The 57,671-nt window shown below is 64.5% G+C and carries 52 protein-coding genes (2 of these 52 only partly in view); 44 read left to right on the top strand and 8 right to left on the bottom strand.

What is annotated here, in order from left to right; genetic code table 11:
- The 10 genes from H6935_10870 to H6935_10825 form a co-directional block, all read left to right on the top strand.
- A protein-coding gene (locus H6935_10870; GenBank protein MCP5278846.1) for a UvrD-helicase domain-containing protein crosses the window boundary here: on the top strand, positions 1-1,736 show its 3' portion. Its footprint begins 1,519 nt before the window's first position; only the last 1,736 of its 3,255 coding nucleotides appear in the window; its start codon lies off the left edge, out of view; it ends in the stop codon at positions 1,734-1,736.
- 138 nt (positions 1,737-1,874) lie between these two features.
- Complete coding sequence (gene argJ, locus H6935_10865; GenBank protein ID MCP5278845.1) at positions 1,875-3,104, top strand: bifunctional glutamate N-acetyltransferase/amino-acid acetyltransferase ArgJ; 1,230 nt, start codon at positions 1,875-1,877, stop codon at positions 3,102-3,104.
- Positions 3,105-3,109: 5 nt separating this feature from the next.
- Positions 3,110-4,063, top strand: a complete 954-nt coding sequence (locus H6935_10860) for an ATP-binding protein (protein ID MCP5278844.1) — start codon at positions 3,110-3,112, stop codon at positions 4,061-4,063.
- Positions 4,064-4,092: 29 nt separating this feature from the next.
- Positions 4,093-5,595 carry a YifB family Mg chelatase-like AAA ATPase gene (locus H6935_10855; GenBank protein MCP5278843.1) on the top strand — a complete coding sequence of 501 codons (1,503 nt, stop codon included), beginning with the start codon at positions 4,093-4,095 and terminating at the stop codon, positions 5,593-5,595.
- 10 nt (positions 5,596-5,605) lie between these two features.
- The gene (locus H6935_10850; GenBank protein ID MCP5278842.1) at positions 5,606-6,637 is read left to right on the top strand and encodes a VIT1/CCC1 transporter family protein; all 1,032 of its coding nucleotides are present in this window, start codon (positions 5,606-5,608) and stop codon (positions 6,635-6,637) included.
- Between the two features lie 31 nt (positions 6,638-6,668).
- The gene (gene metF, locus H6935_10845; GenBank protein MCP5278841.1) at positions 6,669-7,502 is read left to right on the top strand and encodes a methylenetetrahydrofolate reductase [NAD(P)H]; all 834 of its coding nucleotides are present in this window, start codon (positions 6,669-6,671) and stop codon (positions 7,500-7,502) included.
- 163 nt (positions 7,503-7,665) lie between these two features.
- Positions 7,666-8,313: a response regulator transcription factor gene (locus H6935_10840; protein ID MCP5278840.1), complete on the top strand. Its 648-nt coding sequence runs from the start codon at positions 7,666-7,668 to the stop codon at positions 8,311-8,313.
- Between the two features lie 41 nt (positions 8,314-8,354).
- The gene (locus H6935_10835; protein ID MCP5278839.1) at positions 8,355-10,286 is read left to right on the top strand and encodes a hybrid sensor histidine kinase/response regulator; all 1,932 of its coding nucleotides are present in this window, start codon (positions 8,355-8,357) and stop codon (positions 10,284-10,286) included.
- Positions 10,283-10,834 carry a hypothetical protein gene (locus H6935_10830; protein MCP5278838.1) on the top strand — a complete coding sequence of 184 codons (552 nt, stop codon included), beginning with the start codon at positions 10,283-10,285 and terminating at the stop codon, positions 10,832-10,834. The genes H6935_10835 and H6935_10830 overlap by 4 nt, the downstream gene beginning before the upstream one ends.
- Before the next feature lie 103 nt (positions 10,835-10,937).
- Positions 10,938-11,174 carry a hypothetical protein gene (locus H6935_10825; protein MCP5278837.1) on the top strand — a complete coding sequence of 79 codons (237 nt, stop codon included), beginning with the start codon at positions 10,938-10,940 and terminating at the stop codon, positions 11,172-11,174.
- A 73-nt stretch (positions 11,175-11,247) separates the two neighbouring features.
- Here H6935_10825 and H6935_10820 read toward each other — a convergent pair whose 3' ends face one another.
- The 6 genes from H6935_10820 to dnaA form a co-directional block, all read right to left on the bottom strand.
- Positions 11,248-11,955 carry a pseudouridine synthase gene (locus tag H6935_10820; protein ID MCP5278836.1) on the bottom strand — a complete coding sequence of 236 codons (708 nt, stop codon included), beginning with the start codon at positions 11,953-11,955 and terminating at the stop codon, positions 11,248-11,250.
- A 21-nt stretch (positions 11,956-11,976) separates the two neighbouring features.
- On the bottom strand, positions 11,977-12,666 hold the full coding sequence (locus H6935_10815) for an SDR family oxidoreductase (GenBank protein ID MCP5278835.1): 690 nt from the start codon (positions 12,664-12,666) through the stop codon (positions 11,977-11,979).
- Between the two features lie 14 nt (positions 12,667-12,680).
- On the bottom strand, positions 12,681-13,136 hold the full coding sequence (locus H6935_10810) for a YaiI/YqxD family protein (protein MCP5278834.1): 456 nt from the start codon (positions 13,134-13,136) through the stop codon (positions 12,681-12,683).
- Between the two features lie 7 nt (positions 13,137-13,143).
- Complete coding sequence (gene gyrB / locus H6935_10805) at positions 13,144-15,630, bottom strand: DNA topoisomerase (ATP-hydrolyzing) subunit B (protein ID MCP5278833.1); 2,487 nt, start codon at positions 15,628-15,630, stop codon at positions 13,144-13,146.
- Between the two features lie 93 nt (positions 15,631-15,723).
- Entirely contained in the window at positions 15,724-16,830 is a 1,107-nt protein-coding gene (locus tag H6935_10800; GenBank protein ID MCP5278832.1) for a DNA polymerase III subunit beta, read from the bottom strand.
- A 221-nt stretch (positions 16,831-17,051) separates the two neighbouring features.
- Entirely contained in the window at positions 17,052-18,419 is a 1,368-nt protein-coding gene (gene dnaA, locus H6935_10795; protein ID MCP5278831.1) for a chromosomal replication initiator protein DnaA, read from the bottom strand.
- Between the two features lie 175 nt (positions 18,420-18,594).
- Here dnaA and rpmH point away from each other — a divergent pair, with 175 nt between their 5' ends.
- The 4 genes from rpmH to mnmE are packed head-to-tail and all read left to right on the top strand — an operon-like array spanning position 18,595 to position 22,222.
- Complete coding sequence (gene rpmH / locus H6935_10790) at positions 18,595-18,729, top strand: 50S ribosomal protein L34 (protein ID MCP5278830.1); 135 nt, start codon at positions 18,595-18,597, stop codon at positions 18,727-18,729.
- Between the two features lie 2 nt (positions 18,730-18,731).
- Complete coding sequence (gene rnpA / locus H6935_10785) at positions 18,732-19,187, top strand: ribonuclease P protein component (protein ID MCP5278829.1); 456 nt, start codon at positions 18,732-18,734, stop codon at positions 19,185-19,187.
- A gap of 5 nt (positions 19,188-19,192) precedes the next feature.
- Positions 19,193-20,851 (top strand): membrane protein insertase YidC, encoded by a 1,659-nt coding sequence (yidC, locus tag H6935_10780; GenBank protein ID MCP5278828.1) that lies wholly within the window; start codon positions 19,193-19,195, stop codon positions 20,849-20,851.
- A 33-nt stretch (positions 20,852-20,884) separates the two neighbouring features.
- Positions 20,885-22,222, top strand: a complete 1,338-nt coding sequence (gene mnmE, locus H6935_10775) for a tRNA uridine-5-carboxymethylaminomethyl(34) synthesis GTPase MnmE (protein ID MCP5278827.1) — start codon at positions 20,885-20,887, stop codon at positions 22,220-22,222.
- A gap of 2 nt (positions 22,223-22,224) precedes the next feature.
- Here the strand turns inward: mnmE and H6935_10770 are convergent, their stop codons facing one another.
- On the bottom strand, positions 22,225-22,578 hold the full coding sequence (locus H6935_10770) for a hypothetical protein (protein MCP5278826.1): 354 nt from the start codon (positions 22,576-22,578) through the stop codon (positions 22,225-22,227).
- A 156-nt stretch (positions 22,579-22,734) separates the two neighbouring features.
- Between H6935_10770 and H6935_10765 the strand changes: the two genes are divergently transcribed.
- The 19 genes from H6935_10765 (at position 22,735) to H6935_10675 (ending at position 44,261) form a co-directional block, all read left to right on the top strand.
- The gene (locus H6935_10765; protein MCP5278825.1) at positions 22,735-24,516 is read left to right on the top strand and encodes an ABC transporter ATP-binding protein; all 1,782 of its coding nucleotides are present in this window, start codon (positions 22,735-22,737) and stop codon (positions 24,514-24,516) included.
- 126 nt (positions 24,517-24,642) lie between these two features.
- Complete coding sequence (gene ppc / locus H6935_10760; GenBank protein MCP5278824.1) at positions 24,643-27,438, top strand: phosphoenolpyruvate carboxylase; 2,796 nt, start codon at positions 24,643-24,645, stop codon at positions 27,436-27,438.
- A gap of 87 nt (positions 27,439-27,525) precedes the next feature.
- Entirely contained in the window at positions 27,526-29,433 is a 1,908-nt protein-coding gene (gene mnmG, locus H6935_10755; protein MCP5278823.1) for a tRNA uridine-5-carboxymethylaminomethyl(34) synthesis enzyme MnmG, read from the top strand.
- On the top strand, positions 29,433-30,053 hold the full coding sequence (rsmG, locus tag H6935_10750) for a 16S rRNA (guanine(527)-N(7))-methyltransferase RsmG (GenBank protein MCP5278822.1): 621 nt from the start codon (positions 29,433-29,435) through the stop codon (positions 30,051-30,053). The genes mnmG and rsmG overlap by 1 nt, the downstream gene beginning before the upstream one ends.
- Before the next feature lie 2 nt (positions 30,054-30,055).
- Positions 30,056-30,847, top strand: coding sequence for a ParA family protein (locus tag H6935_10745; protein MCP5278821.1), 792 nt, complete (start codon positions 30,056-30,058; stop codon positions 30,845-30,847).
- Positions 30,840-31,676, top strand: coding sequence for a ParB/RepB/Spo0J family partition protein (locus H6935_10740; GenBank protein MCP5278820.1), 837 nt, complete (start codon positions 30,840-30,842; stop codon positions 31,674-31,676). The genes H6935_10745 and H6935_10740 overlap by 8 nt, the downstream gene beginning before the upstream one ends.
- A gap of 82 nt (positions 31,677-31,758) precedes the next feature.
- Positions 31,759-32,121 carry an ATP synthase subunit I gene (locus H6935_10735; GenBank protein MCP5278819.1) on the top strand — a complete coding sequence of 121 codons (363 nt, stop codon included), beginning with the start codon at positions 31,759-31,761 and terminating at the stop codon, positions 32,119-32,121.
- A gap of 13 nt (positions 32,122-32,134) precedes the next feature.
- Entirely contained in the window at positions 32,135-33,013 is an 879-nt protein-coding gene (atpB, locus tag H6935_10730) for a F0F1 ATP synthase subunit A (protein MCP5278818.1), read from the top strand.
- A gap of 40 nt (positions 33,014-33,053) precedes the next feature.
- The gene (atpE, locus tag H6935_10725) at positions 33,054-33,293 is read left to right on the top strand and encodes a F0F1 ATP synthase subunit C (GenBank protein ID MCP5278817.1); all 240 of its coding nucleotides are present in this window, start codon (positions 33,054-33,056) and stop codon (positions 33,291-33,293) included.
- Positions 33,294-33,339: 46 nt separating this feature from the next.
- A complete protein-coding gene (locus H6935_10720) occupies positions 33,340-33,810 on the top strand; it encodes a F0F1 ATP synthase subunit B (protein ID MCP5278816.1) in 471 nt (156 codons plus the stop codon).
- 17 nt (positions 33,811-33,827) lie between these two features.
- Positions 33,828-34,361 (top strand): F0F1 ATP synthase subunit delta, encoded by a 534-nt coding sequence (locus H6935_10715; protein ID MCP5278815.1) that lies wholly within the window; start codon positions 33,828-33,830, stop codon positions 34,359-34,361.
- Positions 34,362-34,380: 19 nt separating this feature from the next.
- Positions 34,381-35,922 carry a F0F1 ATP synthase subunit alpha gene (locus tag H6935_10710; GenBank protein MCP5278814.1) on the top strand — a complete coding sequence of 514 codons (1,542 nt, stop codon included), beginning with the start codon at positions 34,381-34,383 and terminating at the stop codon, positions 35,920-35,922.
- Positions 35,923-35,935: 13 nt separating this feature from the next.
- The gene (atpG, locus tag H6935_10705) at positions 35,936-36,802 is read left to right on the top strand and encodes a F0F1 ATP synthase subunit gamma (protein ID MCP5278813.1); all 867 of its coding nucleotides are present in this window, start codon (positions 35,936-35,938) and stop codon (positions 36,800-36,802) included.
- Positions 36,803-36,845: 43 nt separating this feature from the next.
- Entirely contained in the window at positions 36,846-38,225 is a 1,380-nt protein-coding gene (gene atpD / locus H6935_10700; GenBank protein ID MCP5278812.1) for a F0F1 ATP synthase subunit beta, read from the top strand.
- Between the two features lie 93 nt (positions 38,226-38,318).
- Entirely contained in the window at positions 38,319-38,744 is a 426-nt protein-coding gene (locus H6935_10695; protein ID MCP5278811.1) for a F0F1 ATP synthase subunit epsilon, read from the top strand.
- A gap of 121 nt (positions 38,745-38,865) precedes the next feature.
- Positions 38,866-40,260 (top strand): bifunctional UDP-N-acetylglucosamine diphosphorylase/glucosamine-1-phosphate N-acetyltransferase GlmU, encoded by a 1,395-nt coding sequence (gene glmU / locus H6935_10690; protein ID MCP5278810.1) that lies wholly within the window; start codon positions 38,866-38,868, stop codon positions 40,258-40,260.
- A gap of 73 nt (positions 40,261-40,333) precedes the next feature.
- A complete protein-coding gene (gene glmS / locus H6935_10685) occupies positions 40,334-42,160 on the top strand; it encodes a glutamine--fructose-6-phosphate transaminase (isomerizing) (GenBank protein MCP5278809.1) in 1,827 nt (608 codons plus the stop codon).
- Between the two features lie 12 nt (positions 42,161-42,172).
- Positions 42,173-42,937: a ParA family protein gene (locus H6935_10680; GenBank protein MCP5278808.1), complete on the top strand. Its 765-nt coding sequence runs from the start codon at positions 42,173-42,175 to the stop codon at positions 42,935-42,937.
- 19 nt (positions 42,938-42,956) lie between these two features.
- Positions 42,957-44,261 carry an adenosylmethionine--8-amino-7-oxononanoate transaminase gene (locus H6935_10675; GenBank protein ID MCP5278807.1) on the top strand — a complete coding sequence of 435 codons (1,305 nt, stop codon included), beginning with the start codon at positions 42,957-42,959 and terminating at the stop codon, positions 44,259-44,261.
- A 9-nt stretch (positions 44,262-44,270) separates the two neighbouring features.
- Here H6935_10675 and H6935_10670 read toward each other — a convergent pair whose 3' ends face one another.
- A complete protein-coding gene (locus H6935_10670) occupies positions 44,271-44,462 on the bottom strand; it encodes a hypothetical protein (GenBank protein ID MCP5278806.1) in 192 nt (63 codons plus the stop codon).
- A gap of 155 nt (positions 44,463-44,617) precedes the next feature.
- Between H6935_10670 and H6935_10665 the strand changes: the two genes are divergently transcribed.
- The 11 genes from H6935_10665 to H6935_10615 form a co-directional block, all read left to right on the top strand.
- Entirely contained in the window at positions 44,618-45,097 is a 480-nt protein-coding gene (locus H6935_10665) for a cytochrome c (protein MCP5278805.1), read from the top strand.
- Positions 45,098-45,134: 37 nt separating this feature from the next.
- Positions 45,135-48,062, top strand: a complete 2,928-nt coding sequence (locus H6935_10660) for a class I SAM-dependent DNA methyltransferase (protein ID MCP5278804.1) — start codon at positions 45,135-45,137, stop codon at positions 48,060-48,062.
- 135 nt (positions 48,063-48,197) lie between these two features.
- On the top strand, positions 48,198-49,874 hold the full coding sequence (locus H6935_10655) for an alkaline phosphatase D family protein (GenBank protein MCP5278803.1): 1,677 nt from the start codon (positions 48,198-48,200) through the stop codon (positions 49,872-49,874).
- Between the two features lie 708 nt (positions 49,875-50,582).
- On the top strand, positions 50,583-50,897 hold the full coding sequence (locus H6935_10650; GenBank protein MCP5278802.1) for a hypothetical protein: 315 nt from the start codon (positions 50,583-50,585) through the stop codon (positions 50,895-50,897).
- 92 nt (positions 50,898-50,989) lie between these two features.
- Positions 50,990-53,023 carry a thioredoxin domain-containing protein gene (locus H6935_10645; GenBank protein MCP5278801.1) on the top strand — a complete coding sequence of 678 codons (2,034 nt, stop codon included), beginning with the start codon at positions 50,990-50,992 and terminating at the stop codon, positions 53,021-53,023.
- A gap of 49 nt (positions 53,024-53,072) precedes the next feature.
- Complete coding sequence (locus tag H6935_10640) at positions 53,073-53,375, top strand: c-type cytochrome (protein MCP5278800.1); 303 nt, start codon at positions 53,073-53,075, stop codon at positions 53,373-53,375.
- Positions 53,376-53,612: 237 nt separating this feature from the next.
- The gene (locus tag H6935_10635) at positions 53,613-53,918 is read left to right on the top strand and encodes a c-type cytochrome (protein ID MCP5278799.1); all 306 of its coding nucleotides are present in this window, start codon (positions 53,613-53,615) and stop codon (positions 53,916-53,918) included.
- A 44-nt stretch (positions 53,919-53,962) separates the two neighbouring features.
- Positions 53,963-55,267, top strand: a complete 1,305-nt coding sequence (locus tag H6935_10630; protein ID MCP5278798.1) for a branched-chain amino acid ABC transporter substrate-binding protein — start codon at positions 53,963-53,965, stop codon at positions 55,265-55,267.
- A gap of 80 nt (positions 55,268-55,347) precedes the next feature.
- A complete protein-coding gene (locus H6935_10625) occupies positions 55,348-56,277 on the top strand; it encodes a branched-chain amino acid ABC transporter permease (GenBank protein ID MCP5278797.1) in 930 nt (309 codons plus the stop codon).
- Complete coding sequence (locus tag H6935_10620) at positions 56,192-57,409, top strand: ABC transporter ATP-binding protein (protein MCP5278796.1); 1,218 nt, start codon at positions 56,192-56,194, stop codon at positions 57,407-57,409. The genes H6935_10625 and H6935_10620 overlap by 86 nt, the downstream gene beginning before the upstream one ends.
- A gap of 2 nt (positions 57,410-57,411) precedes the next feature.
- Positions 57,412-57,671, top strand: partial view of an ABC transporter ATP-binding protein gene (locus tag H6935_10615; protein ID MCP5278795.1) — the 5' portion only. The gene runs 505 nt beyond the window's last position; 260 of the gene's 765 nt are visible here — the first part of the coding sequence; it begins with the start codon at positions 57,412-57,414; its stop codon lies off the right edge, out of view.

The following is a 57,671-nucleotide window of genomic DNA, read 5'->3' as shown; positions in this document are numbered from 1 at the left end:
AGTTATTCGCTACCGATCCCGCAGATGGCGTGCCCCAGGCGCCGGGGGAATGCCGCCTTCCACTGACCACGCCCCCTTTCAGTCCCCCACATCGGCGAAGCCATGAAGCCGCCTGGGTGGCCCGTCGCATCCATGAAATCGTCGGCCGGCTGGAAATCCGGGACACCCCGCCCCGCCCCGCCCGATATGGCGACATCACCCTGCTTTATGCCAAAAGGGCCGATATCCAGGTCTTCGAGGATGCCTTCAAGGCTGTAGGCATTCCCTACATCACGGACCGCCGGGGGGAACTGCTGAACACCCTGGAGGCCCGGGACTTCACCGCCCTTCTGACCTGCCTGGTGGATCCCCGGGACGACCTGGCTCTGGCCCATGCCCTGAAATCCCCCATTTTCGGCCTGGGCGACCAGGACCTCCTGGCCCTGGCCCAGGATGAGGAGACTTCCTGGTGGGATCGTCTTGCCGCCTGGGCAAACCGGCCCCAGGCACCCGAGTCAATCCGCCGGGCCGCCCTTCTGCTGGGCGAATGGCATGCCTTGGCCGGCACCGTGCCCGTCCACGACCTGCTGGACCGTATCTATCATCAAGGCGATGTGAGCGCCCACTACGCCATGGCTGTCCCGCCCGCCCTGCAGGCTACCGTGCAGGCCAACCTGGAGGGCCTGCTGGGCCTTTCCCTCTCCCTGTCCGGGGGGCGTTATCCCAGCCTGCCCCGTTACCTGGACGAGTTGCGGCGCCTGCGGGACAAGGCAGGACAGGAGGGTCCCGACGAGCCTCCTGCCGCCGCCGGCGACCGGGTGCGCATGCTCACCATCCACAGCGCCAAGGGCCTGGAATCCCCAGTGGTCTTTCTCATCAAGGCCGACGCCACGGCGGGACAGGACACGGCCTACGGGGTGCTCATGGACTGGCCACCCGACGCGGAGCGCCCGGCCCATTTCTCCCTATACGGGCCCAAGGAGTGGAGGGGCCCCGGCCGGGATGCCCTGTTCCAGCGTGAGAAGGCACAGGCTGACACCGAGCGGCTCAACCTGCTCTACGTGGCCATGACCCGGGCACGACAGGCCCTGTTTGTCTCCGGAGTCCAGTCCCGCAAGGAAGAGGACTCATCCTGGCTGGCCCAGTTAACTTCAGCCCTGTCGCAATGCGACATGGCGGCATTGCCTGCCATGACCTGGCGGGAAAAAGCCCCCCCGGCAATGGCTGCAGCCCAGGCCATGGCGGGCATGCCCCCACCGGCCGGGTGGCCCGGCATCGGCAGCCGCCGTCCCCTGGAGGGTCCGGAAGCCACTCTGGGCACCCTCCTTCATGCCTGGCTCGAACATCGCACCAACGGCATGGACGAAGCCCAGGCCAGGGTCCAGCTCGGCCTGGCCCCAGCCGAGGCAAATAGAATCGCGGCCATGGGCAGCACCATCCTTTCCCTGCCGGACCTGGCCCCGGCCTTCGATTCCGCCCGGTTCCTGCGCGCCCACAACGAGCTGGAATTCCTCGATGAGGCAGGCCGGTCGGCACGCATGGACCGGCTGGTGGAATTCGAGGCGGAGGTATGGGTACTGGACTACAAGACCGGTGGCCTGGGGGAGGTGGACCTGGGCCGCCGGGCCGGACCCCACCTGGAGCAGATGGCCCGCTACGAACAGGCCGCCCGGGGCCTGTTCCCCGACAAGACGGTGCGTACCGCCCTGGTGTTCGGGGATGGCCAGGTGTACTGGTGTCCGCAAACACCCACCTGACCGGCACATCCCCCGGACGCGCTGGCGCATTTCCGGGATACCGGGGTGGTCCCCGGTAACCTGGAGGAGGCGAAGCCGAGTCCGGGGCACTGGATATTTCCCATTAAAATGGCCGCATCTTTTACAGGAACCACCGCCATGCCCGTCAACCTTCCCACCCCAGACCCTGCCGCCCTCCTGCCCGTGCCCGGCGTGGAGCTGGGCATCGCCTCCGCCGGAATCAAGAAGCCCGGACGCAAGGACGTGCTGGTCATGTCCATCGCCCCGGATTCGGAAGTGGTGGGCGTGTTCACCCAGAACCGCTTCTGCGCCGCGCCGGTGACGGTGTGCAAGGAACACCTCCACGGCGAAGGCCACATCCGGGCCCTGGTGGTGAACACCGGCAATGCCAACGCCGGCACTGGCGCAGACGGACTGGCCCGGGCACGCCAGACCTGCGCCGCCCTGGCTGAGCGGATGGGCATCCAGCCCGAGCAGGTGCTGCCCTTTTCCACCGGCGTCATCCTGGAACCCCTGCCCCTGGAAAAGGTCGTGGCCGCCCTGCCCGCCGCCATCGCCGACCTTAAACCGGCCAACTGGGCCCAGGCGGCGGAAGCCATCATGACCACTGACATCGTGGCCAAGGCCGCCTCCCGCAAGGTGGCCCTGAATGGCGTGGACTTCGTTGTCACCGGCATCGCCAAGGGTTCCGGCATGATCCATCCCAACATGGCCACCATGCTGTCCTTTCTGGCCACGGACGCCCCCGTGTCCTGCGAGGCCCTGGAGGCCATCCTGCGCCACGCCGTGAACAAGTCCTTCAACTGCATCACCGTGGACGGCGACACTTCCACCAACGACTCCTGCATCCTCGTCGCCACCGGCGCCACTGCAGCACCGGTGATCATGGACGACGGCGACCCCCGATTCGCCTCTCTCCAATCCGCCGTCACCGAGGTCATGATCCAGCTGGCCCAGGCCATCGTGCGGGACGGCGAAGGCGCCACCAAGTTCATGGAAGTGCGCGTGGAAGGCGGCCGCGACGAGGCCGAGTGCAAGCAGGTGGCTTATGCCATCGCCAGATCCCCCCTGGTGAAGACCGCCTTCTTCGCCTCAGACCCCAATCTGGGCCGCATCCTGGCAGCCATCGGCTATGCGGGCATCGACGATCTTGACGTGGACCGCATACGGCTCTGGCTGGGCAACGTGCTGGTGGCCGAAAACGGCGGTCGGGCCGGGTCCTACCAGGAAGCGGAAGGCGCCCGGGTCATGGCCGCGCCGGAGATCAACGTGCGTGTGGACCTGGCCCGTGGCAATGTCGTGGCCACCGTGTGGACCTGCGACTTCTCCTACGACTACGTGAAGATCAACGCAGAATACCGGACCTGACCAACATGCCCGGCGAAGACTACGACGAGCTAGACGAACTCCTGGGCGAGGCCGCCGACGCTGCCCCGGTCTACCGGGTGTCCCCGGAACTGGCTCTGCTCATAGCCCGGGGCAACGACCTGCTTAACCGGCTGGATGCCTGGCTGCCGCCGCCGCCACCCGTCATCGACTGGCGCACTGCCCTGGCCTGTCGCTGGCGCGCCGAGCCAGGCCGGGGCAGGGGCCGATTGGTGCCCGTGACCACCCTCAACTGCCCACCCTGGGAGGCCCTCGCCCGCATCGACGAGCAGAAGTCCGCCCTGGAACGCAACACGCGCCAGTTCCTCAAGGGGCTGCCGGCCAACAACGTGCTGCTTACCGGCAGCCGGGGTTGCGGCAAGTCCTCTCTCATCAAGGCCCTGCTGCCTCGCTTTGCAAGACAGAAATTGCGATTGGTGGAGGTGGACCGGGACGACCTCATCCATCTCCCGGACATCACCGAGCGCCTTGCGGACCAGCCCTGGCGTTTCATCCTGTTCACGGACGACCTGTCCTTCGAGCCCGGCGACGCCGCCTACAAACCCCTCAAGGCCGCCCTGGATGGCTCCGTGGCGGGGCTGCCGGAGAACGTGCTCATTGCCGCCACGTCCAACCGGCGCCACCTCATGGCGGAATTCATGGCTGAAAACACGGCAGCCAATTCCGACGAGCGGGGCGAGATCCGGCCCGGTGAAAGCACCGAGGAGAAGGTCAGCCTGTCGGACCGCTTCGGCCTGACCCTGACCTTCTGGCCCTTCAGCCAGGACGACTACCTGGCCATCGTCGCCGGCTGGGTGGAGGCCCTGGGTGGCTCCGCCACCGGGGCCATGAACCAGGAAGCCCTGCAATGGGCCATACAGCGGGGCGGCCGCTCCGGCCGGGTGGCCCAGCAGTTCGCCCGGGACTGGGCAGGCCGTCAGGGACTGCGAAGAAAGCGTTGAGGCCGCAAAGAAAATGACAGGGAGAGAATATGTCGCTAGCCGTTGTCAGGAGCCGCGCCCTGGCGGGCATGGAGGCCCCGGAAGTCGTCGTTGAGACCCACCTGGCCAACGGCCTGCCCTCCTTCACCCTGGTGGGCCTGCCGGAAGCGGAGGTGAAGGAGGCCCGTGACCGGGTACGGGCCGCCTTGCTGCAATCCGGTTACGAGTTCCCCCAGCGCCGCATCACTGTCAACCTGGCGCCCGCCGACCTGCCCAAGGAGTCCGGCCGTTTCGACCTGCCCATCGCCCTGGGCCTGCTGGCCGCTTCCGGCCAGTTGCCCATCCCCGCCCTGGACGGGTACGAGTTTGCTGGCGAGCTGGCCTTGACCGGAGCCCTGCGCCCCATCCGGGGCGCCCTCGCCATGATGCTATCCGCCAGCAAGGACCGGAGGGCCTTCATCCTGCCCCTGGACAATGCGGAGGAGGCCGCCCAGGTCCAAGATGCCCGGGTGTTCGGCGCCCGGAGCCTGCTGGAGGTCTGCGCCCACCTCATGGACCATACGCCCCTGGTCCAGGCTGTTCCACGTGAAACAACCACTGACCTGCCCTACCCCGACCTGGCCGACGTGAAGGGCCAGCAGGCGGCCCGGCGAGCGCTGGAAGTCGCCGCCGCCGGAGCCCATTCACTTCTCATGAGCGGGCCGCCGGGCACGGGCAAGTCCATGCTGGCCCAGCGCCTGCCGGGCATCCTGCCCCCCATGACCCAGGAGGAGGCCCTGGAGTCTGCCGCCGTGCTGTCCCTGTCCAGCGTGTTCCGGCCCGAGGCCTGGGGACGGCGGCCCTTCCGCTCACCCCATCACACGGCCTCGGGCATCGCCCTGGTGGGAGGAGGCAACCCGCCCCGGCCCGGCGAGGTGAGCCAGGCCACCCATGGCGTGCTATTCCTGGACGAGCTGCCCGAGTTCGACCGCAAGGCCCTTGAAGTGTTGCGGGAACCCCTGGAGAACGGCCGCATCACCATCTCCCGGGCTGCTCGGCAGTCGGATTTTCCCGCACGCTTCCAGATGGTGGCGGCCATGAACCCCTGCCCCTGCGGTTTCCTGGGGCATCCCTCGGGCAAGTGCCGCTGCACGCCGGAACAGGTGGCCCGCTACCGGGGGCGTATTTCCGGTCCCCTGCTGGACCGCATCGACCTGCATATCGAGGTGCCCGCCCTGCCCGAGGCGGACCTCATCCGCATGGGGGATAACGAAGGCTCCGCCGAGGTTCGCGCCCGTGTCATACGGGCCCGGGATATACAGCTCCAGCGGCAGGGAAAACCCAACGCCCATCTCGCGGGGCAGGAGATCGAGCGCCATTGCCTGGCGGATGGCGAGGCCCTGGCCCTGCTGAAACAGGCCATCGCCCGCCTCAATCTTTCCGCCCGGGGCTACCACCGGGTGCTGCGCGTGGCGCGCACCGTCGCCGACCTGGCAGGCACCGAGGTGATCCGCCCGTCCGATGTGGCCGAGGCGGTGCAATACCGTCGTTTGGCCAGCCCGGCTTCTGGTTGATAATCCATTTATGAACGCACTGGAAAACTGGACCGAGGAAAAGCGCTCCGCCTGGCTGTACCGCATCGTCTCCGACGCGGAATCGGGTTCGCCTCGCCAGGTGCTTTTCCTGGAATTGGCCCAGGTGGCCGAGCGCCAGGCGGGCATCTGGGGCGAGGCCGTGGTCAAGGCTGGCCATGCCGTTCCGGCGACCTACCGGCCCGACCCGCGCACCCGCTTCATCGGCTGGCTCATCCCCCGCCTGGGGGTGCGCGCCATGAAGGGCATCCTCGCCGCCATGAAGGTGCGGGGCATGAGCCTGTACCACGGCCCCAGGCCCCGGAGCATACCCACGCGCCTGGACCAGATCGACCCCGACCTGCACAAGTCCCCCGGTGGCGGCAACCTGCGGGCCGCCGTGTTCGGGGTCAACGATGGCCTCATCTCCAACGCCAGCCTGATCCTGGGCGTGGCGGGGGCCGGGGCCGACGCCGATGTGATCCTGCTGTCCGGGATGGCAGGCCTCTTGGCAGGCGCCTTCTCCATGGCGGCAGGAGAATATGTTTCCGTGCGTTCACAACGTGAGTTCCACGAATACCAGATGACCCTGGAGCGGGAAGAACTGGACCAATACCCCCAGGAAGAGGCGGCGGAACTGGCCCTGATCTACGAAGCCAAGGGCATCGACGCCGCCCAGGCTCGGCAGATGGCCGACACCCTGCTGCAGGACCCGGACCGGGCCCTGGATACCCTGGCGCGGGAGGAATTGGGGCTGAATCCGGATGATCTGGGCTCGCCCTGGGGCGCCGGCATCAGTTCCTTCATCTCCTTTGCCTTCGGCGCCTCCCTGCCGGTGATGCCCTATCTGCTGCTTTCGGGTACCAGCGCCTTCGTGGGCGTGTTGACCTGTACTGGCATCTCCCTTTTCGGCGTGGGCGCGGCCATCAGCCTGTTCACCGGACGGCACGCTTTCCTGGGCGGGTTGCGCATGCTCTTCATCGGCGCCGCCGCCGGGGGGGCCACCTGGGCCATCGGTCGGGTCCTGGGTGTGGCCCTGGGTTAGAATCGCCCCACCCAACAGACCACGCAGCGCCATGACCTTGCCCACCTACAGCATTGAATTTTTCCCTCCCAAGACCGAGGAGGGCATGGCCAAGCTGCGGGAGACCCGTCGCCAGCTGGCCCAGCTCAAACCCAAGTTCTTTTCCGTGACCTTCGGTGCCGGCGGCTCCACCCAGGAACGCACCCTGGAGACGGTGCTGGAAATCCAGGCGGAGGGCCTGGCCGCCGCCCCCCACCTGTCCTGCGTGGGCTCCACACAGACCAAGATCCGGGAAATCCTGGATATCTACAAGTCCCACGGCATCCGACACATCGTCGCTCTGAGGGGCGACCTGCCCTCCGGCATGGCGGACCCGGGTGAATTCCGTTATGCCAATGAACTGGTAGGTTTCATCCGTCAGGAGACCGGTGACTGGTTCGAGATCGAAGTGGCCGCCTACCCCGAGACCCACCCCCAGGCCCGCAATTACCGCGAGGACCTGCTCAACTTCAAGCGCAAGTGCGATGCGGGGGCCAACTCCGCCATCACCCAGTACTTCTTCAACGCCGACGCCTATTTCAACTTTATCGACGACTGCGCCGAACTTGGCGTGGAACTGCCCATCGTGCCCGGCATCATGCCCATCTCCAACTACAGCCAACTGGCCCGATTCTCGGCCATGTGCGGCGCGGAAATTCCCCGCTGGCTGGCACGCAAGATGGAAAGCTACCTGGATGACACGGCCTCCATCCGGGCTTTCGGGCTGGACTACGTCTCGGGACAATGCGAACGTCTGTTGTCGGGCGGAGCGCCGGGTCTGCACTTCTACACGCTGAACCAGGCGGGGCTGACCAGCACCCTCTGGCAACGCCTTGGCCTGGAATGATGAAATCCCCTGTACCTGCATGGGCCTGGAAATTGACGGCGCGTGCGGCAGGAGCGCGGAGAACCCAGGTCCAGGTTGCCTGTTGCTCTTCTCCTCGGGAAAAGGACAGGTTCGGTTGAACAGAACAAATGCATGGACGAACATGTAGACAACGGAGGCCTTCATGCGGATATTGTTGGCGGATGATCACCCCTTGTTCAGGGAGGGATTGAAGCCGGTCCTGGAAAAGCTGGAGCCCGATATCGAACTGGTGGAGGCCATGGACTATCCCTCCTCTTTCGAGGCGATGCATCAGGCAGGCTACATGCAAGGCGGTGTGGACCTGGCCCTGATGGACCTTTACATGCCCGGCATGGACGGTATTGAAGGCATCACCCGTTTCCGTGCCGCATTCCCCGATATTCCCGTGGTCGTGTTGTCCGCCTCGGAGCAGACCGAGGATATCCAGCAACTGCTGGCCGCCGGCGCCCTGGGATACCTCACCAAATCCTCCTCCAGCGAAGTGATCCTGGGCGCCCTGAAACTGGTGCTGGCGGGCGGCGTATACGTCCCTCCCAGCATCCTGGACCGGAACGAGGGCCAACCCTACGTACAGGAGAATATGCGCCATGCCGCCCTCACCTCCCGACAGATCGACGTCCTCAGGGAACTGGCCAAGGGCGTCAGCAACAAGCAGATTGCCAAGGCCCTGGAGGTGACCGAGGGTACGGTGAAAATCCATCTGGCCGCCATTTTCCGCATCCTCAAGGTCAACAATCGAACCGAGGCGGTATTGGTGGCCCAGAAGATGGGGCTGCACAACTCCCTCTAGCCTGTTACCTGGACGCTCCTTTTCTAGCGACACCGCTCCACGTGCTGGCTGCGCCTGGCAACTCCCCTACCCTGAGCCTGCGGCTGCGCATCCTCATCGTGGCCCTGCTGCCTCTGCTCGTGGCCGTGGGTCTTTTTGCCGCGTACTTTGCCCATCGCAGCACCAACGAGGCGGAATCCGCCCTGACCAGCAAAGGCCGTGATTCTGTTCGGCGCCTGGCGGAAGGGATCGCTTTCGACCTGTTCACGGGCAACCTGCCCTACGTCAAGCGCCAGATGGACCTGGAGCGCCACAGCATCGGCGCCCAATCCGTGGCCATCACTGACGGCCAGGTTTGGACACTGCTCAGCGGGGCCCCCGGCCCCCTCCCTGACCTCAAGCAGGCCATTCCGCTCCAGCAGCGCAAGGAACGCTTGTACTTCTTCTCTCATCCCGTTAATCCACCGACTCCTCAGGAGAGCGATCCCTACCTGGAACCCATGACCAAACCCCACGTGCCAACGGCCTACGTGGTCATCTCCATGACCCGCATGCCAGTTGAACTGACGCGTTCCCAAGTGGGGCTTGCAGCGGCCGGCATGGCTTTCCTGAGCATTAGCTTGGCCTTGGTCCTCGCGTGGCGCCTATCCGGAGTTGTAAGTGAGCCCTTACATGAAATTACCCGGACCGTGGGTCTGATCGCCCAGGGCAACCTGGATGAGCGGGTCCAGCAGGATTCGCCGGGAGAATTGGGCATGCTCCAGCAGGGCATCAACCAGATGGCCTCCCGGCTGGAGGAGAACCAGCGCATCCTGGCCCAGCGCATCGAGGAGGCTACTGCGGAACTGCGTGCCCAGAAAGCCCAGGCTGAATCCGCCACCCTGGCAAAGAGCCGATTCCTGGCTGCAGCCAGCCACGATCTGCGCCAGCCCCTGCATGCCCTGTCCCTCCTGGTGGAGGCGCTCCAGGAACGGGTGCCTGAAGGCGAGGCAAAACGACTGGCGGACCACATCGAATCCTCGGCCACCACCATGGAAAACCTCCTGAACGCGTTGCTGGACCTCTCGCGCCTGGAGGCTGGGGTAGTGGAGGCCAGGCCGGAATGCTTTCCCCTGGCCCGTGTGCTGGACAACCTTGAGCGTCAATTCGCCCCTGTTGCATCGGTCAAGGGCCTGCGACTGATCATCCATCGCTCCAAGGTATGGGTCTACAGCGACCCGGCTCTGCTGGAGCGTATCCTGGCCAACCTGATCTCCAATGCCCTGCGCTATACCGACACCGGCGGCGTATTGTTGGGCGCTCGCCGGGTGCAGAAGGATTGGTTGCGACTGGAGGTATGGGACACGGGCAAGGGCATTCCCGCCGAATTCCAGGCCAAGGTATTCGAGGAATATTTTCAGCTGGCCAATCCCGAACGCCACCGCGACAAGGGCCTGGGTCTGGGCCTTGCCATCGTCGCCCGCCTGGCCCGCCTCCTGGGCAGCAGCGTCCAGGTGCGTTCCAGGGTAGACAGGGGGTCCTGCTTTGATCTTCGCTTTTCACGTTGCCATGCTCAGCGGACGGACATGCCCAAACCCGCTGCCAGGACCCTGGGCGTTCCCCTGGAGCATGCCCTGGTGGTCTTCATCGACGACGATGAATCCATCCTCGAGGCCATGGCGGAGGTGTTCGGCCAATGGGGGGTTGGCCTGGCCGCCGGCGAGGATGCCGACCAGGTGCGGCGGGAATTGGATGAACTGGGACGCAAGCCGGACGTCATTCTCTGCGACTATCGCCTGAAGGATGGGCAAACGGGCATAGAGGCCATCGCCATCCTGCAGGCCGCCTTCGGTCCGGTTCCCGCCGCGCTGATCACCGGCGATACGGCGCCGGAGACCATCCAGACTCTTCGCAAGTCTGGCATGCCCATACTGCACAAACCCCTGAAACCCGCCAAACTACGAGCCTTTCTTTCCCACCTCCTGGCGAACCCGGTCAGCCACATCGAACCATGATCAAGAAATTTTCCTTCACCCTCATATTTCTGGGCCTTATCCTGGCCCCTGGCTATTGGATCCATGCCAAGTTCTATACCGGCAGCCAGGCCAGCCTGCTCACTCTGGCGCCGGCCGAATCCGTGGAAGGGGGTCTGCCTGCATGGCGGACGGGGCCTTTCAGCCTGAACGAATCCATGGCACCCACTGGATTGATCCTGCTGGCCCAGGGTCATTTCTCCCCCAACATGGATGATGCCAAGCCACCCAAGGACCTCTACACCGCCACCCTGTACCGCGGGGAAGAAGCCGCCAAGCCCCTGGGCTTCGCCCTGGGGGTAAAGAGCGTGTCCAACTCAAACCCTGTATTCCGTGAACACCTGCTGCTCATGCAGCAGGTGCTGCCCGGCAACTACCGCCTGGAAATCAATGCGGTGAATCCCCTCGTGATCCAGATCGACCGGATGGAACTCCAGGTACGGCAGAACCTCCATGAACCCGATCCAAACGTGGTCACCGGCGGCGTGGTGCTGTTCATCCTGGGTATCCTGGGCCTGGTGATGAGTTGATGCATGGTCGGATGATCGCCCCGTACATAACTCGGTCCGGACTCAGGTCATCCCATGGCCGGCAGCGGACGTTATGTCTCGTGTATGTCATTCCGGAGCCCCCATGAACGCCCAGACCTCCCTCGCCATGACCTGCGCCGCCCTGTCCCTGGCCGGCTGCATCTCCTTCAGTTCCAGCGAAACCCCCGCCCCAGCCTACCTGGACGCCTGTCTCAACAAGGAAAGCCAGTGCCGCGAGATCTGCGGCGACAGGGGAGTCCAGGCCTTCAGTTGCAGTGCCCGGCCCGGCGAGGGCGTGAATCTGAAGTGCGAGTGCCGGCGGGCCGCACTGGCTATGTAGCAGCTCTCTCAGAGCTTCAGGGCAGCCGAGGAGCGATTCGCCCCGGGGCCTCGGATTGAACCCCAGGAGATAATCAGTCCGGCTGAAACCGGGCAAGGTCTTCCGCCTCCAGCCAGCGCCAGGCACCAGGAGGCAAATCATCCGGCAGGCCGAGGCCACCGATGGCCACCCGGGCCAATGCCTCCACCCGGTTGCCAGCGGCGGCCACCATGCGTTTGACCTGGTGATAGCGCCCTTCCGCCAGAGTCAGAGTCAGTAAGCGATCGCTCACTTTCTCGCAATTCATGGCAGCCACCGGTTCTGTCTCGTCATGCAGCAATACGCCTTCGAGCAGGGCGGCTAGCTGATCCGCGCTGACCGGGTGCTTGGCGGTCACCCGATACACCTTGGGCACCTTGTACCTGGGGGAGATGAGGCGGTGGATGAAATCGCCATCGTCGCTCAGCAACAGCAGGCCCGTGGTGTCCTCGTCGAGCCGCCCCACGGGCTGCACACCTCGTCGCTCCAGGGGTTCGGGCAACAGGGTTAGCACGCCGGGATGATGCCTGGGCGAGCGGGAACACTCGTAGCCCTCCGGCTTGTGCAGCATCACATAGGCCCGGGGCCGGTAAGTCCAGGCCACGCCATCCACGGTGAACTCCATGCCATCCACCGCCATGTTCAAGAAGGGTTCCTGTACCACCCTCCCCTCCAACTCGAACCGACCGTCACGGATCAGTTGCCGGCATTCCTTGCGGCTGCCGAAGCCCTGGGATTGAAGCATGCGCTCCAGTGCGACCATATTTGCCATGGATCAGTTTGCTCAGCGATCGCCAACGGTGAGGGACTGCCCGTTGTCCCCGGGCCCCAGCCCAAGCAGGTAGGGCACCGCGGTCCTGGCCCAGGCTTCTGGTCCCGGGTACCGGGACGCTTCGGCGCCGAAACAGGATCGCAGCATGTCCGTGTCGATGATGCCCGGTGACAGGGGTATGGCTGCCATGCCCCGGGGCAGTTCCTGGGCCAGGGCCTTTGAAAGGCCTTCCATGGCCCATTTGGTGGCGCAGTAGGGGGCCACTTGGGGGTCCGTTTCCCGTCCCCAGCCGGAACTGAAATTGACGATTACACCCTCGCCCCTGTTCACCATGGCAGGCACGAAATGACGGATCACGTTGGCCACGCCCTTGATGTTCACATCGATGAGCGCATCGAATTCCTGCCGGGGGACCTGCCACAACACGTCGTTGCGATTGATGAGGGCGGCGTTGTTGACCAGGAGGTCCGGCGGGCCCATGACAGGGAGCACTTCCCGTGCCCAGGCTCCCACGGCCGCGTCGTCAGCCACATCCACCACATCAAACCGGCTTTCGGGGCCGTAAATGCGGGTCAGTTCCGCCATGGCCTCTCTGTCGCGGGCACAACCGGCCACCCGGTGTCCCAGGCGTATGAATTCCACGGCCATGGCCCGGCCCAGACCCTTGCTTACGCCGGTGATCAGGATGATCTTTGCCCTCATGCAAATACCTGCCCTCAGGGAGATTTCGGCATCCGGGCCAGGAAGCGGTCCAACTGGTTAGCAAAGGCCTGCCTGTCGGCCTGGGCAAAGGGCGCCGGCCCAGACACTTCCACGCCGCTACCCCGCAATGCTTCCATGAAGTCCCGCATGTTGAGGCGTTCGCGGATGTTATCCAGGCTGTAGAACTCGCCTCTCGGATTGAGCGCATGGCCGCCCTTCTCGATAACCTGGGCAGCCAGGGGAATGTCGGCAGTGATCACAAGATCCCCCGCTGCCATGCGTAGAGCGATCTCGTTGTCAGCCACGTCGAAGCCGCCGGGCACCTGGAGCGCCCGAATGAAGGGGGATGGCGGCACTCTGAGCAGCTTGTTGGCCACCAGGGTCATGGGAATCTGCTTCCTGTCCGCGACGCGAAACAGAATCTCCTTGACGACTCCGGGCGTGGCATCCGCATCGACCCAGATGCGCATGGGCGCGTCAGACGTCCAGGTTCCTTACCCCCAGGGCATTGGATTCGATGAAGTTGCGGCGGGGCTCCACTTCTTCGCCCATCAGGGTGGTGAAGATGCCGTCCGCGGCAATGGCATCCTCAATCTGCACCCTCAGCAGGCGTCGCACGCTGGGGTCCATGGTGGTTTCCCAGAGTTGTTCCGGGTTCATCTCGCCCAGGCCCTTGTAGCGCTGGATGCCGATGTTCTTCTTCACCTCTCCCAGCAACCAGTCCATGGCCTGGCGGAAATCCTGGGCCGGGGACTTTGCCTCGCCACGACGGATTTCTGCGCCCTCCCGCAGCAGGCCCAACAGGATGTCGGACGTGCGGCGCAACTGGTCGTAGTCGCCCCCTTCGATGAAATTGGCGTCAAGATAGCTGGTATGGCCGATGCCATGACGGGTCTTGGTGATCTCCAGGCGCCAGCTCCGCAAATCCGCGTTGTCTCCTTCCGGCGCTTCGCCTTCCAGCAGGGGGGTGATCTTCACCGGGCCCAGCTTGACAAGTTCCTTTGTCAGCGCATCCGCCGCAGCCTTGACAGCGTCTTCGTCGGCCATGGAGACAGGTGGCACCTTGAGCAGGCTGTAGAGCACGTCCGCATCCATGCGCCGGGACAAGCGCTCGATCATGGCCTCGGACAACAGGAACTCCCGGGCGATGCCCTCAAAGCTCTCCTTGGCCAGGGGCTCGGCTCCGGCGGCGGGGATCAATTCCGCGCCGTTGAGGGCTTCCCGCAGCAGATACTGCTTCAGCTCGTAGTCGTCCTTCAGGTAGGTTTCCCGCTTGCCCTGCTTGACCTTGTAGAGGGGCGGCTGCGCGATGTAGATATGTCCCCGCTCCACCAGTTCACCCATCTGGCGGTAGAAGAAGGTGAGCAGCAGGGTGCGGATGTGGGAACCGTCCACGTCCGCGTCGGTCATGATGATGATGCGGTGGTAGCGCAGCTTCTCGGGGTTGTAGTCGTCCTTGCCGATGCCCGTGCCCAGGGCGGTGATGAGGGTGGCAACCTCCTGGGAAGACAACATCTTGTCGAAACGCGCCTTCTCCACGTTGAGGATCTTGCCTTTGAGGGGCAGGATGGCCTGGAACTTGCGATCCCTGCCCTGCTTTGCGGAGCCGCCTGCGGAATCACCCTCGACGAGATACAACTCACACAAGGCCGGATCCTTCTCCTGGCAGTCCGCCAGCTTGCCTGGCAGTCCAGCTGAGTCCAACACCCCCTTGCGCCGGGTCATTTCCCGGGCCTTGCGGGCTGCTTCCCGGGCTCGGGCGGCCTCCACGATCTTGCCGCAGATGGTCTTGGCATCCAGGGGCTTTTCAAGCAGGAATTCCGCCAGCTTGCTGGCCACCACCTCCTCCACCGCCGGACGGGCCTCGGAAGACACCAGTTTCATCTTGGTCTGGGAAGAGAACTTGGGATCGGGCATCTTCACCGACAACACGCAGGCCAGTCCTTCGCGCATGTCATCTCCGGTGATGTCCACCTTGGCCTTCTTGGCGATCTCGTTTTCCTCGATGTACTTGTTGATCACCCGGGTCATGGCCGCCCGCAGGCCCGTTAGATGGGTGCCCCCATCCTGCTGGGGGATGTTGTTGGTGAAACACAGCACCTGTTCCTGATAGCTGTTGTTCCACTGCATGGCCACTTCCACGCTGATGGGGATCTCGGTGCTGCTATCTCCGGTTGAATAGAACACATTGGGGTGCAGCACGGTCTTGTTGCGGTTGATGTACTCCACAAACCCCTTCACTCCGCCGGAAAATGCGAAGTTCTCGGAACGGCCGTCCCTTTCGTCAACGAGTTCTATCTTCACCCCATTGTTGAGGAAGGAAAGCTCGCGGATACGCTTGGACAGGATGTCATAGTGGAATTCCACGTGGCCGAAGATATCTTCATCAGCCAGGAAATGTACTTCCGTACCCTTGCGGATGGTATCGCCTACAACCCGCAGCGGTGATACCTCCACGCCATTCTGCACCTCGATGGCCCGGTTCACAGCATGGCCGCGTTCGAACTCCATGACGTGCTTCTTGCCGTCCCGGTTGATGGTCAGGCGCAGCCACTTGGACAGGGCGTTCACGCAGGACACACCTACGCCGTGCAAGCCACCGGACACCTTGTAGCTGTTCTGGTTGAATTTGCCGCCGGCATGCAGCACGCACATGACGATCTCGGCGGCGGAACGCTTGGGCTCGTGCTTGTCGTCGAACTTGATGCCGGTGGGGATGCCACGTCCGTTGTCGCTGATGGATATGGAGTTGTCCGGATGGATGATGACCTTGATGTCGTCGCAGTAGCCGGCCAGGGCCTCGTCGATGGCGTTGTCCAGCACCTCGAAGACCATGTGGTGCAGGCCGGTGCCGTCCGAGGTGTCGCCGATGTACATGCCGGGGCGCTTGCGCACCGCCTCCAGGCCTTCCAGTTGCTGGATGCTGTCCTCGTCGTAGCCGCCGTTTTCGCTGCCTTGTTCCACGTGAAACCTCTCTTGCTGGTGAATCGTAGCCAGTAATTCAAGGGCAAGGCTGCCGTCCCGGCACCTTACCGCCGCGGGTACCCGCTTACTGGATCAAATACGCATCGGCATGACCACGTAGCGGAAGTTCTCGTCTCCCGGCACGCTGATCAGCATTGAACTGGTTGGATCGCCGAAGGAGCAGTTCACAGACTCTCCCTCCAGGTTGTTGAGGGCGTCCTGCAGGTACTGGACGTTGAAACCGATGTCCAGCGGTTCGCCAGTGTAATCGATGTCCAGCTCCTCCTGGGCTTCTTCCTGCTCGTTGTTGCTGCAGGCGATGCGCAGGCTCCCCCCGGTCAGGGCCAGCCGCACGCCGCGGTACTTGTCATTGGTCAGAATGGCGGCCCGGGTCAGGGACTGGGAGAGACGCTGGCGTTCGATGTCGAAACTCTTGTCGTGTCCCACGGGAATGACCCGCTGCCAGTCGGGAAACTTGCCGTCCACTACCTTGCTGCGCAACTCGAAGTCCGGGCGGCGAAAAACCGCCTGGCTCTGGTTCACCTGCACGTGGATGGACTCTTCCCCATCACCCAGGAGCTTGATGAGTTCCAATACGGTCTTGCGGGGCAGGATCACATCCACGCCCTGGCTCACCTCTTCCGGCAGGTCTGCCGCATCGACGGCCAGGCGATGTCCATCCGTTGCGGCCACGGTGAGTCGCTTGCCCTGGACTGACAGCAGCATGCCGTTGAGGTAATAGCGGATGTCCTGCACGGCCATGGAGTATTGCACCCGGGAAAGCAGCTTGCGTACGAGGGCCTGGGGCAGGCTGAAGGAAAGTCCCTGGCCGTCGGGTATCTGCAGTTTCGGGAAATCCCTGGAGGGGAGGGTCTGCAGGCTGAAGCGGCTGCGGCCGGAATTGACCTTCAACTGCTCTCCGGCCAGTTCCAGTGAAATGGGATCCACACCGGCCAGGGAACGGCAGATGTCCAGGAATTTACGAGCCGACACCGTAAAGGCAGCGTCAGCAGCTCCTTGCTCCTCAGCCCAGGTGGTGATCTGCAGCTCCAGGTCAGTGGCGACAAAGGCCGCGCGACCGCCAACAACCTCCACGAGTACATTCGAGAGGATGGGTAGGGTGTGCTTGCGCTCCACTACGCCGGCCACGGCCTGCAGGGGTTTGAGCAAAGCGTCCTTGGAGGATTTCAGTACAAGCATTTGTCTCTTCCTGATGTTCTTAATGAGTCCGGGTGTTTACTGTTAACAAGTGGGAAAAGTGTACCAAGATCATGGGCTTAAGCTGTTGAAAATAGAGTGGACCACTCTGTGGGCAGCCAGGGGAGGAATTGTGGATAACTTTTTTGAAATATCGAAATACATGACTTGTCCCCAATTCTTGCAGCGTTTATCCACTGGATCACCCACAGATTGTCCCATGCCTAGCCCGTCAGTACTTGGATGAGGAGGTTGTAATCCCGGCGCAGGGTCTGATCGGTGGCCTTGAGTTCCTCGATCTTGGCGCAGGCGTGGAGGACGGTTGTGTGGTCCCTGCCGCCAAAGGACTGGCCTATTTCCGGGAAGGACAGATCCGTCAGTTCCCTGGCCAGGTACATGGCCATCTGCCGGGGCCGGGCCACGTTGCGGGTGCGTTTCTTTGAGAACATGTCCGCCACCTTGATCTTGAAGTAGTCGGCCACCGTCTTCTGTATGTTGTCGATGGATACCTGTCGGTTCTGCACGGCCAGCAGGTCCTTGAGGGCTTCCTTGGCCACTTCAACGCTGATGGACAGCTTGTTGAAACGGGAATAGGCGATCACCCGCTTCAGGGCCCCTTCCAGTTCCCGTACGTTGGAACGCACCTGCTTGGCGATGAAGAAGGCCGTGCCTTCGTCCAGGGACACCTTGTCCTGGCGGGCCTTGTCCAGCAGGATGGCCACGCGCATTTCTAGCTCGGGCGGTTCCAGCATGACGGTGAGGCCCCAGCTGAAGCGGGATTTCAGCCGTTCCTCTATGCCTTCCAGGTCCTTGGGGAAGGTGTCGCTGGTGATGATGACCTGCTTGTGTTCCTCGATGAGGGTGTTGAAGGTGTAGAAGAACTGCTCCTGGGTACGCTCCTTGCCGGCGAAAAACTGGATATCGTCGATCAGCAGCAGGTCCAGGGAGTCGTAGCGTCGTTTGAAGGCATCGTAGGAGTTGGCGCGCACCGCCCGCACCATGTCGGAGACATAGCGGTCGGCGTGGATATACAGCACCTTGGACTTGGGGTTCTGCTGCATCAAACGATTGCCGATTGCCTGAATCAGGTGGGTCTTGCCCAGGCCCACGCCACCGTAGACGAAAAGGGGGTTGTAGCCGGAGCCCGGGTTGTCGGCCACCTGCAGGGCGGCGGCCCGGGCCAGGTCGTTTGCCTTGCCGGCAACGAAGTTGTCGAAATTGAACTGGTGATTGATGCGGCTTTCGTTGACTTGAGTTGGCTCCGGGGCCTGGGCGGCTTCCACCTTGCTGGATGGGACCTCCGGCGTGGTCGGAACCTTCACTGCCCTTGTCTGTTCCCTTGGTGCCTGGGACTTTCCGGCGGCAATGATCAGGGATACCTCGGTTTCTTCCTGAAAGAACTCCCTGGCCAAGCCTTGCACTTCAGTCAGGAACTTGTTGCGGACCCACTGGGCAACGAAATTGTTGGGGGCGGTCACCACCACCTTGCCGGGGCTTTGCTGAATGGAGAGGGGGCGTATCCAGGTGTTGAGTTGTTGAGGGTTAAGGCTCCGCTCGAAATGGGCGAGGCAATGGCTCCAAAAGTCGTCCATGAGCGGGGCTGTCGATCCGGGAGTAGAGATGGCAATGGGGGCACAACCGAGTGCCGAAGCATTCTAGCACCGCCCCGGGAAAGCCTGGAAAAGATTGACAAATCATGCAGCTATGAGTCTAATACGCCGCTTTTCGCCAGGCTCTTCCTGGTCATATCCATTCTGAGGTTCCGTCATGAAACGTACTTACCAGCCCTCCGTCGTCCGCCGCAAGCGCACCCATGGTTTTCGCGCACGTATGAGCACCAAGGGCGGCCGGGCCGTGATCAACGCCCGTCGCGCCAAAGGCCGCAAGCGTCTGGCTGTCTGAGGTTGGCTGTCGAGCCGGAATGTAACGGGCTTCCTGCTCGTGCCGGCGGAATCCAGCATGGCCTGGACGTGGCGGATAGACATTTCGGGTGGCATAAGAAACTGCGCATAACGGATGATTTTTCATCCGTTTTTAATTTCCGCTGCAGCCATCGGGGCCGCCTGCTGGATGTCAGTGCCGGACCGAATACGCTTGAACATCCACGCTTGGGCATGATCGTGCCGAAGAAACTCCTGTCCACCGCGGTGGCTCGCAACCGCGTCAAGCGCTTGTTGCGGGAGTGGTTCCGACAAAATCAGGAAAACCTGGCGGGTTTGGATATCATTGCCCGCCTCAAGCGGAATTCCGGCGCCAATGTCCTGGATGAAACCGTCCTGAGGCAAGATTTTCTCGCCGGCCTTGCCGCTTGTCTGACCTGCGTCATGAGCCGCAGGTCTGCCCCTAACGACACCGTTTAGCATTCATGGATACCCAGCGCATCATTGCCTTCATCGTGCTCTCCTTCTCCCTGCTGTTGTTGTGGGAGAACTGGCAGGAATACAACAATCCCAAGCCGGCAGTGAGCGCAGCTGCGCCCGCGGTCCAAGGCCAGGCCAATGACGTGCCCACGGTGCCCGGCAAGACCCTGGGCACCAGTTCAGGCGGCCAGGTTGAAGCGGGCCAGTCCCAGCGGGGCGAGCGTGCCAGGGTGGTAACGGACCTCCTGACGGCGGATATCGATGCCAACGGCGGTGACATCCGCTCCCTGCTCCTGACCCACTACCGCCAGGACGACAACGCCAGCCTGCCCCTGCACCTGTTCGAGGAGCGTGCTGAGCGCAATTATTTTGCCCAGGCCGGCTTCATTGGCGGCCAGCTACCCACGCACAAGACCCAGTACAAGCTGTCGCCCGGAGAATACCGGCTCCAGGATGGCCAAAACGAGCTGAAGGTGGTCCTAACGGCCGACCTCAACGGCGTGCAGGTGGAACGCACCTATACCTTCCACCGGGGCAGCTACGTGGTGGATGTGGCCAACCGCATCGTCAACCACGGTGCCGCCCCCGTGACCGGTGAGCCCTACTACCAGTTCCTTCGACATGGCAATGCGCCAGAAGGCGAATCGGCTTTCATCTACACTTACACCGGTCCGGCCATCTATACCGAGGAAGGCAAGTTCCAGAAGGCCAGCTTCGAGGATATTTCCAAGGGCAAGCAGGACCATGTGAAGCAGGCCAAGGATGGCTGGATGGCCATCGTGCAGCACCACTTCTTCGCTGCTTGGCTTAGCCCGGACCCGGCCGACAAGGCAGAGCGAGCCTTCTACACTCGCTCCCTGGACAATGGCCAGTACACCGCAGGGGTCATCAGGCCGGCTGTGACGGTGAATCCGGGGGAAGAGAAGACCGTTTCCATGCGCCTGTACGCTGGCCCCCAGGAACTGGAGAAGATAAAGGAACTGTCCCCCGGCCTGGACCTGGTGGTGGACTATGGCTGGCTCACCATCATCGCCTATCCCATCTTCGTGGCGCTGAGCTGGCTGCACAAGCTGGTGCAGAACTGGGGCGTGGCCATCATCCTGCTCACCGTGCTCATCAAGCTGGCCTTCTACCCCCTGTCTGCAGCCAGCTACAAGTCCATGGCCAAGATGCGCAAGCTGGCGCCCCGCTTGCAGCACCTGAAGGAACGCTACGGCGACGACCGCCAGAAGTTGCATGAGCAGATGATGAAGATCTACCAGGAGGAGAAGATCAACCCCCTGGGAGGCTGCCTGCCCATCCTCATCCAGATTCCGGTGTTCATCGCCCTCTACTGGGCACTGCTCGGTGCCGTTGAACTGCGCCAGGCCCCCTTTGCCTTGTGGATCACCGACCTGTCCAAGCCTGATCCCTACTACGTGTTGCCCATCGTCATGGCCATCACTTCGTACATCCAGGTGAAGCTGTCGCCTTCATCCCCGGACCCGGTGCAGCAGAAGGTGATGATGGCCATGCCCCTCGTCTTCTCGGTGATGTTCATCTTTTTCCCCGCCGGCCTGGTGTTGTACTGGCTGGTGAACAACGTGCTGTCTATCCTGCAGCAATGGCGCATCAACAAGGTGGTTGAGAGCGCAGGCAAGGCAGCCAACGATAGTAAGCACTAACCACAAAGCGGGGACGGCGGGCCCGTACCAGGCATGACCCTGCCTCCTGCCGAGACCATCGCCGCCATCGCCACGGCCCCGGGCAGGGGCGGCATAGGTGTGGTCCGGGTGTCGGGTCCCAAGCCCGAGGCCTTCATGCAGGGCCTGCTGGGCCGCACCCTCCAGCCCCGTCATGCCCACCGTGCCCGGTTCCTGGACGCCCGGGGCGAGGTGCTGGATGACGGCATCGCCCTGTGGTTCCCCGCCCCCCACTCCTTCACCGGCGAGCATGTGCTGGAATTCCAGGGCCACGGCGGTCCCGTCGTGCTCCAGGCGGTGCTGGAGCGCTGTCTGGAAATAGGTGCGCGGCTGGCAGCGCCGGGTGAATTCAGCCGCCGGGCCTTCCTCAACGGCAAGCTGGACCTGGCCCAGGCCGAGGCCATTGCAGACTTGATAGATGCCGGTAGCCGCCAGGCGGCCCGTTCCGCCCTGCGGGCCCTGGAAGGGGAGTTTTCCCGCCGCGTCACGGAACTGAAGGATGCCCTGGTGCAGTTGCGCATGTTGGTGGAAGCCACCCTGGATTTCCCCGAGGAGGACATCGATTTCCTTGAACAGGCGGATGCCTGGGGCCGGCTGGAGGCCATTTCGGAGCAGTTGAAGTCAGTACTCGCTTCCACCAAACAGGGCGTTCTTCTAAGGGATGGCCTCAACGTGGTGCTGGTCGGCCAGCCCAACGTGGGCAAGTCCAGCCTGCTCAACCAGCTGGCCGGCTTCGAGGCTGCCATCGTCACCGACGTGGCGGGTACAACCCGGGACACCCTGCGGGAAGCCATCCAGATCGAAGGCGTACCCCTGCACATCATCGACACCGCCGGGTTACGGGAAACGGTGGATAAAGTTGAGCGCCTGGGCATCGAGCGCACCTGGGCGGCGGTGGACAGGGCGGATATGGCCTTGCTGCTGATCGATGCCCAGCACGGCGTGGGTGCTGCAGAGGCGGCAATCCTGGCGCGCCTGCCAGAAATTCCCGTGCTGACGGTACATAACAAGATCGACCAGACCGGTGAATCCCCGCGGCTGGGCGCCGATGGCCAGGAAATATGGCTGTCGGCCAAGCTGGGCCTTGGCATGGATGTGCTGCGGCAGCGCCTGCTGGAACTGGCGGGCTGGCAGCAAAGCGGTGAGGGCGTCTATACAGCCCGGGCGCGACACCTGGAAGCCCTGAACCGGGCCCAGGGCCATTTGCGGAGTGCTCGGGAAGCAGGCAGACAACTGGAGTTCTTCGCCGAGGAACTGCGCCTGGCCCAGGAGGCCCTGGGTGAAATCACCGGAGAATTCACGGCCGATGACCTGCTGGGCGTGATCTTCGGCCAGTTCTGTATCGGAAAGTAGTGCTAAATCAGGATCCAGGAACCGGACGTGCCACAACGGCGGAACTCGGCCTCGTTGGTGGCCGCGAAGGAAAAGACGTCAGGCCTCTGGAAATCCTCCACGACCCCGATGTGATGCATGTGCCAGAGCATGCCTGACAAGAACATGAGTTCGTCCAGCACGTCTTCAGGAAAACCCTGACGCCCACCCCGGTTGTCGATGAGAAGGCTGTCCATGTACAGGGAAATCTGGGTGGTGTGCCAAAGGGCTGTCAATTCCCGGGCGATATGGGGAAACCGGGCCTCTATGGCAGAGCGGGACTTGTCCGCAGGCACCGGGACAGGCATGGGTTTGAGCTGGCTGATCTGGTCCCACATGATGAGAACCTCAATAATGGTTTAACCTTTACTTGCAATTGCCATGCCTGTGGACAAACCATGTATTGACTTAATATTCAATGACTTGGAATTTACCCCGCAGTGGAGCCAGGAATAAAAAGCCCCAGAATTGACAGAAGTGACGATAAATCGACGATGACTTACGAATCCACCCTGACCTGGCATGACATCCTGGAGGAGTTGGGACCCCACAGGAAAACCCTGGTCAAGGGCAACCTGATCGCCCTGCTGGCGGTGGCCTGCGCCGTGCCCGTGCCGCTGTTCCTCCCGGTGCTGGTGGATGAGGTCCTGCTGCACAGTCCCGGCGGCTTCATGGCCTACTTCGGACCCTGGTTCCCCCAGACCTGGCATGGACCCGTGCTGTTTGTATCCATCGCCCTGGTGCTGACGGTGGGCCTGCGCCTGGCCTCCATCCTGCTCAATGTCTGGCAGACCAGGACCTTCTCCCTGATCTCGAAGGAGGTGGTGTACCGCATCCGCGCCCGCATGCTGCAACGCCTTTCCGGCATTGCACTGTCCGAGTACGAGACCCTGGGTTCCGGAAGGGTCACGTCCCATTTCGTCACGGACCTGAATGCCGTGGACAGCTTCCTGGGTTCGTCCATCTCCGGTTTCATCGTGGCAACCCTCTCCCTGGTGGGGGTGGCCGGGGTGCTGGTATGGATGCATTGGCAGCTGGCCCTGTTCATCCTGCTCCTGAACCCGCTGGTCATTGCCTTCTCCTCCCGCCTGGGCAAGAAGGTGAAGGAACTGAAGAAGCGGGAAAACGCCGCCTTCGAGGTGTTCCAGGAGGCCCTCACGGAAACCCTGGATGCCCTCAACCAGATCCGGGCCATGAACAGGGAGCGCCATTACCTGGCCCGGGTGGCCGGCAAGGCCGCGAATATCCGCCAGCATGCTGCGGCCTATGCGTGGAAGTCGGATGCCATGAACCGGGTGTCGTTCTTCATCTTTCTCACCGGCTTCGACGTCTTCCGGGCCGTGGCCATGCTCATGGTGGTTTTTTCCGACCTGACCATCGGCGAGATGCTGGCCGTGTTCAGCTACCTGTGGTTCATGATGTCGCCGGTGCAGGAGATCCTGAACATCCAGTATGCCTGGTACGCCGCCAACGGGGCCCTGGGCCGCATCAACGGACTCCTGGCTCTGAAGCCTGCCGAGGCAACCCATGCCCTGGAGGATCCCTTCGCGTCGCGGGCAACGGTAGGGGTGAAGCTGGAAACGGCCACCTTCTCCTATGGCGATGGCGAGGCGGTGCTGGACGGCGTGGACCTGGACATCGCCCCGGGGGAAAAGGTCGCCCTGGTAGGGGCGTCGGGGGGCGGCAAGTCCACACTGGTCCAGGCCTTGCTGGGTCTTTATCCCCTGCGCGCGGGGGCCATACGGTACGGCGGCGAGGACGTGAGGAACATCGGCTGGGACCGCATCCGCGATCACGTGGGCGTGGTGCTGCAGCATCCCGTGCTGTTCAATGCCACGGTGCGCGAGAACCTGACCATGGGCCGTCCCGTGACGGACGAGGACATGTGGCAGGCCCTGGAGATAGCCCAGCTGCACGGGTTCGTCGCGGATCTTCCGCAGCAACTGGACAGCATGGTGGGCAAGAACGGCGTGCGCCTGTCCGGAGGGCAACGCCAGCGCCTGGCCATCGCCCGCATGGTGCTGGGGCGGCCCCAGGTGGTGATCCTGGACGAGGCCACCTCGGCGCTGGATAGCGATACCGAGCGCCGACTCCATGGCGCGTTGTCGGCCTTCCTCGCCGGCCGCACCACCCTCATCATTGCCCACCGCCTCTCGGCGGTGCGCCAGGCCGACCGTATCCTGGTGTTCGAAAATGGACGCATCGTCGAGGAAGGAGACCACGACAGCCTGATGCGCCAGGGCGGCCTGTATCACAAGCTCTACGCCCACGCATAGGTGGTCGCCGGTGTTGTTTCACGTGAAACCCGCCGGCACATACCCACCTACCCATGAGGCGAATACCCCGGCTGGGCAGGGGTTGGGATAATCTCGGGCGATTGAAATGGTTTTAGAGGTTCGCGCATGATCGCCCTGCCCCAGGACAAGGCCCAGCAACGTCGCGTTCGCCAACTGGTGCTGTTGCTCAACCGCGTGCTGAAAAGGCAGATGGCGCCTTCCACCTATGCGGCCCTGAAGGCGTTGCGCCTGGGTTTCTCCGCCCTGCGCCAGGAGGACGATCCCGCCGAGCGTGAGTCACTCATGGCTCGCATCGACAGGCTCACTCCCGAGTCCCTTTCCCAGATCGTCCGGGCCTACAACATCTACTTCGGTCTGGTGAACCTGGCAGAAGAAAGCCACCAGCTCTCCGCAAGGCGCAGGGCAGTGCGTGGCGGGCGCCATATGTGGAAGGGCTCCTTCCACGACATCCTCATGGCCCTCAAGGAGGATGGGGTGGAAATGGAGGATCTGGCTCCCCTGCTTGCGAAGCTGCGCTTCATGCCGGTCATCACCGCCCATCCCTCCGAGGCCAAGCGCCGCACGATCAAGGGTGCCCTGCGGCACCTGTTCCTGAGCCTGGAAACCCTGGACGATCCCCGGGTGACGGGCATGTACAAGGATGAGGCCCTGGCCCAGATCTCCAACCAGATCCAGGTCTTGTGGAAGACCGACGAGGTGCGCACCAACAAGCTGGAGGTGCGGGACGAGATCCGGGAGGGACTGTCATATTTTCCCCAGTCCCTGTTCCAATCCTCGGTGGCCGTGTACCGGAATTTCCGCAGGGCCCTGCGGGACACTTACGGCGAGGCGGGCAGGAGCATCGAGACGCCGGCCTTTCTGCGCTTCGGCTCCTGGATCGGCGGCGACCGGGACGGCCACCCGGGGGTGACCGCGGAAGTGACGGCCCTGGCTTGGCGCATGCAGGCCCGAACGGCCTACCAGGAATACATCCACAGGGTGGAGCAGCTCTCGGGGCAGTTGTCCTATTCCCTGCGTCTGTGCAAGCCCACGCCGGAGTTCATGGAGACGCTGGAGGGGGACAACGCGGAATACGGAACGGCGTTCCAGCACTGGCCCCATCGCTATACCCAGGAACCTTACCGTCGCAAGCTGGCCATAGTCCGCCATCGTCTTATGCGCAACCTTGAGCTGGTACAGCGGGCAATCGAGGGCCAGGACATCAGCTACGAGACACCTGGCTACAACAGTGCGGAAGGCTTCCTGGATGACCTGCTCCAGGTCAGCGACTCACTGCGCAGCCATGGCGACGAGGATGTGGCGAACCGCGAGCTGCAAGACCTGATCATGCTGGTACGTACCTTCGGCTTTCACTTGCTGCAACTGGACGTGCGTCAGGAGTCAGGGCGCCACACCGAGGCGGTGGCGGACGTGCTGCGCCAAAGCTGGGGCGTTGACTACGCCGTCCTGGACGAGGCAGCCCGCCTCCAGCTCCTGCAGGAGGCCATTACCCAGTCCGGGGCCATGCATGTGGACGCCGCGTCCCTGTCGGCGGATACCCAGGAGTGCCTGAAGGTCATGCGTGTCATCGCCCAGATGCAGCGCAGCCTGGGCAAGCTGTGCTTTGGCCGTTACGTCATCTCCATGACCCATTCCGCCTCCCACATACTGGAGGTGATGTTCCTGGCCGCGCTTTCGGGTCTGGCGGGGCGCATGATGGGGCGATGGTATTGCCACCTCGGTGTAAGTCCCCTGTTCGAGACCATCGACGATCTGCATCGCTCGGAAGAGGTGCTGGCCACCCTGTTCCGCCTGCCGGTCTACCGGGGTCTGCTGGAGGCCTACCACGAAGGCCAGGAAGTGATGCTGGGGTATTCGGACTCCTGCAAGGATGGTGGCATCCTGGCCTCCTCCTGGGGCCTTTACGAAGCCCAGAAGCGCATCACCGCCCTGTCCGAGGCGGAAGGTATTCCCTGCCGCCTGTTCCATGGCCGGGGCGGCACCATCGGCCGTGGCGGGGGTCCCACCCACGACGCCATCCTGGCCCAGCCCCCCGCCACGGTGCGCGGCGAGATCAAGTTCACCGAGCAGGGCGAGATGCTGTTCTACAAATACAACAACATGGAGACGGCTACCTACGAGCTCACCATGGGGGTCAGCGGCCTGATCAAGGCCAGTGCCCACATGCTGCGGCCCGTGGCGCCGGACCGGGCCGAATATCTGGGCATCATGGACGAGATCGCCCGGGTGGGCGAAGACCACTACCGCCAGCTCACGGAGCGCACCGAGGGTTTCCTGGACTACTTCTACGAGGCCACGCCCGTGCGCGAGATCGGCCTCATGAACATCGGCTCCCGTCCCTCCCACCGCAAGGCGGGGGACCGGTCCAAGGGCTCGGTGCGTGCCATCTCCTGGGTCTTCGCCTGGGGCCAGTCACGCCATGCCATCCCTGCCTGGTTCGGCATCGGCGCGGCGCTGGCCGCCTGGCGCAATGCGGACCCGGTGCGCCTGGCCAAACTTCAGGTGATGTACCGGGGGTGGCCTTTCTTCCGCACCCTGCTGTCCAATGCGCAGATGGCACTGGCCAAGACGGACCTGGGCATCGCCGGGGAGTATGCCGAGTTGTGTGAGGACGAGGCCGTGGCAAAGCAGGTGTTCGAGCTCATTCACACGGAGTTCGGGCGAGCCAGGAGCGAGATCCTCGCGGCCGCCGATAGCCGCTCCCTGCTGCAGGAGAACCCAGCCCTGGCCATATCCCTGGCCAGCCGCAACGAGTACCTGGATCCCCTCAACTCCATCCAGGTTGCCCTGCTGCGCCGGATACGGGAACTGCCCGCCGAGGAGCAGGCCGGTAGTCCCTGGATGGAGCCCCTGCTCAGGTCCATCAACGCCATCGCCGCAGGGATGCGCAACACCGGTTAAGAGGCCGTTTACCCTGTTTCACGTGAAACCTGCGCCGGGGGGTTCTACAATGCGCCCCCTTGGCAAGTTGTTTGGGGCCTGAATTTCATGATTTTCCCGGAGGTCTTCGATGTGATCGTGGTGGGTGGTGGCCATGCCGGCACCGAGGCTGCCCTGGCGCCCGCGCGCATGGGCCTCAGGACCCTGCTGCTCACCCACAACATCGAGACCCTGGGAGCCATGTCCTGCAATCCATCCATTGGCGGGATCGGCAAGGGGCATCTGGTGAAGGAGGTGGACGCCCTGGGCGGAGCCATGGCCCTCACCACGGACGAGGCAGGCATCCAGTTCCGCATCCTCAATGCCTCCAAGGGGCCGGCGGTGCGTGCCACCCGGGCCCAGGCGGACCGGGCACTCTACAAGCAGGCCATCCGCGGCCGCCTGGAGAACCAACCCAACCTCACCTTGTTCCAGCAGGCCGTGGATGACCTGGTCCTGGAGGGGGATGCCGTGGCCGGGGTGCGCACCCAGCTGGGCATCACCTTCAGGGCAAGGTCCGTGGTGCTGACCACGGGCACCTTCCTGGCTGGCCTGATCCATGTGGGCCTGGAAAACTTCCAGGCCGGACGCATGGGTGATCCGCCTTCCGTATCGCTTGCTTCCAGGCTGCGGGAGCTGAACCTGCCCGTAGGCCGGCTCAAGACCGGCACGCCGCCCCGCATCGACGGCCGCAGCATCGATTACACGGTGATGACGGAGCAGCCCGGCGACGACCCCGCGCCGGTGTTTTCGTTCATGGGCCGGCGGGACATGCACCCCCGCCAGCTACCCTGCTGGATCGCCCAGACCAATGCACGGACCCACGAGATCATCCTGGCTGGACTGGACCGATCGCCCCTGTACACTGGCGTGATTGAAGGCGTGGGCCCCCGTTATTGCCCCTCCATCGAAGACAAGATCCACCGTTTCGCCGACAAGGCCAGCCACAACGTTTTCCTGGAGCCGGAGGGCCTGCATACCCACGAGATCTATCCCAACGGCATCTCCACCAGTCTGCCCTTCGACGTTCAGCTGGACCTGGTGCGATCCATCCGGGGCCTGGAGCAGGCCCATATCCTGCGGCCCGGCTACGCCATCGAATACGACTACTACGACCCCCGGGGCCTGAAACCCAGCCTGGAGACCAAGGCCATCCAGGGCTTGTTCTTCGCCGGCCAGATCAACGGCACCACGGGCTACGAGGAGGCCGCGGCCCAGGGCCTGCTTGCGGGTCTGAACGCGGGCCTCTTCGTTGAGGATAAGGATGCCTGGTGGCCCCGCCGGGACCAGGCCTACCTGGGCGTCATGGTGGACGACCTCACCGCCCGGGGCGTGCTGGAGCCCTACCGCATGTTCACCAGCCGGGCGGAGTATCGGCTGTCGCTGCGGGAGGACAACGCCGATGCCCGCCTCACTGAAAAGGGCCGGGAGCTGGGCCTGGTGGACGACGGGCGCTGGGCCCGTTTCCAGAGAAAACAGGAGGCGGTGGCGCTGGAAACCCAGCGCCTCAAGTCCACCTGGATCAATCCGTCGCTCTTGCCGCCGGAACAGGCTGAAGCTGTGCTGGGCAAGGCCATCGAGCGGGAATACAACCTGTTCGAACTACTGCGCCGACCGGAAGTGGATTATGCGGATGTCGTCACCCTGCCCGGCGGCAGTCCCGGTCTGGAGGACGAGGAGGCCCGGGAACAGGTGGAGATCGCCGCCAAGTATGCCGGCTATGTAGCCCGCCAGCAGGAAGAGGTGGAACGGCAACGGGCCCTGGAAGATCAGCCTTTGCCCGAGGATTTCGACTACATGTCCCTGGGTAGTCTGTCCATCGAGGTACGGCAAAAGCTGAATGCGGCCCGGCCGGCCACCCTGGGGCAGGCCTCCCGGGTCTCCGGTGTGACGCCGGCGGCCGTATCCGTGCTCATGGTTTACCTGAAACGGGGCGAACTGATGCAGAAAAGCGCCATGAAGAAGACCGCGGCATGATGCACCTGGCCGGACACCTGACCGAGGCCATCGCCGCCATGGGCCTGTCCCTGGACCCCGGGCAAGAAGTGGCTCTGCTGGATTACATGGCCCTGCTGGAAAAATGGAACCGCACCTACAACCTTACCGCCATCCATGACCCCGAGCGCATGCTGACCCACCATCTCCTCGACAGCCTGGCCGTGCTGCCCCACATCGGTCCGGGCCCCCTGCTGGACGTGGGCAGCGGTGGCGGCTTGCCGGGCATTCCCCTGGCCATCGCCAGGCCGGATCTGGAGGTGACCCTGCTGGACACCAGCCAGAAGAAATGCAGCTTCATGCAACAGGCCGCCATTGAACTGAAGTTGCCCCAGGTGCGCGTGGAGCATGCCCGGGTGGAGGCGTTTCGCCGGGAGGGGCAGTTTCCCCAGATCGTGTCCAGGGCCTTCAGCGAGCTGCGGGAGTTCGTGGCCCTGACCCGGCACCTGTTGGCGCCCGGCGGCGAGTGGCTGGCCATGAAGGGCCTCTACCCCAACGAGGAAATCGCGCATCTCAAGGGCGCCCGCTTGAAGCGGGATACCAGGCTGCACGTGCCGGGCCTGGAAGCGGATCGACACCTCATTGTTATGGAAGCGGAATGAACATGACGCGCATCCTGGCGGTCACCAATCAGAAAGGCGGGGTGGGAAAGACCACTTCGGCTGTTAACCTGGCGGCCTCCCTGGCCCATCTGGGCAAGCGAGTCCTGCTCATCGACATGGACCCCCAGGGAAATGCCACCACCGGCAGCGGCGTGGACAAGCAGAAGCTGGCCTTTACGGTCTATCACCTGCTGCTGCGGGAAGCCTCCTTCGCCAAGGTGCGCGTGAAATCCGCCACGGGAGACTACGATGTGCTGCCCGCCAACCGGGATATGGCCGGTGCGGAGGTGGAACTGGTCCAGGCGGACGAGCGGGAATTCCGCCTCAGGCAGGCCCTGGAACAGGAGTCGCCACAGTATGACTTCATCCTCATCGACTGTCCCCCCGCCCTCAATCTGCTGACGGTGAATGCCCTGTCAGCCGCCCATGCGGTCATCATCCCCATGCAGTGCGAGTATTTCGCCATCGAGGGCCTGGCGGACCTGGTAAACACGGTGAAGAAGATCAAGACCCGCCTGAATCCGAGCCTGGTCATCGATGGCGTGGTGCGGGTGATGTTCGACAATCGCAACACCCTGGCCCAGCACGTGTCGGACCAGCTCAAGGCCCACTTCGGCGCCAAGGTGTTCGACACCGTGGTGCCCCGCAACGTGCGCCTGGCAGAGGCCCCCAGCCACGGCTTGTCCGCGTTGCACTATGACAAGGGCTCAAAAGGCGCCCAGGCCTATCTGCAGATGGCCCAGGAATTGATCGAGAAACAGGAAGCAACAGCAGGAGGGAACCGGCATGGCTAAGTTGAAGGGATTGGGGCGCGGTCTGGATGCCCTGTTGGGCGAAGGCGAAACCGCCGAGGGCGAGCGCCTGCTGACCCTGCCCGTGGAAAGCCTTGTGCCGGGCAAGTACCAGCCCCGCACCCGCATGGACACCGAGGCCCTGGCGGAACTGGCTGAATCCATCCGCTCCCAGGGACTGATGCAGCCGATCCTGGCCCGGGCCATTCCCGGGGGTCGCTACGAGATCATCGCCGGTGAAAGGCGCTGGCGGGCCAGCCAGCTCGCGGGGTTGAAGCAGGTGTCAGTCCTGGTGCGCGAAGTGCCGGACGAAGCAGCCCTTAAGATGGCCCTGATAGAGAACATCCAGCGGGAGAACCTGAACCCCCTGGAAGAAGCCCAGGGGTTGCACCGCCTCATCCAGGAATTCAGCATGACCCACCAGACCGCCGCCGAGTCCGTTGGGCGATCCCGGGTGGCGGTAACCAACCTGCTGCGCCTGCTGCAACTGGCCAAGCCGGTCCAGTCCCTGCTCATGGGGGGCGACCTGGACATGGGTCACGCCCGCGCCCTTCTCCCCCTGACCCACGCCAAGCAGGTGGACGCCGCCCACGAAATAGCCAGACGTGGCCTGTCCGTGCGGGAAGCGGAACGCCTGGCCACCCGCATGCTGAAGCCTGCCGCCAGCGCGCCGGTGCAGCGGGACCGGGACGTGGTCCGCCTGGAAGAGGAATTGTCGGAGCGACTGGCGGCCAGCGTGCATATCAGCGCCAACCGCAAGGGCTCCGGCCGACTGACCATCGAGTTCACAGATCTGGAACAACTGGACGGCATACTGGGCCGGATCAATTGAAGACCTGCTGTCAATAGGCCTAATTCATCAAAGCCTTTGATGATTGCATTAGCCTCTCTAATTGAAATATAATTATCCGCTAATGTTTTTAGCCTTGTCGGTCCAGGGCGTAGTCGTCGTGCTTGGCGCGCTGGCGGGCTGGTGGATCTGGGGCTTGCGGTTCTGGCCGGTGTTGTACGGTGGCATGATCGCGATGGCGAATGCAGGGCTGTTGACTTGGCGTTGGCACAGGGGCTTGCGGGACTTCCACTGTGATGGCAGGAAGCACCTGGGCAGTTTCCACCGTTCCTTGATGGAACGGTTTTTTGTTGTCGTGATGTTGTTGGCGGCGGGATTCGCCTACGGCCTCTTGGAGCCTGGTTTCCAGCCGTTGGCCGTCTTGATTGGGTTTGTGGTGGGGCAGCTGGCGTGGGTAATCGCGTTGGCCGCCCTGAAAACTGAATAACAGGTTACGAGCTATGTCCGCGGAAGCGCACTCCTCGACGGAATACATCAAGCACCACCTGCAGAACCTGACCTATGGTCAGTTGCCCGCTGGTTATCAGCGCGCCGATGGCGAAGTCCTCCAGCAATCCACCTGGACCCTGGCTCATTCCCCGCAGGAAGCCAAGGACATGGGCTTCATGGGCATCAACCTGGACACCATGGGTTTCTCCATCATTTTGGGTGCCCTCTTTCTCTTCTTCTTCCGCATGGCCGCGAAAACCGCGGTGACCGGCATTCCCGGCGGACTGCAGAATTTCGTGGAGTGGGTGGTGGAATTCGTGGATTCCAGCGTGAAGGGTTCCTTCACTGCCCGTAATCCCATGGTGGCTCCCCTGGCCCTGACCATCTTCATCTGGATCTTCCTGATGAACCTGATGGACCTGCTGCCCATCGACTGGCTGCCTGGCCTGGCTGGCGCCCTGGGCCTTCCCTATATGAAAGTGGTGGCCTCCACCGACCCCAACGCCACCTTCGGCATGTCCCTCACCGTGTTCGCCCTGGTGCTTTACTACAGCGTCAAGATGAAGGGCGTGGGCGGCTTCCTGGGCGAGCTCACCCTGCAGCCCTTCGGTAAGTGGGGCATGCCCGCCAACCTGCTGCTGGAAGGCGTCAACCTCATCGCCAAGCCCGTCTCCCTGGCCTTGCGACTCTTCGGCAACATGTATGCCGGCGAGATGATCTTCATCCTGATCGCCATCATGTTCTCCGGCGGTGCCGTGCTGGCGCTGACGGGCGGTGTGCTGCAATGGGCGTGGGCCGTGTTCCACATACTGATCATCACCCTGCAGGCTTTTATCTTCATGACGCTGACCATCGTCTATCTGGACATGGCGCATCAGGAACACCATTGATTTTCGATTTCTGAATTTGAATTGTCTCTAGGAGAAAACCATGACTGAAGTTCAAGCTCTGTTGTTCATCGCCGGCGCCATCATGATGGGTCTGGGTGCCCTGGGTGCTTCCGTGGGCATCGGCATCCTTGGTGGCCGTTTCCTGGAAGGCGCCGCACGCCAGCCCGAACTGATCCCCATGCTGCGTACCCAGTTCTTCATCGTAATGGGTCTGGTCGACGCCGTGCCGATGATCGCCGTGGGTCTGGCCATGTACGTACTCTTCGCGGTTGCCGCCTAATCCGCGCTTCATTGCGCACTAGCATCAACCTGCGAGAGGACCGGTCATGAACATGAATTTGACCCTGATCGGGCAGTCCATCACTTTTGCTGTCTTCGTGTGGTTCTGCATGAAGTTTGTGTGGCCGCCCATCGTCAATGCGCTGGAAGCCCGCAAGAAGCAGATCGCCGATGGCCTGGCCGCCGCCGACCGTGGCAAGCATGAGCTGGAACTGGCCGCCAAGCGTGCCAGCGAGAGCCTGCATGAAGCCAAGCAGAAATCCGCCGAGATCATCGCCCAGGCAGAGAAGCGGGCCACCCAGATGATCGAGGAGGCCAAGAACGACGCCAAGGAAGAAGGCGAACGCATGATCGCCGCCGCCAAGGCCGAGATCGAGCAGGAAAGCCACCGTGCACGGGAAGCCCTGCGTGGTGACGTCGCTGCCCTGGTGGTGGCTGGCGCCGGCAGGATCCTGCGCCGCGAGGTGAACCCCCAGGCCCATGCGGACCTGCTGGAAGCCATCAAGAACGAGCTGTGAGCGGGGCCTGAAGAGACATGGAACGCGCGACCCTAGCCCGACCCTACGCCGAGGCCCTCGCCAAGCTGGCGGCCGAAGCCAATGCCTGGGGCCCCTGGTCAGAGCGCCTGACCTTGCTGACCGCTGTGGCAGGCGACGAGCAAATCCAGGCCCTGGCCGGCAATCCCGCCGTGGACAGCGACCGGGTGGCCGATGTGGTGCTGGCCGTGTGCGGCGAGCAACTGGGCGCCGATGGCGGCAACCTGGTGCGACTCCTGGCCGAGAACAAGCGGCTGGTCCTGGCAAGTGAGATCGCCGCCCAGTTCCAGGCCCTGAAGGCGGCCCAGGAAGGCGAGCTCAATGCCCACGTCACCAGTGCCTACGAGCTGACTGCGGCCCAGATGGCAGGTCTGGTGGAGAAACTGGAAATCAAATTTGGACGCAAGATCAAGGCCACCCAGTCCACGGACGCCGAACTCGTCGGCGGCGTGATAATCCAGGTGGGCGACGAAGTGATGGACGCGTCGGTGCGCGGTGGGCTCGAGGCCCTCGGCGTCACCCTGAAGGCTTGAATAGAGAATCGGAGTAGCTATGCAACTCAACCCGTCAGAAATCAGCGAGCTGATCAAGAACCGGATCCAGAACATGGAGTCCGGCTCCGAGCTGCGCACCCAGGGGACCGTGGTCTCCGTCACCGACGGCATCGTCCGTGTCCACGGCCTGGCCGATGTGATGCAGGGCGAAATGCTGGAATTCCCCGGCAACACCATGGGCATGGCCCTTAACCTGGAGCGGGACTCCGTGGGCGCCGTGGTGCTGGGCGAATACGAACATATCTCCGAAGGTGACACGGTCAAGTGCACCGGCCGCATCCTGGAAGTGCCAGTGGGCGAAGCCCTGCTGGGCCGCGTGGTGAACGCCCTGGGTCAGCCCATCGACGGCAAGGGCCCCGCCGCCACCAGGGAGACCTCTCCCATCGAGAAGATCGCCCCCGGCGTCATCGCCCGCCAGTCCGTGGCCCAACCCATGCAGACCGGCCTCAAGTCCGTGGACGCCATGGTGCCCATCGGCCGCGGCCAGCGGGAATTGATCATCGGCGACCGCCAGACCGGCAAGACCGCCGTGGCCATCGACACCATCATCAACCAGAAGGGCACCGGCATCCTGTGCATCTACGTGGCGGTGGGCCAGAAGGCCTCCTCCATAGCCAACGTGGTGCGCAAGCTGGAAGAACACGGCGCCATGGACCACACCATCGTCGTGGCCGCCACCTCCTCCGACCCGGCCGCCATGCAGTTCATCGCCCCCTACGCCGGCTGCACCATGGGCGAGTACTTCCGCGACACCGGCCGCGACGCCCTGATCGTCTATGACGACTTGACCAAGCAGGCCTGGGCCTACCGTCAGATTTCCCTGCTTCTGCGCCGTCCCCCGGGCCGCGAGGCCTACCCCGGCGACGTGTTCTATCTGCACTCCCGCCTGCTGGAGCGCTCCGCCCGCGTGAATGCCGACTACGTGGAGAAGCTGACCAACGGCGCCGTGAAGGGCCAGACCGGTTCCCTCACCGCCCTGCCCATCATCGAGACCCAGGCCGGCGACGTGTCCGCCTTCGTGCCCACCAACGTGATCTCCATCACCGACGGCCAGATCTTCCTGGAATCCGACCTGTTCAACGCCGGCATCCGACCCGCCATCAACGCCGGCCTGTCCGTGTCCCGCGTCGGCGGCGCGGCCCAGACCAAGGTCATCAAGAAGCTGGGCGGCGGTATCCGCCTGGCCCTGGCCCAGTACCGCGAGCTGGCCGCCTTCGCCCAGTTCGCCTCCGACCTGGACGAAGCCACCCGCAAGCAGCTGGAACGCGGCAAGATGGTTACGGAACTGATGAAGCAGTTCCAGTACACCCCCATGAACGTGGCGGAGATGGCCGTGACCCTGTTCGCCGTCAACCGTGGCTACATGGATGACGTGGATGTGAAGCGCGCCCTGGCCTTCGAGGCCGCCCTGCAATCCTTCATCAAGGGCAAGTACGCCGCCATGATGGAAAAGATCCAGGGCACCGGCGACCTGGACGGCGAGGCCGAGAAGCAGCTCTCCGCCGCCATCGAGGACTTCAAGGCCTCCGCCGCCTACTGATCAGGACTGAACGATGGCCGCCGGAAAAGAAATCCGCACCAAGATCAAGAGCGTTGAAAACACGCGCAAGATCACCCGCGCCATGGAGATGGTTGCCGCCGCCAAGATGCGCAAGGCCCAGGAGCGCATGAAGCATGCGCGGCCCTATGCCGAGAAGATCGCCCGCATGGCGGCCCACTTCAGCCAGGCCCATCCCGAGTACAGGCACCCCTTCGTGGTGCCCCGGGAACAAGTCAAGCGCGTGGGCCTCATCCTGGTGACCACCGACAAGGGCCTCTGCGGCGGCCTCAACACCAACGCCCTGCGCCTGGCCTTGGGCAAACTCAAGGCCTGGGACGAGCAGAAGGTGGAAGCGGACGTATGCGTCGTGGGCAACAAGGGTTTCGGCTTCGTGCAGCGCCTGGGTGCCAACATCGCCTCCCAAGTCACCGGGCTGGGTGACACCCCCCACATGGAACGCCTCATCGGCCCCGTGCAGGTGATGCTGGACGCCTACAAGGAAGGCCGCATCGACGCCCTGTACCTGATCTACAGCCGCTTCGTCTCCACCATGAAGCAGGAGCCCGCCTTCAAGCAGCTGGTGCCCCTGTCGGGCGAGGAGGCCATGGAGAAGGCAGAGCACCATTGGGACTACATCTACGAGCCCGAGGCCAAGTCCGTGGTGGACAGCCTCATGGTGCGCTACATCGAGGCCCTGATCTACCAGGCCGTGGCCGAGAACATGGCCTGCGAGCAGTCCGCCCGCATGGTGGCCATGAAAGCGGCCTCCGACAACGCCAAGAACGTCATCGGCGAGCTGAAGCTGGTCTACAACAAGACCCGCCAGGCCGCCATCACCCAAGAGATTAGCGAGATCGTCGCCGGCGCCGCCGCCGTGTGAGTCTCCACGCAACGAATTCGATATCAGAGACTAGGAAACAACCATGACCGAAGGAAAAATCGTTCAGATCATCGGTGCGGTGGTGGACATGGAGTTCCCCCGCGGGTCCATGCCCAGGGTCTACGACGCCATCACCATGGACGAGCCCAAGCTCACCTTCGAGGTGCAGCAGCAGCTGGGTGACGGCGTGGTGCGCACCATCGCCATGGGGTCCACCGACGGCCTGCGTCGCGGCGCCGCGGTGAAGAACAGCGGCAGCCCCATCTCCGTGCCCGTGGGCCAGGCCACCCTGGGCCGCATCATGGACGTGCTGGGCGATCCCGTGGACGAGGCCGGCCCCGTGGAAGCCGAGACACGCATGCCCATCCACCGCAAGGCCCCGGCCTATGCCGACCAGGCCGCCTCGGTGGAGATCCTGGAGACCGGCATCAAGGTGATCGACCTGGTAATGCCCATCGCCAAGGGCGGCAAGGTGGGCCTGTTCGGCGGCGCCGGCGTGGGCAAGACCGTGACCCTGATGGAACTCATCCGCAACATTGCCGTGGAACACAGCGGATTCTCCGTGTTCGCCGGCGTGGGCGAGCGTACCCGCGAGGGCAACGACTTCTACCACGAGATGAAGGAAGGCGGCGTGCTGGACAAGGTGTCCCTGGTCTACGGCCAGATGAACGAGCCCCCGGGCAACCGTCTGCGCGTGGCCCTGACCGGCCTGACCATGGCCGAGTACTTTCGTGACGAAGGCCGCGACGTGCTGTTCTTCGTGGACAACATCTACCGCTACACCCTGGCCGGTACCGAAGTGTCCGCCCTGCTGGGCCGCATGCCCTCCGCCGTGGGTTACCAGCCCACCCTGGCCTCCGAGATGGGCGCCCTGCAGGAACGCATCACCTCCACCCGCACCGGCTCCATCACCTCCTTCCAGGCCGTGTACGTGCCCGCCGACGACCTGACCGATCCGTCTCCGGCCACCACCTTCGCCCACCTGGACGCCACCCTGGTGCTGTCCCGACAGGTGGCCGAACTTGGCATCTACCCCGCCGTGGACCCCCTGGATTCCACATCCCGGATCCTGGACCCCCTGGTGGTGGGCGAGGAGCACTATGGCGTGGCCCGTTCCGTGCAGGCCACCCTGCAGCGTTACAAGGAACTGCGCGACATCATCGCCATCCTGGGCATGGACGAACTTTCTCCCGAGGACAAGCTGGCCGTGGCCCGTGCCCGCAAGATCCAGCGCTACCTGTCCCAGCCCTTCTTCGTGGCAGAGGCCTTTACCGGCGCCCAGGGCAAGTACGTGTCCCTCAAGGACACCATCTCCGCATTCAAGGCCATCGTCGCCGGCGAATACGACCACCTGCCCGAGCAGGCCTTCTACATGGTGGGCACCATCGACGAGGCCGTGGAAAAGGCCAAGACGCTTCAGTAAACCTAGTGAAATGTGAAGTGTGAAAAGTGAAAGGGTAAATACCCTGGAGCCACCCCCCACATTTCACGTTTCACGTTTCACAGGATTAACACCATGGCCATGACCATTCATGTCGACATCGTCAGCGCCGAGGCCGCCATCTACTCCGGCCTGGCCGAGTACGTGATCGTGCCGGCGGAAATGGGCGAGGTGGGCATCTATCCCCGCCACACCCCCCTGCTTTCCCGCCTGAAGCCCGGTTCCGTGCGCATCAAGCAGCCGGACAAGGCTGAAGAGGACGTGATCTACGTGTCCAGCGGCATGCTTGAAGTGCAGCCCGGCGTCATCACCATCCTGTCCGACACCGCCATCCGCGGCGCGGATCTGGACGAGGCCAGGGCCCTGGACGCCAAGCGCATGGCCGAGGAAGCCATGAAGGACCGCGGCGCCGCCATGGACTACGCCCGTGCCCAGGCCGAGCTGGCCGAGGCCGTGGCCCAGCTGGCCGCCATCCAGAAACTGCGAAAGATCAAGCACTGATCCCGGCAAACACACCGGAAAACGGCAGCCAAAAGGCTGCCGTTTTCTTTTACGGCACTGCATCACGGCCCCGAAGGCTCTTATACTTACGCCGCAAACAACCGCCCCTCGTGCCGCCGCCATGACCGCACCTCTCAACGTCATCATCCTCGCCGCCGGCAAGGGCACGCGGATGAAGTCCGACCTGCCCAAAGTCCTGCATCCCCTGGCAGGCAAGCCCCTACTCTCCCACGTGCTGTCCGCCGCCGACAGCCTGGCACCGGAACGCATCTGCGTGGTCTACGGCCACGGTGGCGAAACCCTGCCCCAGGCCATCGGCCCGCTTTTTCCGGACCTCGAGCTGGCCTGGGCGCGGCAGGAACCCCAACTGGGCACCGGCCATGCCGTGCAGCAGGCCGTTCCCCACCTGAACCCGGAGGCCAACGCCCTCATCCTCTACGGCGACGTGCCCCTCACCCGGCCCGAGACATTGCGGGAGATGGTGATGATCGCCCGGGGCGGCGCCATCGCCCTGCTCACCGTTCGCCTGAGCAACCCGGCGGGATACGGCCGCATCGTGCGCAATGCCCGGGGCCAGGTGGAACGCATCGTGGAGCATAAGGACGCCAGCCCGGAAGAACTGGCCATCAACGAGGTGAACACCGGCATCCTGGCCCTGCCCGCCGGCAAGCTGGCCGGCTGGCTGGCCAGGCTCACCAACCAGAACGCCCAGGGGGAGTACTACCTCACGGATGTCATCGGCATGGCCGCCGCCGAAGGTGAGAACGTCATCCCCTGCCATCCCGCCGCCGAGTGGGAAGTGCTGGGCATCAACAGCCGCCAGCAGCTGGCGGAATTGGAGCGCACCCACCAGCGCAACATCGCCGAGGCCCTCATGACCCAGGGCGTCACCCTCATCGACCCCGCCCGCCTGGACGTGCGGGGCAGCCTGGTATGCGGCCGGGACGTACTCATCGACGTCAACTGTGTGTTTGAAGGCCTAGTAACTCTGGGGGATGGCGCGAAAGTGGGCGCTAACTGCGTGCTCAAGGACGTGGACGTGGGCCCCGGCGTGGAGATCAAGCCCTTCTGCCATATGGAGTCCGCCAAACTGGGGGCCCGGGCCCTCATCGGCCCCTATGCGCGCATCCGCCCGGGGACGGAGCTGGCGGAGGAAGTCCACGTGGGCAACTTCGTCGAACTCAAGAACGCCCAGGTGGGCTTCAACAGCAAGATCAATCACCTGTCCTACGTGGGCGATGCCACCGTGGGCCGCAAGGTGAACATCGGCGCCGGCACCATCACCTGCAACTACGACGGCGCCAACAAGCACCGCACCATCATCGAGGACGAGGCCTTCATCGGCTCCGACACCCAGCTGGTGGCGCCGGTGATCGTGGGCAGGGGCGCCACCCTGGGGGCGGGCACCACCCTCACCCGGGATGCCCCGGCGGGGGAGCTCACCCTTTCCCGCGTCAAGCAACAAACCCTTCCCGGCTGGCAGCGGCCGAAAAAACCGGGAAAGGGGAATGGGTGATGGGAAATGCGATACAGGTTGTTGCGCTCTTCCCCATCCCCCATTCCCCATCCCCCATCACCGGAGGTTAAACATGTGCGGCATCGTCGGCGCCATCGCCCAACGGGACGTGGTCCCCATCCTGCTGGAAGGCCTGCAGCGGCTTGAGTATCGCGGCTACGATTCCGCCGGCCTGGCGGTGCGGGGCGATGACGGGGCCATGCGCCGCATCCGTTCCGTGGGCAAGGTCTCCCGCCTGAAGGAAATGGTGGGTGTGAGCCCGGTACCGGGCCACCTGGGCATCGCCCACACCCGCTGGGCCACCCACGGCATGCCTGCCGAGCGCAACGCCCACCCCCACATGAGCGGCGAGAAGGTGGCCGTGGTGCACAACGGCATCATCGAAAACCACGCCGAATTGCGGCAGGAACTCTCCGCCCAGGGCTTCAGTTTCACCTCCGAGACGGACACCGAGGTCATCGCCCATCTGCTGGCCCATATTCTTGAATCCACGCCGGACCTGCTGGCCGCCGTGCAGGAAGCAGTCAAGCGCCTGGTGGGGGCCTATGGGCTGGCGGTCTCCACCCCGGACGATCCCGATCGCCTGGTGGTGGCCCGCTCCGGCAGCCCCCTGGTCATCGGCCTGGGACTGGGGGAAAACTTCATCGCCTCCGACGTGTTTGCCCTGCTGCCCGTGACCCAGCGCTTCATCTTCCTGGAGGAAGGCGACATCGCCGAGGTCACCCGGGACGGGGTGCGGGTGTTCGACGCGGAAGGCAACCCGGTGGAACGGCCCGAGCGACTGTCCCAGATTTCCGCCTCCACCGCGGAGAAGGGTCCCTACGCCCACTACATGCTCAAGGAAATCTTCGAGCAGCCCGCCGTCATCGCCGAGACCCTGGAAGGCCGCATCCACAAGGGCCGCCTGCTGGAAGAAAGCTTCGGCCACAAGGCCCAGGAGTTGTTCAAGGTCACCCAGGGCGTGCACATCATCGCCTGCGGCACCAGCTACCACGCCGGCCTGGTGGCCAAGTACTGGCTGGAAGAAGCCGGCGTGCCCTGCCACGTGGAAGTGGCCAGCGAGTACCGCTACCGCAAGGTGGTGGTCCCCCCCGGCACCCTGTTCCTGTCCATCTCCCAGTCCGGCGAGACGGCGGACACCCTGGCCGCCCTGCGGGGCGCCAAGAAGGCCGGCTACGTGGGGTCCATGACCATCTGCAACGTGCCCGAGTCCTCCCTCACGCGGGAATCCGACGTGGCCCTCATGACCCGGGCCGGCCCGGAGATCGGCGTGGCCTCCACCAAGGCCTTCACCACCCAGCTGACCGCCCTGCGCCTGCTGACCCTGGCCCTGGCCCGGCGCCGGGGCATGACGCCGGAACGGGAGGAGGAACTGGTCAACGAGCTCCACGCCCTGCCCCGCCAGGTGGAAGTGGTGCTGGAGCTCTCCGACGCCATCAAGGGCATGTCCGAGGCGTTCACCGACAAGGTCCACGCCCTGTTCCTGGGACGGGGCCCCTTCTACCCCATCGCCCTGGAAGGCGCCCTGAAGCTGAAGGAGATTTCCTACATCCATGCCGAGGCCTACCCGGCGGGCGAGCTGAAGCACGGCCCCCTGGCCCTGGTGGATGCCACCATGCCCGTGGTCTGCGCCCTGCCCAACGACCCTTTGCTGGACAAGGTGCTGTCCAACCTCCAGGAAGTGCGGGCCCGGGGCGGCGAGCTGTTCCTGTTTTCCGACCACAACGTGAAGATCGAGCTGGACCGCTTCCAGAACCTCACCCTGGCGGACATCTTTCCCAGCACCGCGCCCATCGTCTACAGCGTCCCCCTGCAGCTGCTGGCCTACCACGTGGCCGTGCTCAAGGGCACCGACGTGGATCAGCCCCGCAACCTCGCCAAATCTGTCACCGTGGAATAGAAAGGCGTTCCGATGGCCGTCATCGCCGTGTTCAACCAGAAGGGCGGGGTGGGCAAGACCACCACCTGCCTGAACGTCGCTGCCTCCCTGACGCTGCTGGAACGCAAGCCCCTGGTGGTGGACCTGGACCCCCAGGCCCACGTGAGCCTGGCCCTGGGTGTGCGTCACCTGCCCGGCAACGCCACGGTCTCCGCCTTCTTCCGCGAGCAGGTGCCCATCGAGCGCCTGCTGCGCCGCCTGCCCAGCGGCCTGCGCCTGCTGCCCGGCCACCCGGACCTGTCCAAGGTGGATGCCCTGCTTGGTTCCACCCCCGGGGTGGCCGGCACGCTCAAGAAAGGACTGGCCGAGATCCGTGCCCTGGACGACGCCCCCATCCTCATCGACTGCGCGCCTGCCCTGGGGGTGCTGTCCCTGAACGCCCTGTTCGCCGCCGACCGGGTGCTCATCCCCGTCACCGCCGACTACCTGGCCATCCAGGGCCTCAACCGCCTGGACCTGGCCTTGAACGTACTGGAAGGCCCCCTCAAGCGCCGCATCGAGCGCCGGGTGGTGCTCACCCGCTTCGACGAGAACAAGCCCCAGTGCCGGGAGGCCCTGGCCAGCCTGAAGAGCCGCTACGGCGACAACCTTTGCGAGACCCGCATTGCTGACGACCCGGCCCTGTCCGAGAGCCCGGCCCACGGCATGGACATCTTCACCTACGCCGCCGAGTCCGCCGGCGCCCACGACTACCGGCTGCTCACCATGGAGCTCCTGTCCAAGGGCTTCTTCCAGTAAGCACTGAAACCACAGCGGCATGAACAACGCCGACTGGCTCGACCGCACCCGCGCCGCCCTCTGGCATCCCTGCACCCAGATGAAGCACCTGGAGCAGGCGCCCCCCCTGCCCATCGCCCGGGGGGAAGGCCCCTGGCTCATCGACTACGATGGCCGGCGCTACCTGGATTGCATCTCGTCCTGGTGGGTCAACCTCTTCGGCCACGCCAACCCCCGCATCAACGCAGCCATCACCGACCAGTTGGGCAGGATCGAGCACGTCATCCTGGCGGGATGCACCCATGCCCCCGTGGTGGAGCTGTCGGAGCGTCTGTCCCGCCTCACCGGCCTTTCCCACGCCTTCTACGGTTCCGACGGCGCCAGCGCCACGGAGATCGCCCTGAAGATGAGCTTCCACTATTGGCGCAACCGGGGCCACACGGAGAAGACCGGCTTCATCAGCCTGCAAAACGGCTATCACGGCGAGACCCTGGGGGCCCTGTCCGTCACCGACGTGGCCCTGTTCAAGGACACCTACGCCCCCCTGCTGCGGCATACCCACCAGGTACCCAGCCCGGACGCCCGCCTGGCGGCCCCCGGGGAGGGCGACGAGGCCTATGCCCTGCGGGCGGCGGCGGCCCTGGAGACCCACCTGGCCCAATGCGCCGACAGTACCGCCGCCCTCATCCTGGAGCCCCTGGTGCAGGGAGCCGCCGGCATGGCCATGTACCACCCGGTCTACCTGCAGCGGGCCCGGGCGCTGTGCGACCAGTACCAGGTGCACCTCATCGCCGACGAGATCGCCGTGGGCTTCGGCCGCACGGGCACCATGTTCGCCTGCGAGCAGGCCGGCGTCCGCCCCGACTTCATGTGCCTGTCCAAGGGCATCACCGGCGGTTACCTGCCCCTCTCCTGCGTGCTCACCACGGACAGCGTCTACGCGGCCTTCTATGACGACGCCACCGCCCGGGGCTTCCTCCACTCCCACTCCTACACCGGCAACCCCCTGGCCTGCCGCGCCGCCCTGGCGGTTCTGGACATCTTCGCATCGGACGACGTAATCGCCGCCAACCGGGCCAGGGCAGAACGCTTCAATGAACTCCTGGCCCCCGTGGCCGTACATCCCAGGGTGGGGCACTTCCGCCACCGGGGCATGATCTGGGCCTTCGACGTGAAGGACGCCCAGCCCGGCTTCAGCCAGGGCTTTCACCAACGGGCCCTGGCCCGGGGCCTGTTCATCCGCCCCATCGGACCCACGGTGTACTTCATGCCGCCCTACGTCATCGAGGAAGAGCACATGCGGCTCATGGCCCGAGTGGTCAGGGGACTGCTGGACGACGCCTGAGCCCGGCCCTCAGGCCGGTTTCTGGGCGCAGAGGAGGTGCTGCCGGGTTTCCCGGGTCTGCTTGCGGGCCTCCGTGTCGGCCACCACGGGCTTCAGCACGTGGTACCCGTACAGGGTGGCCACTGTGAACAACAGCATGCCGATCAATTCCGGCAGCAAAGCCTTCAGGCGTGAGCCCTCCATCCGTTCCCCCTTTTTCATGGAGTCAAAGTGCATCAGAACCGTGCCAGCGTCAACTTGCCGGTCTGTCCCGGCGGGGCCCGGGCCGTGGTACTTTTCAGGCCATGCCACGCCACGTAAGCGATACGGCGTGCTGTTTCCCGACTGACCCGAGACCCTGACCCGAGAACCCGCCCATGACCCGACTGCTTGCCCTGCCGCTCCTCGTTCTGGCCACCTTCCCCGTCCTGGCGGCCGAGGCCGCCCACGACCATGATCACGGCCACCCCCCCGCCCAGTCCCTGGAATACCGCCAGGCGCTGATGCTGGATGCCGAGGAGGCCGCCCACATCCGCCTGGAGATGCGCGGCTTCCTGTCCGGTGTGCAGAAGATCGTCACCGGCGCCGCCCACGACGACATGAAGATGGTGGCCGAGGCCGCCTCCACCCTGGGCATGGCCGCCGCCCACGAAGTGCCGCCCCAACTGCGGCGGAAGCTGCCTCTGGAATTCAGGAAGCTGGGCCACGCCACCCATACGGGCTTTGATGACCTGGCCCGGGACGCGGCCAGCATGGGCGATGCCAACCTGGCCCTGCGGCAACTGGGCCGGGTGATGTCGAATTGCGTCTCCTGCCACGCCACCTATCGCATAGAACCGGCGTCGAAGAAACGCTGATTCGGCCGATATCAAATAAATACAGGGAGACAAGGCCGTGACCCCCCAGGACTTCATCGCCAGATGGCAGGGCAGCCCGCTGAGCGAAAGGGCAGGTGCCCAGGCCTATTTCCTGGACCTGTGCGACATGCTGGGGGTGGACAAGCCCAACGACCCGGACAACTACTGCTTCGAGCGCGGGGCGACAAGAACGGGCGCTGGCCACGGCTGGGCCGACGTGTGGAAGCGGGGCTGCTTCGCCTGGGAGAACAAGGCCCCGGGCCGGGACCTGGGCGCCGCCCTCAAGCAGCTCATGACCTACGCCCTGGCCCTGGACAACCCGCCCCTGCTGGTGGTGTGCGACCGGGAGATCATCCAGATCCACACCCACTTCACCGGCACGCCTTCCGAGGTCCACACCATCCTGCTGGCGGACATCGGCCTGCCGGACAACCTGGACAAGCTGCGCCGCCTGTTCCAGGCCCCCAACGGCTTCCGCCCGGACCGCTCCACCTTCGCCGTCACCGAGGAGGCCGCCGCCCGCATGGGGGCCATCGCCAAGCGCCTCGCGGAACGGGGTAACGACCCCCAGGAAACCGCCCACTTCCTCATCCAGTGCGTGTTCTGCATGTTCGCCGAGGACGCCCGCCTGCTGCCGGAAAAGCTGTTCGAAACCGTGCTGGACAAGTCCAACCCGGACGGCGCCAAGGCCCAGTCCCGCCTGGCGGAACTGTTTTGCGCCATGCAGGCCGGCGGCGACTTCGCCCTGCACGACATCCCCCGGTTCAACGGCGGCCTGTTCGCCCGCATCCAGGTGCCCGCCCTCACCACCCCCGACGTGGTGGAACTGCTGGCCGCCGCCCGCATGAACTGGCGCGCCATCGAACCCGCCATCCTGGGCACCCTGTTCGAGCGGGGCCTCAACCCGGACATGCGCAGCCAGCTGGGGGCCCACTACACGGACCCGGCCACCATCATGAAGCTCATCACGCCGGTCATCGAGGCGCCCCTGATGGCCGAGTGGGAGGCCGCCAAGGCCGCCATCGCCAAGGCGAAATCCGTGAAGGCGAAGAACGCCGCCTTCATCGCCCACCTGGAACGGCTGAAGCACTACCGCGTGCTGGACCCGGCCTGCGGTTCCGGCAACTTCCTCTACCTGGCCCTCAAGACCCTCAAGGACCTGGAACACCGCGCCAACCTGGAGGCGGAAACCCTGGGCCTGCACCGCCAGGTGGGCATCGAGGCCAGCCCCGCCAACGTGCTGGGCATCGAACTCAACCCCTACGCCGCCGAACTGGCCCGGGTGACGGTGTGGATCGGCGAAATCCAGTGGATGCTGGACCACGGCTACGCCATCCCCCGGGACCCCATCCTGGCGCCCCTGGACCACATCGAATGCCGGGACGCCATCCTCACCGTCACCCCGGCGGAAGCCGGTGTCCAGTCAAAGGCCCTGGATTCCGGCGTACGCCGGAATGACGTAGCGAGGGTGGCTGAACCCGAGTGGCCCGCCGTGGACGCCATCGTCGGCAACCCGCCCTTCCTGGGTGGTAGCAAGAAGCGTGGCGAACTGGGGGATGCCACCTTCGAGGCCCTGAACAAGGTCTACAAGGATCGTGTGCCCGGCGGCGCCGACCTGGTGACCTACTGGTTCGAGAAGGCCCGGGCCCACATCGTCGCTGGCAAGGCCAAGCAGGCCGGGCTGGTGGCGACCCAGGCCATTCGAGCCGGTTCAAACCGCAAGGTGCTGGAACGCATCATTGCCGCCATGCCCATCTTCGCCGCCTGGTGCGACGAGGAATGGATCAACAACGGCGCGGCGGTGCGGGTAAGTCTGGTGTGCTACGGCGGAATCCCCCCCTGCCCCCCCTTTAACAAAGGGGGGGCAGGGGGGATTTGGCTGGACGGCCAGCCGGTGGCGGCGATTCACGCCGACCTGACGGCGGGGCAAGGTCTGGATTTGACACAGGCCAAGCCACTGGCTGAAAACGCGGCGACCACTTTTGAGGGCACCAAGAAATACGGCGACTTCGATATCCCCGGTGAATTGGCAAGGCAGTGGTTGCGGCTGCCCAACCCGAACGGCAGGCCGAATGCCGAGGTGGTCAAGCCGTGGGCCAATGGCAAGGACCTGACCGGGCGGCCATCGGATACCTGGATCATCGACTTCGGCACCGATATGCCGGAAGCGAGCGCTGCCCTGTATGAAGCACCGTTTGCCCAAGCTGCAGCAAAGGTTAAAGGCCATCGTACGGACTTAAAGTGGTGGTTGCATGAGCGTCCTCGGCCTGAATTGCGCAAGGCATTGAGAGGACCGCCCAGATACGTAGCCACGCCCCGAGTGGCAAAGCACAGGTTCTTCGTGTGGTTGCCTGCGGGCATTCTGCCGGACACCCGGTTGAATGTTATTGCCACCGACTTGGATACCGACTTTGGCATCCTCTCCAGCCGCATCCATGTGGCCTGGGCACTGGCCCAGGCCAGCATCCACGGCGATGGCAGTGAAGGTGGCCGTCCCACATACAACGCCAAGTCCTGCTTCGAGACCTTCCCCTTCCCCGCCGGCCTCACGCCCCGGGACACGGCGGCCCCGGCGGAGCGCTCTTCCCCCACCTGCCTGGCGGACTCCATCGTCGCCCAGAACATCGCCGCCGCCGCCCGTCGCCTGGACGAGCAGCGCAATAACTGGCTGAACCCGCCCGAGTGGGTGGACTGGGTGCGCACGCCGGAAGAGGAACAGGCCGGCTTCCCCGCCCGGCCCGTGGCCAAGGCGGGCCACGAGGCGGAGCTGAAGCAGCGCACCCTCACCAACCTCTACAACCAGCGCGCGGAGGGAAAAATGAGCTGGCTGGACCATGCCCACCGGGCCCTGGACGCCGCCGTGGCCGCCGCCTACGGCTGGACGGACTACACCCCGGACATGCCCGACGCGGAAATCCTGGCCCGCCTGCTGGCCCTGAACCTGGAGCGGTCCGGCGGGGACTGAGCCGGAGCCCCAGGCCGGGGCCGGCCATTCGTGACAACTGGGCGTCATCCCCATGAAGGCGGGTTCAAGAATCCTTCATGGGAATGTCACCCGCCGTAACTAGAGTGCCTGGAATCCTTATTCCGGAGTGCTCCCATGTCTTCCCGCAACGACTTTTCCCGCCGCGACTTCCTGCGCGGCGTGGGTGCGGCGGCCCTGGCCGCTTCCGCCGTGGTCCGTTCCTCCGGCGCCCTGGCCGGTCACCGCGCCGACCCGTTCCAGCATGGCGTGGCCAGCGGCGATCCCCTGGCGGACCGGGTCATCATCTGGACCCGCGTGACGCCCCACCACCACGGACCCGTGCTGGTGCACTGGGAGGTGGCCCTGGACCCGCGCTTTCGCCGCGTCATTCGCCGCGGCCGCGTGCTGACCAACGCCCACCGGGACTACACGGTGAAGGTGGACGTGATGGGGCTGCGGCCCGATGCCCGCCTGTTCTACCGCTTCCGCGCCCTGGGCGATGCCTCCCCCGTGGGCCGCACCCGCACCCTGCCGGCGGCTGGCGTGGAGCAGGTGAAGCTGGCGGTGTTCTCCTGCGCCAACTATCCGGCGGGCTATTTCCACGCCTACGGGGACGCCGCCCGCCAGGAGGATGTGTTCGCCTCCGTGCACCTGGGCGATTACCTGTATGAATACGAACGCGGCGGCTATGCCTCCGAGGATGCGGAAAACCTGGGCCGCCAGGTGGAGCCGGCCGGGGAGTTGCTGACCCTGGACCACTATCGCCGTCGCCATGCCCAGTACCGCACCGACCCGGACTTGCAGGCGCTGCATGCCGCCATGCCCATGATCGCTGTGTGGGACGACCACGAGATCAGCAACGATACCTGGCGCGACGGGGCCGAGAACCACGACGAAGCCACGGAAGGCAGCTTCGCCGACCGTCGCTCCGCCGCCATCCGCGCCTACCACGAGTGGCTGCCCACCCGCGTGCCGGACCGGGACAGCCCGGACCGCATCTACCGGGCCTTCCAGTTCGGCGACCTGCTTTCACTTTACATGCTGGATACCCGGGTCATCGGCCGCGACCGGCAGCTGGACTACGCGAATTACTTCGGCCCGGCCGGTTTCGATGCGGCGGCCTTCGCGGCGGACATGGCGGACCAGGGCCGCCAGATGCTGGGCATCGAGCAGTCCTACTGGCTGCAGCAACAGATGGCCCAGTCCACGGCCACCTGGGACCTGCTGGGCCAGCAGGTGCTGATGGCGCGCATGGACATCCCCGCGCCCCTGGTGCTGGGCCAGATCAGCTTCACCGACTATTCCACCCTGGTCTTCAAGGCCCAGTCGGGGCTGCCCCTGACCCCCCAGGAGCAGGCCATCCTGGCCCAGCCCGCCATCCCCTACAATCTGGACGCCTGGGACGGTTATGCCGTGGCCCGGGAGGCCGTGCTGGGCACGGCCCGCGCCCTGGACAAGAACCTGGTGGTGCTGGCGGGCGACACCCACAACGCCTGGGCCAGCGACCTGGACGACCATGCGGGCAACGCGGTGGGTGTGGAATTCGCCACCCCCGGGGTGTCCTCGCCGGGGCTGGAAGCCTATTTCCCCAATGAGAACCCACTGGCGGTGGCCGCCGGGCTCACCCAGATCATCGGCCCCCTCCAGTACGCCAACACCCACCAGCGTGGCTACATGATCGTCTCGGCCACCCCAGATGAGTGCAGCGCCGAGTGGCGCTATGTCAGCACCGTCAAGCAGGCCGAGCACGACATGATCCAGGGGCCCACCCTGCGCACTCTGCCCGGAGCGGGTAACCGGCGCATCCTTTAACCCTCGGGTGGCCCGGGGCGGCACGGCTGGCGCCCCCGTAGCTGCCCGACGGGGCCACGGGGGCGTCGTTGACGGCGCTGGACACCACTCGGTGTGTGGATGCCCCGGTTGAAAGGGGCCGCTCAGTGCTTGTGGTAGCGCTCGTCCAAGCTGACAAGCATGGAACAGGGGCCAAGTCGGCTTGTAGTGGCCGGGCTGCGATTCATGGCAACAATAAGCTTCCTGGCGAAGACACACGCACGGGATTTGAGCCGGTCGAACCAACGCGTATGGGTGACTTTCATGTCACGACCTCCTCCAAGAATCTTCATGTGCAGACTAACGACCCAAATTCACCAAACTTTAGCGTGATCAGTCTCATGGGCAGGGAGGTGAACATGGCCCGGTGCATCCATGGCGGAGAGGAAGGCGTTCCCTTGCCCGCCGATGGGCGGGGAATGGACGCCTGTGGCTTATTCGAACAGCAGAGGGGCGCCATCTCTCCACCCGGCGGGATTGTTGCATTGCGACAGATGCTATTTGGGAGGACATGTATTCCCCCCTGGCGAAAGCCACAAAGCCTTGGGTGTGAAACACACTGAAACACACCCGCCCGATTGCGCAACCATTCGGATACGCATGTCCTCTAGCCTGAAAACGTACCGAATGATTCCAGCCAGGCCACGGGGCCTGGACATTCGGCCTCGTCAGTACGTTTAGGAGGGCATCATGAAATCCCGTAAATCCATGTTGTTGGTCTCGCTCCTGGGTATCGCCCTGCTGGGTAGCGGCGCGGTGCTGGCGCGGGGTGGCGGGATGGGCGGCGGCTACAGGGCCGACTGCCCTTACAGCCAGGCGCGGACGCAGCAGTTCAAGGCCCAGGTGCAATCCCAAGTGAAAGCCCAAGTGCAACCTCAGGTTCAACCCCAGGTTCAACCCCAGGCGCGGCAACGCCTGCGTGACCCGGCCAATTGTGCCCAGGCGCCGCGGAATTGCCCCAGGGCCCAGGCCCGGCTGCAACAGCAGATCCCGTCCATCAAGTGAGGTCTGGTGTATTGAGGGGCCTTAATCCCGACGATATTTGTCGACTATAGACCCGGGCTCTAAACTGGCCGCTCCCCTGCAAGGAGCGGCCCATGCCCAATCACCTGGCGGCTGAAACCAGCCCCTACCTCCAGCAGCACAAGGACAACCCGGTAGACTGGTACCCCTGGGGCCCCGTGGCCCTGGAGCGGGCCCGCGCCGAGGACAAGCCCATCCTCCTTTCCGTGGGCTATTCCACCTGCCACTGGTGCCACGTCATGGCCCATGAGTCCTTCGAGGACCCGGCCACGGCGGCGGTGATGAACGCCCATTTCGTCTGCATCAAGGTGGACCGGGAGGAGCGGCCGGACCTGGACCAGATCTATCAGGCCGCCCTGCGGATGCTGACGCGGCGGGCCGGAGGCTGGCCCCTGACCATGTTCCTAATGCCGGACCAGACCCCCTTCTTCGGCGGCACCTATTTTCCCCGGGAGGCCCGCTACAACCTGCCAGCCTTCGTCGGCCTGCTGCAGGGCGTGGCGGCAGCCTTCCACCAGCGTCGGGCCGAGATCGAGGCACAGAACCAGGCGGTTCGGGCGGCCCTGGCGGAAACGTCGGCCACCGTGGCCGGTGCCGGGGCATTGGATGTAGCCCCGATTCGCCAGGCCCTGGCGGACATCAAGCAGGGCTTCGATGGGGTGAGTGGCGGCTTTGGCGGCGCCCCCAAATTCCCTCGTCCGGCGGAACTGGATTTCCTGTTCTGGTCCGGCGACACAGAGGCGCGGAACATGGTGCTGCTGACCCTGGAGAAAATGGCCCTGGGGGGCGTCATGGACCAGCTGGGCGGGGGGTTCTTCCGCTATTCGGTGGATGCCCAATGGCAGATCCCCCACTTCGAGAAGATGCTGTACGACAACGGCCCACTGCTGGGCCTGTATGCCGATGCCTGGGCGGTAACCGCCAACCCCCTTTTCGCCCGGGTGGCAGAGGCACTGGTGGCCTGGCTTGAGCGGGAGATGACTTCACCCAAGGGGGCGTTCCATTCCGCCCTGGATGCGGATTCCGAGCACGAGGAAGGCAAGTTCTACGTCTGGTCGCTCCCGGAGGTGGCGTCTTTGCTGACCCCCGAGGAGCATGCCGTGGCCCGGCTGACCTGGGGCCTGGACAGCACGCCCAATTTCGAGAACCACGCCTGGCACCTGAATGTGGTGCGGGGGCCTGCGGAGGTGGCCCGGGGCCTGGGATGCCAGGAAGAAACGGTGGCGATCCTGGTGGATTCGGCGCGGGCCAAACTGTTCGCTGGCCGGGAGGGGCGCGTGCGACCCGGCCGGGACGACAAGGTGCTGACCAGCTGGAATGCCCTGATGATCAAGGGGCTGGCCCGGGCCGCCCGGCGCTTCAGCCGGCCGGACTGGATGGCCCTGGCACGCAGGGCGGCGGATGCCCTCCACGCCGCCGTGTGGAAAAGCGGGCGCCTTCTGGCCAGCCACAAGGATGGCCAGGCGAAGCACAATGCCTACCTGGACGATTACGCCTTTCTCCTGGACGGCCTGCTGGAACTGCTGCAAGCCGGGTGGCGAGACCAGGATTGGCAATGGGCCGTGGCCCTGGCGGACGCCCTGCTGGACCACTTCGAGGATGAGGTGGCGGGGGGCTTCTTCTTCACCAGCCACGACCACGAAAAACTGATCCAGCGCGCCAAGCCCGGCTACGACAACGCCCAGCCCTCGGGCAATGGCGTGGCCGCCCGTGCCCTGAACCGCATGGGAGTGCTCACGGGCGAGGCGCGCCATGTCCGGGCGGCGGAACGCACGGTGGGGGCCTTCATGTCAGCCATGGTGGCCCAGCCCGCCCCCCACCCTTCCCTGCTGGGGGCCCTGGAGGACCTGCTGAAGCCGCCCCGTCTTGCGGTGCTGGGGGGGCCGGAGCCGGAGCTTTCGCACTGGAAGGTGGCGTCAAACCGGTTGGCCTCGGCCCGGGACCTGGTGCTGGCCCTGCCGGACGGGGCGACGCGGGTGCCGCCGGGCCTGGACAAGCCCCGTGGCGGTTACGTCAACGCCCATGTGTGCAGCGGCGTTACATGCATGCCGGAAATATTCCAATTGACTGATCTGACGGATGTTTTCAGGACCGGGGATGTTCAGTAGCATCCCCACCCGCAACGCTCGTTGCCTTATTGCAAAAAGGAGATATGACATGAAAGCTGTTGTGATCGCTGCCGCCGCTGCCCTGGCCCTGTCCGCCGGCATGGCTTCCGCCGACGAGGCCCTGGCCAAGAAGAACGCCTGCATGGGCTGCCATCAGGTGGCCAAGAAGGTCGTGGGCCCCTCTTTCAACGACATCGCCAAGAAGTACAAGGGTGATGCCAAGGCCCAGGCCCATCTCGAACATGTCATCACCAAGGGTGGCAAGGGTGTGTGGGGCCCCGTGCCCATGGCTCCCCAGCCCAAGGCTGCTGGCGACGCCAAGGCCCTGGCCGCCTGGATTCTGTCCCTCTGAGTCTGCGCGTCTGAGGAAAGGGAGCCGGCCTGGGCCGGCTCTTTTCATTTCCGGTCTGGTCAGGACGCGGTCAACCCGGGCACCCCGGGGAGCGTTGGAATACCACCCTGGATAGTCCAAATATCTGATCTTTCGTACGTTTTCAGGGTATGGGATGTCCAGTAACATCCCGCTCGCAACTAAGGGTCCATTCGAATTGGCTCGACGGGTTGTCTTTTTGCAAAAAGGAGATATGACATGAAAGCTGTTGTGATCGCTGCCGCCGCCGTCCTGGCCCTGAGCGCCGGTGCTGCTTCCGCGGACCAGGCCCTGGCCCAGAAGAGCGCCTGCATGAGCTGCCATCAGGTGGCCAAGAAAGTGGTGGGCCCCGCCTTCAAGGATGTGGCTGCCAAGTACAAGGGTGACGCCAAGGCCGCCGACCATCTGGTCAGCGTCATCAAGAAGGGTGGCAAGGGCGTCTGGGGCCAGGTGCCGATGCCCCCGCACCCCCAGGTGTCTGACGACAACGCCAAGAAGCTGGCCAACTGGGTTCTGTCCCTTTAAGCCTGCTTCGACGCGGGAAAAGCCGGGTTCGCCCGGCTTTTTTTATGGGCGCACGAGTGAACGCGGTGCCGGCCCGGACATCCCCGGCCAGAGCGAATCTTCGCCTTGCCCGTTTTTCCCGTTCCCGTGAGGGGCGGAATCCGCGCAACGGCTTCCGGGAGGCACTCTATGTTATAAACGCCCTGATTTTTCGGGCATTTCGGAGGACTCCGGTGAATTCTTTCAAGTGGTTAGCAAGCGCGATTCTGTTGGGCGTCCTGGCGGCGGGTTGCGGCCAGAAGGCCGAAGAAGGCAGCACGATCCGCATCGGCTCCGTGTCGCCCCTGACCGGCCCCCAGACCCACATCGGCAAGGACAACGAGAACGGCGCGCGCCTGGCGGTGGACGAGATCAACGCCCAGGGCCTGGTGCTGGGCGGCAAGCCGGTGAAGCTGGAACTCATCGGCGAGGACGACCAGGCGGAACCCAAGACCGCCACCATCGTCGCCGACAAGCTGCTGGATGCCGGCGTGGTGGCGGTGATCGGCCACCTCAACTCCGGCACCACCATCCCCGCCTCCAAGCGCTACCACGACGCGGGCATTCCCCAGATTTCCCCTTCCGCCACCGCCGTGGCCTACACCGCCCAGGGTTTCAGGAACGCTTTCAGGGTGATGGCCAACGACGCCCAGCAGGGCAAGGCCCTGGGCCAGTTCGCCGTGGGCAAGCTGGGAGCCAGGAAAGTGGCCATCATCGACGACCGCACCGCCTATGGCCAGGGCCTGGCGGACGAGTTCGAGAAGGCCGCCAGGGAAGCCGGCGCCGAGGTGGTGGCAAGGGAATTCACCAACGACAAGGCCACGGACTTCAGCGCCATCCTCACCAGCATCAAGGGCAAGAGCGCCGACCTGGTGTTCTACGGCGGCATGGACCCCCAGGGCGGCCCCATGGCCCAGCAGATGAAGCGCCTGGGCCTGAACGCCCGGCTGCTGGGCGGCGATGGCCTGCAAAACGCAAACTTTCTCAAGCTGGCCGGCGCGGACGGCGAGGGCGTGGTGGCCTCCTCTCCCGGCCTGCCCCTGGAAGGCATGCCCGGTGGCAGCGCCTTCAAGGCCAAGTTCGAGGCCAAATATGGCCCCATCCAGCTTTACGCCCCCTATGCCTACGACGCGGTCTATATCCTGGTGGAGGCCATGAAGCGGGCCGATTCCGCCGAGCCCGCCAAGGTCGTGGCCGCCCTGCCCCAGACCGACTACCAGGGCGTCACCGGCCCCCTGAAGTTCGATGAAAAGGGTGACACCGTGGGCGGCGCCGTGACCATGTACGAGGTGAAGAACGGTGCCTGGACCGTGCTGGAGACGGTGAAATAACAGTGGGCAGTCAGCAGTAGGCAGTCCGCAGAAAGAACTGCCCTACTGAAAACTGTCGGCTGCCAACTGCCGACTTGACCATGGAAATCTTCACCCAACAGCTCATCAACGGCCTGGTCCTGGGCAGCATCTACGCCCTGGTGGCCCTGGGCTACACCATGGTCTACGGCATCCTGGAGCTGATCAACTTCGCCCATGGCGAGGTGACCATGATCGGGGCCATGGTGGCCTTGACGGTGATCGGCGCCCTGGTGGGCCTGAACCCGGAACTGCCGGGTCTCATCGTGGTGCTGGGGGGCGTGCTGGTGGCCATTCCCGCCTGCATGGCCCTGGGCTTCGCCATCGAGAAGGTGGCCTACCGGCCCCTGCGCCATGCCCCCCGCCTGGCACCCCTCATCACCGCCATCGGCATGTCCATCATCCTGCAGAACGCGGCCATGCTCATCTGGGGCCGGCAGTATGTCTCCTTCCCGCCCCTGCTGCCCCAGGAACGGCATGAAATCCTGGGGGCCCACATTACCGACCTGCAGATCTTCATCGTGGTGCTGTCCTTCGCCATCATGGGTGGCCTCTGGCTCCTGGTGGAACGTACCCGCCTGGGGCGGGCCATGCGCGCCACGGCCCAGTCCAAGGAAGTGGCCCAGCTCATGGGCGTGAACGTGGACCGCATCATCTCCGCCACCTTCATCATCGGTTCCGCACTGGCCGCCATCGCCGGCGTGATGGTGAGCGCCTACTATGGCCTGGCCCATTACTACATGGGCTTCATGCTGGGACTGAAGGCCTTCTCGGCGGCGGTGCTGGGGGGCATCGGCAACATTGCCGGCGCCATGCTGGGGGGGCTGTTGCTGGGGGTGATCGAGGCCCTGGGTGCGGGGTATATCGGCGACATCACCGGGGGGTTCCTGGGCAGTCATTACCAGGATGTGTTCGCCTTCTTCGTGCTTATCGGCGTGCTGGTGTTCCGGCCCTCCGGCCTGCTGGGCGAGCGCGTCGCCAACCGGGCCTAGGCGGGGCCGAGCTGTGTTGCGAGTTCCCGGCCTGGCCTTTCTCTACAGCCGCCCCGGACTGGCCTTCGTGCTGCTGGCCGTCCTGCTGGCGGCGTTGCCTTTCATGGTGGGAGGCGGCCTGGGCAATTCCTGGGTTCGTGTGCTGGATTTCGTCCTGCTCTACATGCTGATGGCCATCGGCCTGAACATCGTCGTGGGCTACGCGGGCCTGCTGGACCTGGGCTACATCGCCTTCTATGCCCTGGGGGCCTATTTCTACGCCTGGCTGGCCAGTCCCCATTTCGGCCTGCACCTGCCCTTCTGGATGGTGCTGCCCATGGGCGCCGCCTTCGCGGGCCTGTTCGGCGTGCTGCTGGGGGCGCCCACCCTGCGCCTGCGGGGGGACTACCTGGCCATCGTCACCCTGGGCTTCGGCGAGATCATCCGCATCTTCATGAACAACCTGAACGCCCCCTTCAACCTCACCAACGGGCCCCAGGGCATGAACCTCATCGATCCGGTGAAACTGGCTGGGGTGTCCTTCGGCAAGCCGCTCCATGTCCTGGGCATGACGGTGCCCCCCACCTACCTCTACTACTACCTGTTCCTGGCCTTGACCCTGCTGGCCATCGGCGTGGCCATGCGCCTGCAGGATTCCCGCGTGGGCCGGGCCTGGGCGGCCCTCAGGGAAGACGAGATCGCCGCGGCGGCCATGGGCATCAACACCCGCAACACCAAGCTGCTGGCCTTCGCCATGGGAGCCACCTTCGGCGGCCTGGCTGGCGGCCTGTTCGCCGCCTTCCAGGGCTTCATCAGCCCGGAGAGCTTTACCCTGTGGGAGTCCATCCTGGTGCTGTGCATGATCGTGCTGGGGGGCATGGGCAACATCGCCGGGGTGCTGCTGGGCGCGGCCTTGCTAACCATCATCCCCGAGGCCCTGCGCTATCTGGGAGACCTGCAGCGGGCCACCATCGGCCATGTGGTGGTGGATCCTGCCGACCTGCGCATGCTGCTGTTCGGCGTGGCCCTGGTGTCCATGATGCTGTTCCGGCCCTCCGGCCTCATGCCTTCCCGCCAGCGCAAGCGGGAACTGGCCGCCGAGGACGGCGTGGCCGAGCAGGAGCGGGCCGACCTCTATGACAGCAGGGCATGAGCATGGGCACGCTGCTTTCCGTGGAGGGTGTCACCAAGCGCTTCGGCGGCCTGGCGGCCCTGGAGGACGTGTCCCTGAGCGTGAAGGAAGGGGAGATCTACGGCCTCATCGGCCCCAACGGCGCGGGCAAGACCACCCTGTTCAACTGCATGACCGGCTTGTACACCGTGTCCTCCGGCCAGGTGCTGCTGGATGGCACGCCGGTGCACAACCGCAAGCCCCACGAAATCGTGAAACGGGGCTTCGCCCGCACCTTCCAGAA

The organism is Thiobacillus sp. (assembly GCA_024235835.1).
Classification (GTDB): domain Bacteria; phylum Pseudomonadota; class Gammaproteobacteria; order Burkholderiales; family Thiobacillaceae; genus PFJX01.
This window is presented reverse-complemented; position numbering and strand designations above follow the sequence as displayed.

Bases quoted from the DNA above. Each gene is read 5' to 3' on its own strand.
- H6935_10735 (MCP5278819.1), top strand. From the start codon at position 31,759: ATGTTTTTAGCCTTGTCGGTCCAGGGCGTAGTCGTCGTGCTTGGCGCG.
- H6935_10625 (MCP5278797.1), top strand. From the start codon at position 55,348: ATGGAAATCTTCACCCAACAGCTCATCAACGGCCTGGTCCTGGGCAGC.
- H6935_10770 (MCP5278826.1), bottom strand. From the start codon at position 22,578: ATGTGGGACCAGATCAGCCAGCTCAAACCCATGCCTGTCCCGGTGCCT.
- H6935_10670 (MCP5278806.1), bottom strand. From the start codon at position 44,462: ATGAAAAAGGGGGAACGGATGGAGGGCTCACGCCTGAAGGCTTTGCTG.
- rpmH (MCP5278830.1), top strand. From the start codon at position 18,595: ATGAAACGTACTTACCAGCCCTCCGTCGTCCGCCGCAAGCGCACCCAT.
- atpD (MCP5278812.1), top strand. From the start codon at position 36,846: ATGACCGAAGGAAAAATCGTTCAGATCATCGGTGCGGTGGTGGACATG.
- H6935_10695 (MCP5278811.1), top strand. From the start codon at position 38,319: ATGGCCATGACCATTCATGTCGACATCGTCAGCGCCGAGGCCGCCATC.
- H6935_10645 (MCP5278801.1), top strand. From the start codon at position 50,990: ATGCCCAATCACCTGGCGGCTGAAACCAGCCCCTACCTCCAGCAGCAC.
- H6935_10825 (MCP5278837.1), top strand. From the start codon at position 10,938: ATGAACGCCCAGACCTCCCTCGCCATGACCTGCGCCGCCCTGTCCCTG.
- atpG (MCP5278813.1), top strand. From the start codon at position 35,936: ATGGCCGCCGGAAAAGAAATCCGCACCAAGATCAAGAGCGTTGAAAAC.
- H6935_10715 (MCP5278815.1), top strand. From the start codon at position 33,828: ATGGAACGCGCGACCCTAGCCCGACCCTACGCCGAGGCCCTCGCCAAG.
- rsmG (MCP5278822.1), top strand. From the start codon at position 29,433: ATGCACCTGGCCGGACACCTGACCGAGGCCATCGCCGCCATGGGCCTG.
- H6935_10800 (MCP5278832.1), bottom strand. From the start codon at position 16,830: ATGCTTGTACTGAAATCCTCCAAGGACGCTTTGCTCAAACCCCTGCAG.
- atpB (MCP5278818.1), top strand. From the start codon at position 32,135: ATGTCCGCGGAAGCGCACTCCTCGACGGAATACATCAAGCACCACCTG.
- H6935_10810 (MCP5278834.1), bottom strand. From the start codon at position 13,136: ATGCGCATCTGGGTCGATGCGGATGCCACGCCCGGAGTCGTCAAGGAG.
- atpE (MCP5278817.1), top strand. From the start codon at position 33,054: ATGACTGAAGTTCAAGCTCTGTTGTTCATCGCCGGCGCCATCATGATG.
- glmS (MCP5278809.1), top strand. From the start codon at position 40,334: ATGTGCGGCATCGTCGGCGCCATCGCCCAACGGGACGTGGTCCCCATC.
- H6935_10710 (MCP5278814.1), top strand. From the start codon at position 34,381: ATGCAACTCAACCCGTCAGAAATCAGCGAGCTGATCAAGAACCGGATC.
- dnaA (MCP5278831.1), bottom strand. From the start codon at position 18,419: ATGGACGACTTTTGGAGCCATTGCCTCGCCCATTTCGAGCGGAGCCTT.
- H6935_10620 (MCP5278796.1), top strand. From the start codon at position 56,192: ATGTGTTCGCCTTCTTCGTGCTTATCGGCGTGCTGGTGTTCCGGCCCT.
- H6935_10655 (MCP5278803.1), top strand. From the start codon at position 48,198: ATGTCTTCCCGCAACGACTTTTCCCGCCGCGACTTCCTGCGCGGCGTG.
- H6935_10720 (MCP5278816.1), top strand. From the start codon at position 33,340: ATGAACATGAATTTGACCCTGATCGGGCAGTCCATCACTTTTGCTGTC.
- H6935_10665 (MCP5278805.1), top strand. From the start codon at position 44,618: ATGACCCGACTGCTTGCCCTGCCGCTCCTCGTTCTGGCCACCTTCCCC.
- H6935_10815 (MCP5278835.1), bottom strand. From the start codon at position 12,666: ATGAGGGCAAAGATCATCCTGATCACCGGCGTAAGCAAGGGTCTGGGC.
- H6935_10635 (MCP5278799.1), top strand. From the start codon at position 53,613: ATGAAAGCTGTTGTGATCGCTGCCGCCGCCGTCCTGGCCCTGAGCGCC.
- H6935_10840 (MCP5278840.1), top strand. From the start codon at position 7,666: ATGCGGATATTGTTGGCGGATGATCACCCCTTGTTCAGGGAGGGATTG.
- H6935_10680 (MCP5278808.1), top strand. From the start codon at position 42,173: ATGGCCGTCATCGCCGTGTTCAACCAGAAGGGCGGGGTGGGCAAGACC.
- H6935_10860 (MCP5278844.1), top strand. From the start codon at position 3,110: ATGCCCGGCGAAGACTACGACGAGCTAGACGAACTCCTGGGCGAGGCC.
- H6935_10630 (MCP5278798.1), top strand. From the start codon at position 53,963: ATGGGCGCACGAGTGAACGCGGTGCCGGCCCGGACATCCCCGGCCAGA.
- metF (MCP5278841.1), top strand. From the start codon at position 6,669: ATGACCTTGCCCACCTACAGCATTGAATTTTTCCCTCCCAAGACCGAG.
- mnmE (MCP5278827.1), top strand. From the start codon at position 20,885: ATGACCCTGCCTCCTGCCGAGACCATCGCCGCCATCGCCACGGCCCCG.
- yidC (MCP5278828.1), top strand. From the start codon at position 19,193: ATGGATACCCAGCGCATCATTGCCTTCATCGTGCTCTCCTTCTCCCTG.
- argJ (MCP5278845.1), top strand. From the start codon at position 1,875: ATGCCCGTCAACCTTCCCACCCCAGACCCTGCCGCCCTCCTGCCCGTG.
- H6935_10650 (MCP5278802.1), top strand. From the start codon at position 50,583: ATGAAATCCCGTAAATCCATGTTGTTGGTCTCGCTCCTGGGTATCGCC.
- H6935_10740 (MCP5278820.1), top strand. From the start codon at position 30,840: ATGGCTAAGTTGAAGGGATTGGGGCGCGGTCTGGATGCCCTGTTGGGC.
- H6935_10855 (MCP5278843.1), top strand. From the start codon at position 4,093: ATGTCGCTAGCCGTTGTCAGGAGCCGCGCCCTGGCGGGCATGGAGGCC.
- H6935_10850 (MCP5278842.1), top strand. From the start codon at position 5,606: ATGAACGCACTGGAAAACTGGACCGAGGAAAAGCGCTCCGCCTGGCTG.
- ppc (MCP5278824.1), top strand. From the start codon at position 24,643: ATGATCGCCCTGCCCCAGGACAAGGCCCAGCAACGTCGCGTTCGCCAA.
- glmU (MCP5278810.1), top strand. From the start codon at position 38,866: ATGACCGCACCTCTCAACGTCATCATCCTCGCCGCCGGCAAGGGCACG.
- H6935_10765 (MCP5278825.1), top strand. From the start codon at position 22,735: ATGACTTACGAATCCACCCTGACCTGGCATGACATCCTGGAGGAGTTG.
- H6935_10640 (MCP5278800.1), top strand. From the start codon at position 53,073: ATGAAAGCTGTTGTGATCGCTGCCGCCGCTGCCCTGGCCCTGTCCGCC.
- H6935_10820 (MCP5278836.1), bottom strand. From the start codon at position 11,955: ATGGTCGCACTGGAGCGCATGCTTCAATCCCAGGGCTTCGGCAGCCGC.
- mnmG (MCP5278823.1), top strand. From the start codon at position 27,526: ATGATTTTCCCGGAGGTCTTCGATGTGATCGTGGTGGGTGGTGGCCAT.
- H6935_10830 (MCP5278838.1), top strand. From the start codon at position 10,283: ATGATCAAGAAATTTTCCTTCACCCTCATATTTCTGGGCCTTATCCTG.
- H6935_10675 (MCP5278807.1), top strand. From the start codon at position 42,957: ATGAACAACGCCGACTGGCTCGACCGCACCCGCGCCGCCCTCTGGCAT.
- H6935_10745 (MCP5278821.1), top strand. From the start codon at position 30,056: ATGACGCGCATCCTGGCGGTCACCAATCAGAAAGGCGGGGTGGGAAAG.